The sequence below is a fragment of the Flavobacterium hydatis genome (genome assembly GCF_000737695.1).
GTDB lineage: Bacteria > Bacteroidota > Bacteroidia > Flavobacteriales > Flavobacteriaceae > Flavobacterium > Flavobacterium hydatis.
Genome location: NZ_JPRM01000027.1, coordinates 115,343 through 173,013, shown reverse-complemented (window position 1 = coordinate 173,013; position 57,671 = coordinate 115,343). Strand labels below are relative to the sequence as shown.

Here is a 57,671-nt window from a genome sequence, read left to right as displayed (position 1 = left end):
ATTACTAGGATTATAATAAGCATTATAGGTTTGCGGTTGCATAGCCCATTCGTTTCTATCTACAGGTTTACCATATTTGTTTACCATATAATTATAATCCCAAGAATTGGCTCTCATTATATTACTGCAATAAGAATTCTTATCTATAGCAAGTTTGCTCATATCCTTCCATTTATCAGGATATCCAACTTTCATTACGATTTTATCTAATTTTCGTAATGCTTTCTCTTTTGTAGTATCGCTCATCCAATCTAGTTTCTTGATATGCAAACCAAATACGTCACGTATATTATTCCCTATTTCTAGTAATTTTTCTTTAACGCCTTTTGGCATATATTCAGCTACATATACCTGTCCTATTAATTCGCCTAAATAGCTGTTTGTTTGTCCAACAACTCTCTTCCAACGTGGTTTTTGCGCACTTACTCCGTTCATTACAGTCGAAAAGAATTTGAAGTTTTGCTTCTCAACATCCGCATTTAGGTATTCTGCATAAGAATTAACCAAATTCCATTTAAGGTATGTTTTCCATTCCTCAATAGGATATGTTTTTAGTAATTTATTTAATGAAGTAAAAAACTCAGGTTGTCCTACAATTACCGAATCGGCTTTGGCAATACCTAAAACTGGCAAAACTGTTTTCCAATCAATATTTGGAGTTGTTTTACCGAATTGTTCAATAGTAAGTTTATTGTAGTTTTTTATCGGGTCTCTAAGCGCTTCTAGTTTACGAGAAGATTTAGCCAAATCAGTTTCTAGCTTCATGATAGTTGCAGCGCTTTTTGTAGCCGTTGCTTCGTCTTCACCTGTAAATTTCATCATTGTTTTAAGATGAGTTAGATATTCCTTACGAATAGACTCATTTCGTTTATCAGTGTCAAGATAAAAATCTCTTTGTCCCATACCTAATCCGCCCTGACCAAAAAACAACGCATATTTTGTACTTATTTTATCGTCTTGACCTACATAAAATGAAAATGCCGGACTTGTACCAATAGTTTGCAAATATGCTATAGACTTTACCAAAGAAGGAACATCTTTTATAGCTGCGATTTTTTTCATTTCGCTATTAAGCGGAGATAAACCTGCTTTTTCGATAGCGATTGTATCCATTCCAGAAGCATAAAAATCACCGATTTTTTGTTTGTTACTTCCTTTTGCAGCCGATCCATCTGCAGCCGATTTTTCGCAAATACTTTTTATTTGCTCATTAATAGTATCCATAACAATCCTGCCGATACCGTTACTGCTATCAGTACTCGGAATTGGGTTTTTCTTAAACCAGCCATTATTGGCATAATTAAAAAAGTCATCTGCTGGATTTATCGTTGTGTCACGATTGGTTATTAAAGGATCCGGAAATACTGCTGGTTCTTTTTTGCCACAGCTCGAAACAACTATTCCCGTAAGTGTAAATACGATGAGCGTTCTAAATAAATTCATTAAGTTATAATTTTGAATGTTTTGATTAAATCTAACTAATTCCCGCTTGTTTGTTATAATATTCAAAAAACAAGAATGTAAATATAATTTTTTCTCACATACAAAATGAAACTTCAATTCTAAAAAAACAGATTATTACTGCTCCGTACAACACGTCAGATATAATTAAAATTATAAAGATTGTCTAAAAAGGGAACGCGGATGACACGGATTTACAAAAGTAAAGACGCAGATAAAAACGGATTTTGAAAATAATAAATATAAAATCCGTATTTATCTGTGTTTTCGCGATAGCGAATCCGTATCATCCGCGTTCCCTTTTATTGCCACAGATTTAAAAAAAACTTTGCGCTCTTTGCGTAAACCTTTGTGTCCTTTGCGGTTAAAATATTTGCGGTTAATATTCCTTACTTAATGACTGTTTTTAATTCCTGACGGTATTGCAAAGCACTTTTTCCTGTATAGGTTTTAAATAATTTACTAAAGTGACTGAAATTATTAAATCCGCTTTCGTAACAAACTTCATTTATACTAATCGGCTTTTCAGCCAAGAGTTTCGAAGCGTGTACCAAACGATATTCATTTACAAAAGTGGTAAAAGTCTTATTGGTGATTTTTTTAAAATATCTGCAAAAAGAAGGTGTAGTCATGCTCACCAAATCTGAAACCTCATCGATGGCAATAGCTTCCTGAAAATGATCTTTTACATAATTAAAAATAACATTTATGCGGTCATTATCCTGAGTATATAATTCTAACGAAAAACCATCGGCGTTAAGCACCGTATATTCTTCTGAGGATTCTAATTCATCTAAAATACTCAAGAGCGTTAGCAATCGTTCTAATGGAAGTTGCTTTTCCATCATTTCTATTTTCTTCCCAATTCGTTCTTTGGTTTCTCCCGCAAATGCAATTCCTGCTTTGGCTTGACCAAAAACATTTTGAACTTTTTTCATCTCGGGAACTCCAAAAAAATCATTCCCTAAAAATTCTGGTTTAATATGAATAACGGTTTCGTTTTTATTCCCCGTTTGCTCATTAGTAAATCCACAATGAGGCAAATTAGCACCTATTAAAATCAAATCTCCATTGGTATAATACGAAACATGACTTCCTATTTGTCGCTTTCCTGCTCCTCCGTTTACATAAACCAATTCTATTTCGGGATGATAATGCCATAGATGAGATTTACTATTCGTCTTTTCGGCATGTCTGGTATAGGTAAAAGAGCTTCCGTATGAGTTTGATATCACTTCAAGAGCTGGGGCGGTGGTCTTCATGATAAATTATTTAATAAATAAAACAAATTTAACTAAAACACCTAATATAATTCAAACTTTAACCTATAACGCTTTCGTAAATGAGAATACAGCATAGAAATTGGCAAATAGAGTTGTGTAAAACGATATATTCTTAAAGTAATTTAGCATCAGAGAATTAGAACTAATAATTAAAAAACTAAAGCCATGAAAAAGATTCTAAAATTAAGTCTAGTATTTGCAGTACTTTTTACAGGAATGAGTACTTATGCAATTGATGGAAATACCGATTTTGCCCTTCATGTAAGAAAAGGCGACGGTAAACTAATTACATTTTCTTTAAACAATGTAACAAAGGCATATCTTTCTATTTATGATAAAGATGGTACCTTAATTTACTCTGAGTATGCAACTGGTAAAGACGGAATTATAAAAACATTTGATTTGGCCGAATTGCCAGATGGAACTTATTTCCTGGATATAGAAGACAATGTAAAGAAATTGAGATATGCGATTAATGTTACCAATCAGGTATCAACAATGTCTAACAAATCTATTTCGCAAACATACAAAACAACTAATGCTAAAAATACAGCTGTAGCATTACGTTAGAAAATTGCATGCCCACATTTTATAAAAATGAATTTGTTTAGTTAGTAAAATCAAAACGTTATCGTTTAGAAACAGCCCTTTTAATGGTTAAAAGAGCTGTTTTTTTTGTTTATAATAATATCAAATATTCAAAATGGAGCATTTTTTTCAATAGTTTTTTATATTAAAATTATCTTTTATACGGCAACTACTACAAAAATGCAAAATACTGATTTAAAAAAAGTTATAAAAATAACATCCAAGAATCTTATGAATCCGTATATAATCACGATTTCAGCCGAAACACTTTTAAGTCAGTGACTTAGAGTAAAAATTAACATAAAAAATATTTTGTAGTTAGCGAACAATTTGTAGTTTTGCGCACCGCGATTTGAAAATTAAAACAAAAACAAAGACATGAAGAAGATTTTAGGATTAAGCTTAGTATTGGTTATTTTTTTGACAACAATGAGTACTTATGCAATTGATGGTAAAGGGGATTATATCCTGAATATAAAAACTGGAAATGGCAAAGTAGTTACTTTTACTTTGAATGGAGAACAGAAATCAGATTTCTCAATTCTAGATAAAGAAAGTCGCTTAATATATAAAGGAGCAACTACTAATGAATTAGAAACTTCAAAAACTTTAAGTTTAGAAGAATATCCTGCAGGAACTTATTATCTTGAATTTCAAGACAACGCCAAAAAAGTAAAACACGAAATTATCGTAAAATCTTCAAAAGCAAATAAAACAACTGACGAATCTTTTAATCAAAGTCCAGCTTTTCGTCGTTAAATTTTTCGCTTTTCATTAAGCAAAAACCAGTTACAATTTAGTTATTCTAGAAAGCCCAATTCTTATTAAGAGTTGGGCTTTCGTCTTTAATTTGTTTCTGTAATGATTTTATACAATTCATTACAATACTCAGCCTTATTATTTTGTTGGTTTCTTTTATTTTCCTGTCCCGTTTCATAAACCATAACCTGAAACCAAAATAAAACTCTTTTGGCCATATTCTGGGCTAAAGGATTTTTGTCGTCTAACTTCATTGTATTCAAATCCTTAATTTCAGATTTCCAAAATTTAAAATTACTATTATTCTTAGCCGATTTTAAATCTTGATCAAAACGAAGCGAAAGTTTATCTAAAAGTTCATTTTCCTGAATCTGTATCGCTTCCATTTTTGTCACTTCATCTTTATACTCTCTCGATTTTTTTATTTCGGCAATCTTGGTTCTTATAAAATTATCTTCGTTTGTATTAAAAAAAGTAATGGCTTTTTCATACGCATTTACCGAAAGAACCATTTCTTTATTAGTTTTTAAACTATCTGCTATGCGTAAATTTTTATCGTAGATTCTTTTAATAATTGTATCATTCTTAGGTCTTATATTTTTTTTGTAAGCCTGAATTTCTAACCAATCAAAAGCGCGAAGCATTTCGGATTGTTTTGGCCAAACATGCTCTTCATGAGCAACAAAAAGTGTGTTTACAATCTTTGCTTTATCTAGCCAATCTTTGTTTGCTACCATTTCCTGATAATTCATATCTCTATCTCCAACCATACCAACATACGAGAAATTATTAGACGGCGGAATAAGTTTATCCATACCATTAAACGAAGCTCCACAAGCAATAACTCCCTGAAAAGCACCCGAAGATATTCCGTAAAAACTAGCTAATCTTGCACCGCCCGAAAAGCCTGAAATATAGAGTTGCGAAGTATCAATAGGGTAAGTTTGTAAAACATCATCAAATAATCTATTAGCAACAGCAATATTAACTTGAGTAGATCCATTTCTTAAAGTATTGGAGCATACCAAAATATAATTGTACGTTTCTGCTGCCAATATAAATGGTTCAATCCCTTTTTTGCCACTGCCTCCTGGTTCAAAAATAAAAACCAATGCCAACGGGGTTTTAGCATCATACTTTTTAGGGAAATATATTGCATACGATTCTGATGGAGTCGTTGCAATTTTTACCGAATCGATAATAACTCCCGTTTGCAACAATTGCTTATCTTGACTATAACCAAAAACCGTAACAAAAAGAAACAGAATATAATAAGTAGTGTTTTTCATAACACTAAAATATAAAAAAACCTTTCATCTCTGAAAGGTTTCTAAATTAATAAAATTCTCTATGATGAGATATTATTCTTCTTTTTTAGGATTAATTTGTTGTTGCAACATTTCCTTAGCATTAAGTGATGTAACTACTTTTTTTCCTGTTTTGGATTCTAATTCTTTTAAAGCCACTTTTGCAACGTTACCACCTTGTTTAGCAACGTCTTTACTTTCATCAAAACTTTCTGGTTTAATAGCGCTAGAGATTTCTTTTGTAGATGCTTCAGCCAACATATTCAGAATTAATTCTGTATTTGTCATGTTATCTCTCAAATTCTCTTTCTTCAATCCTTTAAGTATTTTATACTCTTTAGTTGTTTTTCCTGACCATGCATTTGAAATGATATCTGTTAATGTTGCAAATTGAGTTCCTTCTTTAATTCCTCTATTTTTCCATTCGTTAGTTAATTCTTTACGAATCTCAATACTTTTTAAACGCTGATTTATCCAGCTTTCAGAATATCCTAATTGCAAATACTGCTCTAAAGCTCTGTCTATAGAAAGTTCAGGATCCTGCATTTCATCCAAACGCTCTGAGGCTATTTGTGCCAACCATAATTTAAATGGTTCTGCCTTGGGTGATGGAATTGATTGTATCATCCTAAATAATTGCTCTGTATCTGCAACATCTGTTAAACGCATTTTACCATCAAGAGCCTTCATTTTCAAACTGTGACAATTCGTCACGGTTTGGTTTCCTTCTATCTTTAAACGCTGCTTTAACTTACGCCAATAAGCATTAGCATCAACACTCTTTGTTAATACATCAATTACATCAACAATAGAAAAATACCATTTCTCCTCTTCTTGATTCCAGATAGTTCTTACTTTTTTTTCTTCAAATACCTGAATACCTTCCTGCTTATTCATTTCCTATATTCTTCTTTAAAATTACTCAAGCTCAATTAACGTTCCCCTAAATTTAATACAATATATCCAAAATCAAATATATTTAAAAACTTTACAATAAATAAGAAAAAGCTTATTTAAATTTATGCGCAATAAATTAATAGCAAGATATATACCCCTCTTTAAGACATAAAAAAAGCAGCTCGATTATAGCTGCTTTTTTAATTAGTAAATCTTTATAGAGAATATTATTTTCCTGCTAATAATTTTTCTAAATATTCCACTTTATCCTTTTCGGCTTGAACCAAACGTTCGTAAAGCTTTTTGTTTTCTTCTACTGTTTCCATTAATTTATCTAATGGATTGAAAGTACAATTATTAAGTCCAAAATAGTTGTTAGGACTTTCATTGAAAGTATTGAAATAATTAATTGCTGCTTCGTCCGAAAAATTCTTAATAGCTTCTACAGTTACACCAAGAGCTTTTGCAACTTCAATCAGTTTTTCTTCGTCTATGGTTTCGCTATTTTCTAAAGCCGATACAGCTTGTTGGTTTGTTCCTAAAGCCTGTGCCAAAGCTTCCTGTTTCATATCACGAAGTTCACGAATACGGCTAATTTTTCGCCCTATATGATTTGGTTTTGTAAGTGTGCTCATAATTCAAAGATAATGATTAAGTATAATAAAAAACAAGATGTAAAAAACATATTTAGCGCTGTACAATACGGCAAAAAATGATTTGGTACAGTACAATCGATTCCTTCCTTCGCCGAAGCAAAACAAAAGTAAGATTTTTATTTTAATGTTATTCAGTTTTTTGTGTTAATTATTCTTAATTTAATTTGCTTTATAAAAAAAATATTTGTTAAATTTGAACACTTAATTAACACTTTAAAAACCAGTAGCCTATACATTAAAATTACTTTTTAGAAAATTACTCCAATTCAAAACTAAAACTAAAAGGTAGTATTATGGCTAATCTGCAAATTCCTGACGCTCTATTGGTGAAGAACTATGTTGAAGGTAACGAAAGTGCTTTGTCAACATTGATAAAAAGACATGAATCTAAGATTTATGGATTTATATATTCAAAAATAGCAGACCGAGACATATCAAATGATATTTTCCAAGACACATTTATAAAAGTAATAAAAACATTAAAAAGCAATTCTTATAACGAAGAAGGTAAATTCCTTCCTTGGGTAATGCGTATATCACATAACTTAATTGTGGATCATTATCGAAAAAATAAGAAAATGCCAATGTATAGAGAAACCGAAGAGTTTTCGATATTCTCCGTCATGTCCGATGATTCCTTAACGATAGAGAACAAAATGATTATGGATCAAGTCGAGGTCGATTTAAAAAAATTAATCGAAGAACTTCCAGAAGATCAAAAAGAAGTACTTGTAATGCGTATGTATCAAGATATGAGCTTTAAAGAAATATCTGAAATTACAGGCGTAAGTATTAATACAGCATTAGGAAGAATGAGATATGCGCTTATGAATATTAGAAAAATTATAGAGAAGCATCAAATTATTTTAACTAATTAATATACTAAACTGAGCAATAGTCCGTTGTTATATAAAATAAACATTTATTAGCATGGCAAAAATTTACTCAAAAAAAGCAATGATTAGTAAAAATCTAAAACCCAACAAAGAAGTAGTTTCTTTTTTATTAAGTTATTCACAAGCCTTAACAGTAGTGAAAATCGAAGATAAAAGTTTTGAGATTATAGCTAATTAAACAACCCACAACAACTGTCGGATGTTTTGAAAGTAAATGAATTAATCAAATTGGTCGTTTGATTAAAAAATCACTAAGTGCAGGAATGCAATTAGTGATTTTTTTGTTTTTTAGAAGGTTGACCATTATAGTATTCATCAATAACCGATTTTCTTCCAATAGTCTTAGTAATAATATCTTTATCAAGATCCCATCCGCGAGCAGGCGAATATTCTCGACCGTACCAAATAATCTCAAGATGTAAATCATTCCAAACCTCTTCAGGAAAAAGACGTTTAGCATCCTTTTCAGTTTGAGTTACATTTTTTCCGTTAGACAAATTCCATCGATACATCAACCTATGAATATGAGTATCTACCGGAAAAGCAGGAACGCCAAATGCTTGTGACATTACAACACTTGCTGTTTTATGCCCCACCGCAGGTAATTCTTCCAGATATTCATAACTCTGAGGAACCACCCCGCCATGTTTATCAATTAGGATATGCGACAAACCATAAATACCTTTAGCCTTCATAGGCGATAAACCACACGGACGAATAATCTCCTGAATTTCTTCAACCGACATTTTAATCATATCATACGGATTATCAGCCTTTGCAAACAATATAGGTGTAATCTGATTCACGCGAACATCAGTGCACTGAGCCGACAATAAAACAGCGATTAATAAAGTATAAGGATCTTTATGATCTAGCGGGACAGGGATAGTAGGATATAATTCTTTTAACGTATTTATAACAAAAGTTACCCGTTCTTGTTTATTCATTTCCGTAAATTTAATCCCGTAAAAATAGTACAAATTTTATCATGAGCCTAATCCAGCTTTCCGTTACAACACCTCATCATGGTCGTAATATTTTTATGCATTCGCAAGAGCTTCCGCTGGTCGCTTTGCTAATACATAAAATATAAACCACCATAATTCCGGGGTTTCCACTACAATCTGGGCTAACAAATCGGGAATTATAGCAAAGTCAGTAGGTAATTATGAAAACCACAATGGTAATTATTTTAGGAATCATTTCGCAGATTTGTTTCGGACAGAATTGCGGTTGCAATAAGCAACGCCAATTAAATGAAATTATATCTTGTAAAAAGACAATTTTTAAAAATGGAGCAAAAATTTACCGACAATTTAATTGTGATTCATCTTGGGTAGTTTTCGAGAGTAAAGCTGCGAAAAAGAAAATACTTTTTTCGTTAGATAGAGAATTGATTGAGTTAACGGAAAGATTAGGATATTCTAGTTGGACAGAATATAAAAAAGCCTTTATCATAGAAAATCGCTTAGTTTCTGGCTGCTGTGATCCACCTGAATTTATATTGTTTGATAAAAACGATGGAAGAAAAATAGCCGAAATAGGTAGAGAAATATATCATAGCGAAATCGAAGAATATCCATATTTCATAAGTATCGATAAAGAAAAAGGAACTTTTTTAAGTTTTTTAAATTTAGAAACGAATAGAATTTTTAGAATTAATTTGCCAAAAGGAAGAATTGAAGAGACTTTAAAATATGCGAATAGTATTTTTCCAGAATCATTATTTGAAAAAGGAGAAATTAAAAATGGTATTTTTGAAATTAAATATAAATACAAAAAAAGAGAAAAAGACAATTGGTCTATTGGGAAAGTTATTGTTGATTTAAATAAATATAAATAGTAACAAAATTTTGAAAATCTAATAATCAAAAACTCAAATAACCAGAGAAGTCGAAGTCAGTTTAAAAAACAATAATAAAAAAACATAAAAATGACAACATTACAAATAGGAGATAAAGCACCAAATTTTTCAGGAACAGATCAGGACGGAAACACACATAAACTAGCCGATTATGCAGGCAAAAAACTAGTAGTATTCTTTTATCCAAAAGCAAATACGCCAGGATGTACAGCTGAAGCTTGCGATTTAAGAGATAACTACGAACGTTTTCAAGCAAATAATTATGCGTTATTAGGAGTTAGTGCCGATGCTCAAAAAGCACAAGCTAAATTTAAAGAAAAATACGATTTCCCGTTTCCATTATTGGCCGATGAAGACAAATCAGTGATTCAAGCTTTTGGAGTTTGGGGACCTAAAAAATTCATGGGACGAGAATACGACGGAATCCACAGAACAACATTCGTAATTAACGAAAAAGGAATCATCGAAGACATAATTTCAAAAGTAAAAACAAAAGAACACGCAGATCAAATCTTGAAGTAGAGATTACAGTTTCGGTTTTTAAACTCAGTTCTCAGACGATCTTTGTCAAAGTTCAAAACTTTGACAAAGATTCTTTCCCTGTTCAGTCAGACAATATTGTGGTTGTTTTATGCGCAATCTGCGCCTTTGTATCTATGAACCTCAGTGTCTTTGAAGCTTTCTCAACCAATCTTTTTAAGCAAAGTTTAAAGGCATAGCTCACGGTTTCAACCGTGTGATACCGATTGTAATAATACATCGCGCTTCAACGGTTGAAACCGTTGGCAATGTTTTGTTATATAAATCTCACTAACTATCCTCCAAAAACAAAAAAGCATCAGTTTTATAACTGATGCTTTCGTATTTAAAACCTTTGCCTCTTAGGACCTTAGTTCCTCAGAGCCTCAGTAACTTAATTCGATTCTTTTAAAACTTTATTCGGTTCATAACCAAATAAGTGATGTTCTTTTATGATTTCGGCAATACCTTTAGGGAGCATTGGTTCCCATCCAGGTTTTCCTTGGCTAATCATTTTTAATACCTCTCTAGAGAATACCTCTAACGTATGTGGATCGAAATCGGCTACATCAACAACTTTACCATTGAATTTAAAGAACTTGTACAATTCTTTCATTCTAGGATGTACTTTTAAGTTAGTTGAATTCATGATAGTACCATCTTCGTCAATCATTGGGTATAAGAATACTTTCATGTCGCGGTAGAATAATTTTCCGAAAGCTTCAAGAATTCCTCCACTTAAATGGCGGTAGTATTTCTCATCAAATATGTCGACTAAATTGTTAACACCCATTGCTAGTCCCATTCGGGCTTTGGTATAATTAGCAAAATATTCAACAACTTTATAGTATTCCTGGAAGTTCGAAATCATTACAGTTTGTCCTAGCGAACAAAGTAATTCGGCTCTATCCATAAAATCGCGCTCATCGATTTCTCCATCAGAACGAAGATTAGATAAAGTGATTTCAAAAATTACCAGTGTATTGTCTTTTTCGACTTTGTTTTCTTCGAGAAACATTTTTAATGATTTCTCGTACATATCCATATTAACTTTCGTTACAGGACGAAAACTTCCGCGTAAGGCAAGAATATTCTTTTTGTATAATATCGCAGCAGGAAGAATGTTTTTACCTTCAGGATTGAACATAACGGCATCTGTCATTCCATTTTTAACCAATTGCAAGCTAATCAAACGATTATCTACATCGGCAAAACGAGGACCAGAAAAGTTAATGGTATCAATTTCAAGCTGATCTTTATCTAAGTGATCGTATAAATAACGAAGTAATCTTTTAGGATCGTTGTATTTATAAAATGCTCCATAAATTAAGTTTACTCCAAGAATACCTAATGTTTCTTGTTGTAATCGAGCATCAGTTTCTTTAAAACGAATATGAAGAATAATTTCATTATAAGCTTCATCAGGTTCAATCTGGTATCTAATTCCTACCCAACCGTGACCTTTAAATTGCTTAGCAAAATCTATCGTTGCAACAGTATTTGCGTAGCTAAAGAAAAGTTTTGTAGGGTGTTTTTCTCTGCTTAAACGCTCTTCGATTATTTGCCCTTCAAGAGTTAACATTTTCTTTAATCTCTCTTCAGTAACATAGCGGCCATCACTTTCAATTCCGTAAATGGCGTCACTAAAATCCTTGTCGTAAGCAGACATCGCCTTTGCAATTGTTCCAGACGAACCACCAGATCTAAAAAAATGCCTTACTGTTTCTTGCCCCGCACCAATCTCTGCAAAGGTTCCGTAAATATTTTCGTTTAGATTTATGCGTAGTGCTTTGTCTTTTATGGATGGTATCTGAGCGATGACTTTGTCACCTTTAAGTTTTATTTCTATACCCATTTTATTTTAAATATGGCTGATTTGTTACAAAGTTAGTAAATTAGGCTTCTAATGAAAGATAATTAATCCTATTTTTGTAAAAAAATAAAGTACAATTGAAGGTATATTTTTTAGGCACAGGTACATCTCAAGGCATTCCGATAATAGGGGTTGATCATCCAGTATGCAAAAGTACTGACCCTAAGGATAAAAGACTTCGAGTATCAATTTGGATTAGTTGGGATGACCACTCTTATGTGGTAGATTGTGGTCCCGATTTTAGACAACAAATGCTCACGTGTAACTGTCAGAAATTAGATGCAATTTTATTTACACACGAGCATGCTGATCACACTGCAGGGTTGGATGATATACGTCCGTATAATTTCAGACAAGGCGAAATGCCAATTTATGCTCACGAACGTGTTATTGGTAATTTAAAAAAACGTTTTGATTACGTTTTCGAAACCGTAAATAAATATCCAGGTGCACCATCAGTAAAAACCATCGAGGTAATTAACGATGAACCATTTGCTGTGGGAGATAAAATGGCAATCCCGGTAAATGTTATGCACGGAGATTTACAGGTTTTTGGGTATCGAATAGATGATTTTGCTTATTTGACAGATGTAAAAACTATTGAACAAGTCGAAATTAACAAATTAAAAAACTTAAAAGTATTAGTGATAAATGCATTACGTGTAGAGCCACACGATACACATTTTAATTTGCAGGAAGCCCTAGAATTTATAACTTTGGTTCAGCCAGAAAAGGCTTATTTAACACATATTAGTCATGTATTAGGATTTCATGAAGAGGTACAAAAAACGCTACCTAAAAATGTTTTTCTAGCCTATGATAATTTAGAAATCACAATTTAATTATATTTAAAAATGAAAAAATCCCTATTGCTTTACCTTTTTATCATTGCGATACTTATGAATATATTTACCTATATGTTTTATAGTAAAGAAGTAAAGTTTGAACAGGAACGTTATGTTAAAACAACAAAAAAACTTAGAGACAGCCTTAATTTAGTAGAAACGAAATTAAACGAAGCCAATTACTTTTCATTAGAAAATAATCAAAACGCTCAAAATTATTTTGATTCCTCAGATGCTTCAAAAACGATTCAGTACGAGAAGCTAATTCCTATCGTTACAGAGAAATTAATGGACCTTAATGCGAACCCAAAAGGGAACCCATATACAGGACAAGATCAAATAGGAGCAAATAAATTTATCATCAATAAAGTAAAGGTTTTAAATCATAGATGGATTATTGCAGATTTTAGCGATGGAGAAATATGGGGAGAAGTCTTATTAAAATACTTTGTTAATAATGATGAAAGTATTACTTTTGAAGTAAATCAATCATTATTATACCAAAAATAGGATTCCTAGAACAGTATAATAATTGTATAACAACTAATAAATAGAACATATGAAAAAAGTATTTTTATTTTCGATTATTATAGGTCTTACTTTTTCTTGCGCTAAAAAAGTTTCTCAAGAAGAAACTAAACCAGTCAAAGAAGAAGCTAAACCTGAGCATATTGTAGGAGGAGATTCAGATGCACATGGATGTAAAGGATCTGCTGGTTATACTTGGTCGGCTGTTAAAAATGAATGCGTGCGATTATTTGAAGTTGGAACAAAGTTAGAACATGCCAAAGATGGTAAAACGTATTCTACTGTAGCTTATGTTATTTTTGAAAAGGATGGAAATAAAGCCGAGCTTTTTCTTGATACAGAAGAGGGAACAATTATTTTAGAACGAAAAGCCGAAGGAGAACCTTGGGTTAATGGAGATTACGAATTAATACCTTGGAAAGGTTATGTACTTAAAAAAGCCGGTAAAATTATTTATACAGGCCAGTAAATAGAAAATATATAACAAAGGCGAGAATTACTTCTCGCCTTTGTTGTTTTTATATAAATCTATTATTTTTTGCCACAGATTAAAATGATTTTCAAAAACAATAGACGAAATCCGTTTTTATCTGCGTTTTCGCTTTAGCGAATCTGTTTTATCTGCGTCCTTTTTGAGCAATAGAATCTTAGTCTTTGCGAGCTTTGCGGAACTCTTAGCGATTCTTTGCGGTTAAATTAAATATTCTGTTTTATAAAATCGGTTGTTACCACTTGAGCAAACTCATCGTTTAGGCTGGCAAGAGCAGTTTGGTGAATTGTCTCAGCACTAAATTCCTGACCACTTAATCCCTTCTTATTAAAAGTAGCTGTTGCATCAGAAATTAAAAAGGTATTGTAACCAAAATTCCCAGCCATTCTAGTAGTTGTCGAAACACAATGATCAGTTGTTAAACCTACAATAACAAGCGTATCGATTTTATCGTCATCAAGTTGTTCTTTTAGACTTGTACCAATAAAAGCACTATTTACATTCTTCTGAATTACTGTTTCTCCTAAATCAGGTTTTACAATATCTTTAAAAGCATTTCCAGGATTGGTTTCATGAAGTAAAGAATTTGGATTAGAAGAACAATGTTGAATATGGAAAATAGGTAATTTATTAGCTCTCCAAATTTCGAGAAGTTCACTTGCATTTTTTTCGGCATTTGGGTTATTGCGTTCTCCGCCCCAATATTCGATATTATCAAAACCTTTCTGGATATCAATTAGAATTAATGCGGGATTGTCAAGTTTAGATATTTTCATTTTTATAGTTTAGTTGATATAGTTGCTTATAGTTTTAAACCTCTTTTTTCCATCTCTTCAGCGAGTTTTTTAGGAATTGGCCGGCAAGAACAATTTTTTTGATGTAATAAGTGCCATTCCAATCGTTGTTCAAAAGTTGGATTTTTTGGCATTTTGTTTTCTTTATGCCATGTTGCGTTTAACTTGCTTGTCATCACTTTTAGAGTTTAAAATGATAATCCGTTATTTCCCTTTTTGAAGTTCCTCTAGTTTTTGTTTCGTTTCGATATTTTCTTTGTTGATGGATAACGCTTTTTTGTAATTGCTTATTGCATTGGGTTTGTCGCTTACTTGTTTGTAATAATCTCCCATAGAATCATATACATTAGCACTTTCTGGATAATTTTTTATATTTAGTTTAAAGAAATATTCAGCTTGAGGTAAATTCTTTCTTCCTAGTGCCATATACCCACATTGATTAATAGGAGCTTCAGGAGGATGTATTTTATACCCCATTTTTTCAGATACATTTTGATAATGTTTTTCAATTTTTGTAGGTAATGCCATCCCTGTATCCATTAAATCAGTAATAGTCAAGTTAAGATTATAGAAGTTAAAAATAAATCTAAGTGCGTCATATTCGGCAATGAAGGGAACAGAACCATGACTGTCTTTGTCATAATATTTGTATTCAAAATGTAATTGGTTTTGTTTGTTCTTTTTTAAATCATTGGCTAAGTCTAAAATCGAACGAATATGTCTTGTAACTTGAGTTGTATCTTTTTTTACTCTAAGCGTGTCCATACCAGCTTCCATCGTATTGGCAATACCCAAAAATAAACTGGTGTTCTTGAATTTTTTCTCAGCAAATGTTTTTTTACTTTGCTCTAAAAATTTCTGTTTGTCCCACCACATACTTGGATCGATAGAAACATAAGAATTAAATAAATTAGTATGATTTGCAAGTACATTTATAACTGTTAAACCGCCAAAAGAATGCCCAATTAGCATTTTGTACGGAGCAGTAGGATAGTTGGTTTCAACGTATGGAATTAATTCTTTTTGGATAAATGCAATGAAATTTTCATTTCCACCAGTAGTTTTACTTGCTTCGCTAGTCATCATTGGTAAATCAGATTCGATATGAGTAGGAGTTAAATCACGGGCTCTATCGGTATTGAGTATTCCTACTACAATCATTTTTGGACAAATTGTATTACCGTTCATAGCACTTAATTGCTCTGTCATACCTACAACCGAAGTAAAATGTACGTTTCCATCTAATAAATAAAGAACCGGATAATGTTCTGTTTTTGGAGAACCTTTGGTATAACCATCAGGAACATATATCCAGACTTTTCGGTCTTCATTTAATATCTTAGATTTAATAGTTTCAATCGTACCAATTGTAATCTTGTTATCCGATTGAGCTTTTGCAAAAAACGAAATGCTAATAAAAAGTAGCGAGAATAATAGTTGTTTCATAGTTAGTTAGATCAGTTTAGATGGTTAGTCTTATTCCTTATTATTTGTTACAAGAAACGATAGTTTAAAGATATAACGATTTATTCTAAATAAGAAAAGGGAGGTGTAAAATATGAAAAGTAAATGCGTAAAAAGATGTTGTAAACAAGGAAGATGTAAAAAGTGAGATGTAAAAGAAGAAAGTAAGATATGAAAAGAAAGTAATTTAATTCCAACCACGTTCCTTGATTATTTCATTTGCTATTTCATCGACATACTCTAAGCTTTCATCTTTGGTAGGATTCGTAGCAATTAATATAATTTCCTCACGAATGAATGTATCATTTGTAATTCTTCCAAAAATGGAGATAATCCAATATTTCCATATTTGATCATTTGTTTTCAAGATATTAAGAATTTCTTGTGTAATATTTTCGTTGATGCTTACAAGATATTCAGAAACTGGCTTCGCAACTGGCCAATTGCAATCTTGAAGCCATTCTAATAATTCCGGAATTATTGATTTCAGTTCCAGATAAGAATAGTTTTTTAAATTTTCGGCTCTTTTTATATCGTGCTTGTCTTTTGGAATTAAATCCTTTGTGTTTATCTCCATTTTTATTGATTCCTACTGTATTGTTACCATTGTTGACTAAGAAATAGTTTTATATTCTAATAATTCTAGATATGGATTTCCTTTTAAACCAAGTAACAGCCCAAACGCAGGTTCAGTTTTATAGCCTTGTTGTTTTAATTTGATAATTTCTTGTCGAAAGTTCTCGCCTTTGGTTTGTAATATTTCATATTCTATAATCATGTGTCTGTATCCATTTTGTTGGTTTACAGGAATATTTTGACCAAAGATTTCAATTTCAAAATCTTGAGTTTTAAAATTAGCAATTATGGTTTCCTTATTATCAATTAGCGTTTGTTGAATTTCAAAATCGCTCTCATTACCGAAAGCAGTATTTAGTTTCTTAATGAATTTTTGTTTATTTTCCCAATAACAAATAATATCCAAATCACTGTTTTCGATATCTATATTTATAGGAATCGTTCCAACCAGAATAGGATTGAATTCGGTAATTTTAGACAACATTTCTTTGGAAGTAAGTACTTCGTAAGCTTTGGATTGTTTACTATTTCCATTTTTTAAATAATTGATATTGGTAAAATCTATCATTGCAATTGGTTATAGGAATTGTTTAATAAAAAAAGGTTTTAAATAAAATATTTAAAACCTTTTGTATTTATGTGATTTCAAGTTTACTATTTGAAATTTAAAGATATGACAATTTAGTATTACTGATAGAAATTGAAGTTATAAAATGAAATCTTACTTATTTAAAGGAAGAACAGAAGGTATAATTTCATTAATAAATTCAGGATTCCTAAAATGAATAATATTTTCCAATATTTTTTAGAAGTCTGAAAGTTTGGATTTTTAGTGTTTTTTATAAAAAGACCAGCAGCAATTAATATTGCTGGTAAAATAAAATCTAGTAAATTTTCTATTCTCATTATTGTGTTTTTTGTTATTGAGTCAGAATTGAATTAAAAGTATATTTCATTTCTAACCACGTTTAAAATTATAGAGATTTTGATGGTTTTACAAAATTTGATTGCAATTTAAGAATTACAACTGAAATATTTTCAGAAAAGAGATACTGTCATAAAAATGATTATATAAATCCAAAAGTTATACAGTATTGTAAAGCTAAAACCATATAAAATACTTCTTGAATATGAATCTTTACAGACAGATGATTTTTTAAAGACAAGCCTTAAAGCTCTAAAAAAAATCCAATAAAGCATTGCTATAAAAGTTAGAATAGAAATCCATATTATCGCTCCAAAAGCCCAAAATAAATAACTTATTATAATTGCCATAATAAACCATAAAACCAAGCTTACAAGAACTCCTAATATGCCCTCACCAACATCGGGAACAGAAGAACTGCTTCCTTCTAGTACTAAGTCTTTTAAGAATTCTAATTTCTTTGATTCAAAACGATCTGTTATTTTTCCTAAATTATCTTTTATTTTCACTCCTCTATATAATCCGATTGAAATAAATAAGAAGAAAGCTAAGGATAAAATTGTTGTAGATAGTAATGAGTTTTCAAAAATAGAATTATGATTTCCAAGTCCAAAAAGCCAAACAGATAAAATGGTCAAGCTAATAACAATAAGAGTAATTATAAAGATGTTCTTGGAGTTAAGAATTTTATAATTACTCATTTTGAAATTTATATTGAATTGTTTTTTAAACTGAAAAGCGTGATTGGATTCTGAAAACTATTGTGCTAACCAATTTTTAAAATCAAAGAAATTTTGTGGAGCAACTCCATGACCAACAGGATATTCTTTATACGAAACCGGAATGTTTAGGTTTTCTAGAATTGAAGGTGTTTTTCTAGCCCAATCAATAGGGATTACCTGATCTACAGTTCCGTGAGAAGCAAATATTTTTAGGTTTTTGAAGTCGTTTTTCTCGTAACCTTCTTTGATGATTTCATCGTTAAAATAGCCACTCATTGCAACTACTCTCTGAATTTTTTCAGGATAAGAAAGTGCTGTTGCATAACTTAAAATTGATCCTTGACTAAAACCAATTAAGGTTATATTGTTTGGATCTATTGGGTAATTTGCAGTTAACTCATCAATGAAATTTGCAATTAAATCACGTGATGTTTTAGCTTGTTCGTTATCAGAGAATTTGTTTTGATCAGCGTCAAAATTAATGGCGTACCATGCATAACTACCATATTGCAAATCATAAGGCGCTCTAGCCGAAATAACATAATAATTATCAGGAAGCTCGCTAGCAAAAGAAAATAAATCTTCTTCGTTGCTGCCATATCCGTGAAGTAATAATAATAGAGGGTTTTTGTCTAAGATAACTTTTGGTTCTCTTATTTTATATTCTAAAGATAAATTCATTCTTTTAATGATAAATTGTGAGTTGTAAATTGTGAAATGCAGTTGGTGGCTCTTAGTTTATATCAAAAACTAACCGATGCTTTTAAACCATTTTTGAAAAAACGCACCTACCAAAGGCACAGGTTTAGTTTCGCCTTTTATAGCGCTAAAAATTCCGTATGTCCATAAAATAGAGATACAAATCCACATTGGGAAAGTAATCATAAAGCTATCAAAATTACTTATAATAAGTCCGAAAGAGATAAAAGTTAAGGATAATCCTAATGCCTGACGTATATGAAAAGAAGCAAAGCTATTTTTATTTTCGGAGTTCATCGACATCGCGATTAAAACACCAATAATTAATATATAACTGGTAATAGCAGGAGTTTTTCCTTCTTCGATTGAGTTGTTCATTCTTGTGTTTTATAGTTTTTTTACTTTCGATATTAAGATTAAAATGATTTTTGAATCATCTATAAATTAGGCTTAATTTTTCTTAATCTCTTAATGGTAAAATTTTAATTCTTTTTTATTTTTCTACTATCAATTGATTCTGATTCACAATTCCGTAAACAGAACCTTTCAATGGAGTTCCTAAAAAGGCTGAATTCTTAGATTTAGATAAGATATTGCTTTTTGCAAAAACACTTTCTCCATTAGGATTAAACAATGTAATATTTGCTTTAGCGCCTTCGGCAATTGTATCATTTTCGATATCAAAAACAGATTTTCCTAATGTTAGTTTTTCGATAACAGTTTCTAGAGGCAATACGGTTAATAAAGCACCAAAAGCACTTTCTAGACCAATTGTTCCATTTTTAGCCATATCAAATTCCATTTTTTTGAATTCGATATCAATCGGATTATGATCAGATGTAATCATATCGATAGTTCCGTCAAGAATACCATTAAGCAATGCTTGTCTGTCAGTTTCTGTTCGTAATGGTGGTGTAACTTTAAAGCGGGTATCAAAACCTTCTAATTTTTCATCGGTTAAAACCAAATGATGTACAGCAACACTAGTCGTTACGTTTAACCCTTTTGCTTTAGCATCTTTAATTAATTGAACAGATTTGGCAGTCGAAATGGTTGGTATATGAAGTTTTCCTCCTGTATATTCTAATAAAAATAAGTTGCGAACGATTTGTAATTCTTCGGCTAAATCTGGAATTCCTTTTAATCCTAATTTTGTCGAAACAATTCCTTCATTGGCAACACCATTTCCTTTTATATTTTGATCTTGCGAGTAAGCAATTACTAAACCATCAAAATCCTGAACATATTGCAAAGCAATCTTTAAGAGGTTGGCATTGTCAAGACTTTTATTATAATCACCAAAAGCTACCGCTCCGGTTTTTTTCATGTCAAATAATTCAGCCATATCTTTTCCTTCACTTGCTTTAGTTAAAGCTCCGATAGGAAAAAGTTGTGTTGCAAAACCATTCGCTTTGTTTTTTACAAAATTTACCTGCGATTGGTTATCAATAATCGGGAAGGAGTTAGGTTGTAAGGCAATGGCAGTAAATCCGCTTTTTGCAGCTACATTCAATCCGTTTGAGATAGTTTCGCGGTCTTCATAGCCTGGTTCTCCAAGTGAAACACTACTATCAAACCATCCTTGCGAAATATGTAAATTGTCGAGTTTTATCTCTTCGGCATTTTCAGTATTAGGAAGTGAGGTTCCTATTTTTTCGATTAAACCATCTTTAATTAAAATATCTGCAGTCTTATTATGAAACGGACTTTTAGAATCTATAATTTTTGCTTCACGGATGATTATTTTCATATGTAGATAAATTTATTTTAATTGAAACAATTAAGTTTTAAAATAGTAAAGCTTAATTTATTTGAGCATTAAGTTAATAAAGGAAAAACTTAATTTTCTTAATAGTAAAAAATTACTTCACAAACCTGATAATTGCCATTTCTAATGCTAAAAATAACAGTGCAAAGATAACAAACCATTTCCAAATTTGATTGTCAGTTCGTTCAGTTTGTAAGGTGTTAAAAATAGTCGAAATCGTATCGGCAGTTTTGTAGTCAGAAACTAGATTTGCATTGACTTGGCCTAAATCGCTTTCGCTTCGTTTGTAATTAAAACTTACGTTTTCTAACGCTTCTTTTTTATTATAAATGGTATAATTACCAGCTTGTTCAGGATAATCGTTGAAAACGATTTTTACTTTGTTATTTAAAATCTGCTGAATCGGAATAAATTGTTCATCAGTTCCTCGTACTTCCAGGATTGCATCTTTAGATAATAAGGCTTCAACAAAATAAGGCTGATTATTACCAATTGTAATGGCAATTATTCCAGATTTCTGATTGTTTTGTGCCATTTTATAAAAAATAGGTACAATTAATGGCGATTGCTGAAAGTTAGAATTAATACTGTTTATAGGTGCTGAAAAAATTGAAACTGCCGAAACTTGATTTTGTATCGAAGTTAAAAAAGCAGTTTGATCTTCATAAGATAAAGCTGCGGAATAAGAACTTGTAATGGGGAATGAACTCTTAGTTTTTGGATATTGGAAGTTCTTAATTTTATTTTCGAAAACACCTGAGAATATAGGATGATCAAAATTGATTTTTGTAATCAGTTTTTCTTTGTTTTCAAGTGACCCCATTTGTACTTTGCCAAAATTTGACAGAAATGAATTCATATTGGCAACAGCAATTTTCTCAGACGGAATAACAATAACGTTGCCGCCTTTGGATACAAAGGATTTTAAAGTGGTTTGTAATGCTTGCGGAATTTCTTCTAGCTCATTCAAGACAATTGCATCTTGTTTGTCCAGACTATTGTAATCCAGCGAACGGATGTCAAAATTATGGTAATTGAACTCTTCAGATGTATAAATTCGAGATAAGAAATTGCTCTTTGCAGGATCTCCTATACTAATAACGTTGGTTTTTTTAGGGTCGGAAATGCTGAAATACAATTTATTGTCATATTCTAGACCATTGTCTTCAATAGCTACATAACCATGAAAAGCTTGTTTAGGAATGGTAAAGTTGACTTTTTTCTTTTTGGTGTCAAAATTTACAATAGTCTTAGCGATTAGTTTTCCATTGTTGAATAAAGACATAGAGATAGGTTTGAAATCCTCCCCATATCCAGATAAATTAATGCCTATATCATAAAAGTTATCTAATGTCTGATTGATGTAAACACTATCAATCGCCACGTTGTTTTTTTGCTCTGCTTTTGGAATTATAAAATAAGGAGCATCTTCGGAGTTAATATTTTTTAATTGTTTTTCGTTCAGTCCAACTGCATCTGTAATAATAATAATGTCTTTTTTAAAGGCAGATTTGCGAGCTTTAACTTTTGCTATTATATTGTCAAGCTCAAAAGGAGTCGCGCTATAATTTAGACTTTGTAATGAGTTACGAACTGATTTTATGTCGGTATTCCAATAATTTTCAGTGTTAGTTAGTAAAGAAAATTGAGCATTTTCGGGCGTATTTTCTAATAATTCCTGAACGGCACGTTTTAGTAGTTCGCCTTTTTTTCCTTTTGCCTGCATACTAAACGAGTTGTCAAGAATGATATACATTTCGTTATTCGCATTTTTGCTGTCTTTTGCTGTAAAATAGGGTTGAGCAAAGGCAAGAATAAGGCAGGTAAGTAGTAATAATCGTGAAGCTAATAAAAGCCATTTCTTGATTTTAGAACTTTTTCGGGTTTGAATAGAGAGTTTTGCTAAAAGTCTAACATTGGTAAAATAAGACTTTTTGAAGCGGCGTAATTGAAATAAATGAACCAAGATAGGAACAATCAATAAGAACAGAAAGTATAAAATTTCGGGATGTTTAAAATGCATTCTAAAGTTTAGTTTACTTCACTGATTTTATTTCCAATGGAGCTCATTGAATTTTTCGTTTGTCAAAAATACAAATTTACAATCAGTTTTTACTGATGTTGTTATATTTTTTCGAACCAGTAAATAAATCCTAACCAATATAAGGATATTATGTATTTTAGCGTTTCAATTAAATTTTAAAGTAGGAAATTGCCATGATTCAGATATTACAAAAGTAATCATGAAGGAGATTCTATTTTCGATAAAAAACAAATAAAATAGTCAAATGAAAAAATCGTATGCCGTTTTGCTTTTAATTTCATTCTTTACAGGAATTCAGGCGCAAAACAAAGTTAATTTATTGGTAGGAACGTATACTAATAGTTGTGATAGCAAAGGGATTTATGTGTATGAATTCGATACCAATTCGGGTGAATCGAAGTTAAAAAACACGTCTGAAAGTACCGTAAGTCCAAGTTATTTATCGGTTTCCGCAGATAATAAATTTATTTATGCTGTTAACGAAAGTGGAGCAGAAAGTACAGTAAGTGCTTTTGGATATGTACCAGCATCAGGAAAGGTTACTTTTTTGAACAAGCAAAAAGCAATGGGAGCAGATCCATGTTACTTAATTAATGATGGAGAAAATATAATTACGGCTAATTATTCTGGAGGAAACATCTCTGTATTTAAAAAGACTGCCGAAGGAATTTCGGAAGCTAAACAAGTGATTCAGCACACAGGAAAAGGAGTTAACCCACAAAGACAAGAAGGTGCTCACGTGCATATGGTTTATTTTTCGCCAGACAAGAAATATGTTTTATCGAATGATTTAGGTCTTGATAAAGTTTTTATATATAATTACAATCCAAAGTCGAAAGATAAAGTTCTTACTCTAAAAGGAAGTGTTGATGTAAAAGCAGGAAGTGGTCCAAGACACTTAACCTTTAGTAAAGACGGGAAATTTGTGTATTTAATTCAGGAATTAGACGCTACCTTAACTACGTTTAGTTATGATAAAAACGGAAGTTTGAAATTGATTGCTGAGACAAGTATTCTACCTAAAGATTTTAAGGGAGGAACAGGAGCTGCAGCTATTAAAATTTCGCCAGACGGTAAATTTTTATATGTATCAGATCGTGTAGATGCTAATAATATTTCAGTTTATAAAATTCTTAAAAATGGAAAAATTGAATTAGTAGAGCAAGTAAGCACATTAGGAAAAGGACCTAGAGATTTTTCTATTGATCCTACAGGAAAATTTCTTTTGGTAGGACATCAATACACAAATAATATTGTTGTTTTTAAAAGAGACAAAGTAACAGGAAAACTTACAAATACAGGAAAGAGAATTGAGTTGTGTGCGCCTGTATGTTTGGTTTTTAACTAGTTCTTAGTAATAGTATCAGTCGCAGTTTCAGTATTCAGCCTCAAAATGAGATTACTTAATACTGAAACTGCGACTGAATACTTAGATTCTAAGTAAAAAAAGGCTCAAAGATGTAGAATTAAGTTAATAACTTGAAACTTTACATCTTTGAGCCTTTTATATTTTACGCACAAGATAGAGAAACCTTTGAACCTTTGAACCTAAATGATTTACTTATTCTTATCTTTTCTTTTCTTATCTCTTGTTTTTAGCATGTTTCTGTTAACAGATCCGTGCGTTTTCTTTTTAGTTTTAGAAGGACCTCCCAAGTTGACTTTTTTATTCTTTTTTGCTTTTTCATGGAAAGCGCCATCACCATCAAGTTTTTGTTTTTTCATCAAGAACTTAACTGGTTGTCTGTCTTTTTCAGGCTCGATTAATTTTATCGAAACTTCTACTTCTTCAGGGAAATCAGCAATATCAAGTTCTCTGTTCATTAAAACTTCTACTTCTACTTTAAACTCTTCTTCACGTGGAGTGATAAAGCTTATTGCAGTTCCTGTTGCATCGGCACGACCAGTTCTACCGATTCTGTGCATATATAATTCTGGAAATTCAGGAAGTTCAAAGTTTATAACGTGAGTAATGTTAGAGATATCTAAACCTCTCGCCATAATATCGGTAGTTATAAGTCCGCGTAGCGTTCCCTCTTGGAAAGAAGCCATCGTACTCAAACGGTAATTTTGTGATTTATTAGAGTGGATTACTCCAAACTGACCTTCAAAATCTTCTTCGATACGGTCATGAAGCATATCCGAAATCTTCTTATTGTTTACAAACACAAGGACACGACTCATGTCTTCGTTAGTTTGTAATAAGTGTTTCAGTAAGTTTACTTTTGTATTAAAGTTAGGAACATTGTACGTAATTTGCTCAATGTTTTCTAATGGAGTTCCAGATGCTGCAAGGGTAACTTCTTCAGGAAAATCAAAAAAGTCATTTAAAACCGCATCAACTTCATCTGTCATTGTTGCAGAAAACAATATGTTCTGACGTTTGGTTTTCATCATCGCCAAAAGCGCTGTTAATTGTGTACGGAAACCAAGATTAAGCATTTCGTCGAACTCATCAATAACTAGTTTTTGAGTTTCATCAAAACGAACAACTGCATCTAGAGCTAAATCCATAGTTCTTCCTGGAGTTCCCACCAAGATATCGATTCCTTCGTAAACAGCTTTTTTTTGTGTATTTATATTTACACCACCAAAAATACCTAATGTTTTAACCGACATGTATTTGGTTAATTTCTCTACTTCTTCTACAACCTGAACTACTAATTCACGTGTTGGAACAAGGATTACAATTTTTGGTGTATTGGTTGGAGTAAACTTGTATAGTTTTAATAAAGGCAATAAGTAGGCAAATGTTTTACCTGTACCGGTTTGTGCAATTCCCATCATATCACGACCGGACATAATTACAGAAAAGGATTTTTCCTGGATAGGAGTAGGCGTAACGAAGCCTAATTCATCGATTGCTTTTTGTACGGATTTAGGAAGATTGAATGTCTCGAAAGTGCTCATTTGCATTAAATTTTGTGCAAAGGTACATTAAAATCATGGTTAGTTCACTAAATTCTTAGAATCATCTGATGATTTAATAGTATAACAATCTAATTATCAATATTAAAAGCCTTCAAAAACGCCTAGTCCAAATAAAGCAAAGTCGTATTTTACTGGATCAAGCGGATCCATTTTTCGAAGATTTAAATCTAGTTCTGCCAGTGCTTTACCGTCGTTTTGCTTTCGCGAAAGCAATTCTAGTTTGCGAGCTACGTTTCCAGAATGTACGTCAAGTGGACAAGAAAGTTTTGCAGGCGAAATATTTTTCCAAATTCCCAAATCGACTCCTTTTGTGTCTTGGCGAACCATCCATCTTAGGTACATATTAATGCGTTTGGCTGCCGAATTGTTTAATGGGTCAGAAATATGTTTTTGGGTTCTTTGTAAATGATCAATCTCAAAGAATGCTTTTTTAAATTCATGAATGCTTTTTTGTAAACTATCTTTTTCCTGATTTTTAGAGAAGATAGCTTCTAAGCCACCATGATTTTTATAAATGTGTTGCAATCCTTTTATAAAGCTGCCAAAGTCTTTTCCGTTGAAGGTACGGTGTACAAAATTTTCTAATCTTGCTATATCCTCATCGTTGTGACTCATGATAAAATCGTAGGGTGTATTACCCATTAATTCCATCATTTGGTGTGAGTTTTTAATAATCATTTTACGATTTCCCCAAGCAATTGTAGCGCTCAGGAAACCCGCAATCTCGATATCTTCTTTTTGCGAAAATAAATGCGGAATTTGTACAGGATCACTTTCTATAAAATCCTGATTGTTATATTGAATGACTTTTTCGTCAAGGAAATCTTTAAGCTCAGTTTGATTCATTTGATATGTTTTTGGCGTAAAAGCCATCTTTTAAATTAGTTGTTCGCATTTGAGGTGTTATCTTGTAATAAGTCTCAAAATATTTAATCTGTTCTTCGTTAACGCAAGGTATTACCCCGTCTCCAGTTCCCCAGAAGAAAGAATTATCTACAGGAGAGTTGTATTGTAAATTACCATTTGATACAGGTTTATAATCTGCGCTAAATTTGGAATTTTTATATGGGTAAAAGATGTTGTTTATAGAAAAAGTACTATTACTCGTTAAAAAAGTATTGGTTGTGAATGCTTTTAAATTAATTGGAATGATTACAATAAATGTCAGAATTAATAATGAAATATAAAGCGCGAGAATAATCCTGTTTCTGTTATTAAGAATAAGACTTGCTATTAGAAATGAAAATAACAATATAAAATTCATGAAGAATCTATATTGTGGCGAAGATAATATTAGCAATATTAATTGAAAAATAAATACACCATATAGAATCCAGAATGCTTTTTTATTGAAAAATTTAAAGATGAAAAAAGGCATGATTATAAGCAGTAATACAATGATTTTATTAAAGAATCCGTGCAGAGCAGGTCTAGAAATCCATGTTTTAAAGATTTCGAATACACCCATATTGTCAAATTCATTTTGTGTAATCGAAAAAGCTGCTCGTTTAGTTTCATCATAATAAAAATGTGCCATTGAAGCAGGGATTTGAAAATCAAAATGAAATATATTTAGTGTTATAGGGAATAAAGGATATCCGCTAATAATGGTATTTTTTATTAAAAATAAAGAAAAAACAAGTAATCCAATACTTAAAGGTTTTGCTATTTGGGGAATTAAAAGTTTGTAATGCTTTATAAATAATAATAGCACAATTAAGAAAAGTGCAATTGCTGTTGTTTTAATATATATCGCAAAAATGACTAGAATAAAAATAGTGTTAAATGTCCCAATATCAACATTCTTATAACTATTTAAGAAGCTAAAAAAGACAATTAGCGATAAGATATAAATAGGCAAATCGGGAGATGGAGAACTAATAAAAGAAAAGAAGAAAAGATTTGCCAAAGGTAGTAATCCGATAACTAGGTAATTAATTTCTTTATTTTTGAAATAATAATTGAGATGAGAAATGGCATAAATATTCCCTAAGAGAAGACAAAAACCACTTAAATCATTGAACTTATCATACAAGAATGAAAAATTAAATACACTTTGGGTAATATGCCAGCCACTTGTCTGGGCAAGAAAAAGATGTAAATTGGCAAGACCTTTTACAAAACCATATTCATTAATCCATTTAATGGTTTGGATATAATAAGATTCATTATCTATTATGTAAGGAATTGATGCACATTGAGCTAAAATTAAAACGGTAATAATAATTAAAGCTATTTTTAATAATTTGTCTAAGGATTGTAATTCCTTAAAAAAGCTGGTGTAAATAACTTTGAGATCATTTTTTAATCTTAGGTACGTTCCAATGTTTATTACTAATAAGAAAATTTGAAATTCAATATTTATCCTACCAAAAACAGCCCAAATGCTCGCAAGAATTGTTGTTGTAAAAAGACCTAGAATAGAGAGAATTATAAAATTTGAATTCTTTAATCGCAGAATCTTATCAGTTCCTAAACCAAGATTTATGGTTGTGAAAAGAATATAAATCCAGCTTAAAAGAATTAAAATCATTTTAGGATATTATTTGCCCATCGACCATTACTAGTTTTCTATCGGCCATATTAGCAAGTTCTTCGTTGTGGGTTACGATAACAAAAGTTTGCCCAAATTCGTCACGAAGCTGGAAGAACAATTGATGTAAATTCTCGGCAGAATGGGTGTCTAAATTCCCTGATGGTTCATCGGCAAAGATAACGTCGGGCTTGTTGATTAAAGCCCTGGCAACGGCAACACGTTGTTGTTCTCCACCCGAAAGTTCATTTGGTTTATGGTGTATTCTGTGTGATAAACCTAAATATTCCAAAAGTCTTTTAGCTTCTTTCTCTATTTCGGCTTTGGGTTTATTAGAGATAAAAGCGGGTATACAAACGTTTTCTAATGCTGTGAATTCAGGTAATAGCTGGTGAAACTGGAAAATGAAACCTAAATTCAGATTTCTAAACTCAGACAATGTTTTATCTTTTTTACTCTTTCCGTTAAAATATCTAAAGTAATAAATAAATAGTGATAGTATTGGTAAAAGCATTGCTACTAAGGTGACTGTTCCTAGTAAATCATTTTCTATTTTTGATCTAAAAAACAATAAGTATACTGCTAAAACTACAGCGTAAATTCCTCCTATCCAAGTAACAATTCGAAGTCTTTTTTCTTGTTTAGAATTATCCTTTTCTACATCCTGAAGTGCTAAAATATTTTCGCCGTTAATGGTTAAAGATGATTCACTATTTCTTTCGGGTTTGTCTAATGTTCCTAAAATTTGTAAAAGTGTTGTTTTTCCTGCTCCAGAAGCTCCAACTATAGAAACAATTTCTCCTTTTTTTATATGCAAATCAACTCCTTTTAAAACCTCAAGTTGATCATAGAATTTATGTATATTTTTTGCCTTTATCATTACGAAACTGTTTTTACAAAGAAACAAAGATTCTACCGATATAAAAATGTGTTGTAACAGAATTTTAGGAACATTTTTTGGTAAAAGTAAATTGCGAAAATTGGAATGGATACAATATATCTTTTTTGATGTTGAAGATTTTAGGAATGAAATTTGATTAATGGTTACGGAACGATACGTTTATTGATGGAAAAATAAATAGACAATCTGTTCAAAATGAATTATATTTGAAGTAACTCAGGTTTTAATAGATATTAAAATGGAAGAAAAAACACTTGTGAAAGACGAGAGAACAAAAAAACTTTTATTAGGATTGCTTTTTGATGCAATCGGAATGGTGAGTTTTACAATTCCTTTTTTAGGGGAATTTGCCGATGTTATTTGGGCGCCACTAGCGGGTTTTTTAATGACTTATATGTATAAAGGTCGAGTAGGAAAAGTAGCTGGTATCCTGACTTTTGTAGAAGAGATTCTTCCGTTTACAGATATTATCCCATCATTTACGCTGACTTGGGTTTATACTTATTTTATCCAAAAGAAAGATAAGCGTATTGAGAATGATATTATTCTTTAAACAAAAAGCCTAGCCCCATACTTTTAAGCATTTTTTTCTCGAAGTTCCAGAAAAAACGGAATTGCCCAAAAATGGCACCTATTGCTACAAGTAATACTTGATAGATAGGAAAAATGATTATTAAGCGGATAAGGGTAAACCAAAATCCGAAATCTTCTTTTGTAATTCCTAAAAAAACACAAAAAGGCTTAGATAACCATGCCGAAGTAGAGCCGGTTATAGCAAATACAATAAATATGATGGTGAGTTGAAAATTAGAAGTAATCCCCCAACGTTGTTTTAATTTATTCATTTTTATTTATAATGATTACAAATATAGTAACATTATCGGGATGGGACATATCCTGCTAGCTTTTGTTTGTAAGTATTTTGAAAATAAATCATGTAGTTGTAAATTAAGTAATTTACCTCGTATCCATAATTAATTGTTGGCTCATAATCAATTCTCATTTCGTACAGGTTCGGACTAAAACGTTGTGGTTGCGAAACCCTGTTATTCCACTCACGTACATATTGTTGGTTTTTATTTTCAAGATAAGCCTGTGAATAATAATTTCGAGGTAATGCTACTGAAGCTAACCAGGTACTAAATCCATTGTCTATTATTATGACTTCGTATTCTAAATCATCGTTTACAATACGAACTGTATCATTTACCGATGTCGCTGGTTTTTTGGTAACAGCAACACTTGTTTTTTTAGTAGAACAAGCTACAATAACAAATAGAACAAGTAATATGTAGATGCTATTTTTCATGGCTTAAAAAATTGAAATATAAATTTACAAAAAAATCAGCGAAGGCTTTTTTTATTTAACAGTTTTTTGAAAAGAGGTGCTAAGGTGCTAAGGTGCTAAGGTTCAAAGAGGCAAAGGTTTCCTGTTGGGATGTATAATTTTAGGTTCAAAAGGTTTTCTGTAGAGACGCACCGTAGTGCGTCTAAAAGGTTCTTAGGAAGGTGCTGAGTTACTAAGGTTCAAAGGGACAGAGGTTTTTTGTTGGGTTGCATAATATTTAGGTTCAAAGTTTTTCTGTTTAAACGCACCGCAGTGCGTCTAAAAGTTACAAAGTCACAAAGGTTTTCTGTAGAGACGCACCGTAGTGCGTCTAAAATATTTAGAGACACAGCATAGTATTGCATTTTTAATAAGGTTGTAAAATTTCAAGAAACATACTTACAAAAAAAACTGCTTACATTTATGTAAACAGCTTTTGATTATTTTTTAATTTAGAACCTTTAAGCGAACTGCGCTGCACCTCTCCAAGAAACCTTTGTCTCTTTGAACCTTATTGCCTCAGTACCTTCCTAGAAACCTATTTTCCGAATAGTTTACCAAGTAAACCTCCAATGCCACCGCTTTTATTTCCTAATTCCATAGCATCGCTAATATCAACTTTACCGTCGCCATTTTGGTCTAAACCAAATTGAGTTCCGTATTTTGAAATTGCATCCATGATACCCGAAGCTTGTCCGCCGTTACCTGAAATAGCACTAATAATATCAGAAATCTGGAAACTACTATCGCTTGAGTCTTTTGCTTTTCCTACAAGAGAACCTAAGATTTGAGGAATCATTCCGCTAGCTACACCATTAGATGCTTCGCTGCTTAATCCAAATTTTTCTCCAAGATTACCAGACAATTGTTGTGTTATTTGTTGCACAACAGGGTTTGAACTGTCAATAGGTGATTTTCCGCTAAATAAACTAGCGAGTTGTTCAGTACCACCTTCCGAAGCAATTTTTTGCAATCCTGCAAAAATAGAATTACTTGTTTCGCTTATTACAGCTTCATTTTGTTCATTAGGAACTGCGGGATTGTTTACGACAGCACTGCCGCTGTATTGTTGCACTAATTGGGTTAATTGCTCAAACATGATGTTTACATTTAGATTAGACGACAAATTTAATAAAAAGAAAGGGATTTACTACAAACTGTAATAAATCCCTTTAAAGTTAAACTATTTTTTAATTACTTAGCTCAACAGAGTAATAATTTGTGAAGCTAGTTCTGTACCAATTCTGTCTTGTGCCTCTCCAGTCGCGGCTCCAATATGCGGAGTTAATGAAATTTTAGAGTGCATTAAAATTGCCATTTCTGGTTTTGGTTCGCTTTCAAAAACGTCTAAACCTGCAAAAGCAACTTTTCCAGAGTCTAAAGCTTTAACTAAAGCTACCTCATCAATAACGCCACCACGAGCACAGTTTACAATACCTACACCGTCTTTCATGATAGCAAGTTCTTGCTCACCGATGATATAACCATTTTGAGCAGGAACGTGTAAAGTAATAAAGTCAGCTTCTTTAAATAAAGACTCTAATGATTGAGAAACGATAGTTGTAGTTATCGATTGTCCGTCAAAGAATTCAACTTTAACATCAACTTTAGGGATAAAACTATCCGCAGCGATAACTCTCATGCCTAAACCAAGAGCCATTTTTGCAGTAGCTTGACCAATACGGCCAATACCAACAATACCAAGAGTTTTACCTCTTAATTCAGTACCATTTGCGTAAGCTTTTTTCAAACCATCAAAGTTTGTATCACCTTCTAGAGGCATATTTCTGTTAGAATCGTGCAAGAAACGAACTCCATTAAATAAGTGTCCAAAAACTAATTCAGCCACAGATTCAGATGAAGAAGCTGGTGTGTTAATTACATGAATTCCTTTGCTTTTTGCGTATTCAACATCAATGTTATCCATACCAACACCACCACGACCAATAATTTTTAATCCTGGGCAAGCATCAATAATATCTTTACGTACTTTAGTTGCGCTACGCACTAAAACTACGTCTACATTATTTTCGTTTACAAAATTAGCAACTTGTTCCTGAGCCACTTTTGTAGTTATAACTTCAAATCCACCTTTTTCTAAGGCTAGAATTCCACTTTTAGAAATTCCATCATTTGCTAATACTTTCATTTTGTGTTTATGTCTTTGCGAGGAACGAAGTAATCTCATCCTCAATATTAATTTTTCTTTTTTGTTTAGGAGCTAATCCCGCTATTCGTTGCAATCTTTTTTGTTTTTAAAGAAAAAACAAAAAGGATTTCCACTTCTATCGGGGCTAGGGTTTCCAGATTCAATAGGAATTGCGATTAAACAATTAACCGATTAAACTTTAGACTCTAAAGCTTTCATTACATCCACCAATACCTGAACGCTTTCTATTGGCATTGCATTGTAAATAGATGCTCTATAACCACCAACTGAACGGTGACCTGGTAAACCAGAAATGTTAGCTTCTTTCCACATTGCATCAAATGTTGCCGTATGATCAGGATTGTTTAATAAGAAAGTAACGTTCATTTTAGAACGATCTTCAACCGCTGAAGCACCTTTAAATAAAGGGTTTCTATCAATTTCGGCATAAAGCAAAGCTGCTTTTGCATCATTTAATTTTTCAACAGCTGCAACACCACCTTTATTTTTAATCCATTGTAATGTTAGTAAAGAAACATAAACTGCAAAAACAGGAGGAGTATTATACATACTTTCTGCTTTAATATGTTTTGCATAATCTAACATGCTAGGAATAGTGCGTCCGCTTTTCTCTAAAATATCTTCTTTGATAACTACCAAAGTAGTTCCTGCAGGACCCATATTTTTTTGAGCTCCAGCATAAATTAAATCAAATTTAGAGTAATCTAAAACGCGAGAAAATATATCAGAACTCATGTCGCAAACCACTGGAACATTTGTTGCAGGGAATTCGTTCATTTGAGTTCCAAAAATGGTATTGTTACTTGTACAGTGAAAATAATCTGCGTCAGCAGGTATTTCGTAACCTTTTGGGATATGATTATAATTTTGTTCTTTTGACGAAGCTACAGTAATAGTTTCTCCAAAAACTTTTGCTTCTTTTATAGCTGCGGCTGCCCACGTTCCTGAATCTAAATAAGCTGCTTTTCCGTTTTCTTTCATCAAGTTATAAGGAGCCATTAAGAATGCTGTACTTGCGCCACCTTGTAAAAACAGGGCTTGATATCCTTTTCCTTGAAGTCCTAATAACTCTAAAGCAAGGGAACGAGCTTCTTCCATTACAGCAACGAAATCTTTACTTCGGTGCGAAATTTCTAGGATAGATAATCCTGAGTCATTAAAATTTAAAATAGCTTTTGATGCTTTCTCAAAAACTTCTTGAGGTAAGATACTAGGTCCTGCGCTGTAGTTGTGTTTTTTCATGGTGTAGTTAAATTCCAATTTTTTTTAGAAATGCAAATTTCGTGAATAGCGCTCGAAAAGTCGTTAAATTATTCGCAATAATTATGAAATTTTAACTTATGTTATTAACAAAAACGATATAGTATCAATATTGTCTGCATAATCCCACAAATCAGGAGTTTGCGTTTTTCCAAATGAAATACTGTTTTCTATTAAGTTATCGCTTACAATGCATTGAATTTGCTCATTTTCAGCTTGTAATCGTTGTTTTAAATCTTCGATGTTATTGTAAGTTTCGTAAAAAACACTTGAGATAGGAGAGGCGTGACTTACGTCTTCTTTTAAAGTTAAGAAGCCATTATCAAGTAATTTAAAATTACTCATTAAGAAAACGGCCTTGTTGTAGTCGTAATTGTTAGCATATTTTTCATAATGAATAACATCCTGATATTCGAAGATTGCTTCAAAAAAAGCATCAAATTTATATCCTTCAGGAACAAATAATTTAGAAACGTTACGACATCCTAAACCAAAATATCTGAATATATCTTCGCCTAAAGCCACAAGTTGCTCTTTGGTTTCTTTTCCGTTTAAAACAGCAACAGAGTTTCTGCTTTTTCGAATAATCGAAGGTTTATCTTTAAAATAATATTCAAAATAACGTGCTGTATTATTACTTCCTGTAGCAATTACGGCATCAAAATTTTCTAGTTTTCCTTCTACGAAAGTGATTTTATTAGCAAAATCTGGATTGATTGCAATAAGATATTTGGCTAAAAAAGGAAGCAAGTATTGATCATTAGAAGATGTTTTTACCAAGACATTATGTCCTGTAATTAAAACAGATAGAAAATCATGAAAACCTACCAGCGGAATGTTTCCTGCTAGAATTAAGGCTATGTTTTTATCTCCCTGAACAGCATCAAAAGAATAAGCCGAAAGCCATTTGTTTATATTCTCTTCAGTTAAAGCATTGGCCCATGATTGAATAGCAAAAAAAACTTGTTCAGGTGTGTACCAACCGTTATGTGATTGAGACAAGTGAATTAGTTTTATGAAATCATCAAAAAACAAGTCATTACTTAAAACATTATTATCTTTTTTACAATCATTTTCGGAAAATTGGCTCAAAAATTTGCCTAGTTCTATAAAAGATTGTTTTTTTTCGTTTTGTAACATAAGTAATTTGTTTATGAATAGTTTTGATTGTAATTTTGCACAAAAATAAGGATAAATAAGTCGAAAGTCAAAAGTCATTAAGTGATACAAAGCTAATAATGATTTTTTTGTTTTTTTTTGACTTTAAAACTTTACGACTTTTAACTTTAAGACTAAAAAACAATGGCGATAATTATTACCGACGAATGTATCAATTGTGGGGCTTGCGAACCAGAGTGCCCAAATACAGCAATCTATGAAGGTGCTGATGATTGGAGATACAAAGATGGAACAGCTTTAAAAGGAAAAGTAATTTTGCCAGACGGTACCGAGGTTGATGCTGATGATGCTCAAACTCCTATTTCTGACGAGGTTTATTATATCGTTCCTGGAAAATGTACAGAGTGTAAAGGTTTTCATGATGAACCACAATGTGCTGCAGTATGTCCTGTAGATTGTTGTGTACCAGATGATAATCATGTAGAAGATGAAGAAACGTTATTAAACAGACAAGCGTTTTTACATAACGAATAAATATAAAGTCTTTTTAGATTTTAAATATAAAATGAAATCCTGAGTTTACGCTCAGGATTTTTTTTTATACATACCTTTTTTTATGTATTCTATTGGTTTTTAATGTTTTATTTGTAGTTTTATAACGGTTAAATTTTTAACGTAAGCCTATGAAGAGACTGATACCTCTATTTATTGTATTTTTTAATGTTAGTATTTCTGCACAAAATACAGAATATTCTATTATAGTAAAGGATATAGAAACGCAGTTGCCTATAGAAAATGCAATGGTCGTTATAATGAAAACCAAACAAGTTTTAATGAGTAATGAAGAAGGAAAAGTAACTTTTATGTTAACCGGTGCTTCAAATATTCAGACTTCCGAGACAAATTATGAGAGCTTAACAACTCGTTGGATAGCTTTAAAAGAGAATGAATTTGTGATTTATTTAAAAAACAAGAAAAACAAACTGACAGAGATTGTTGTTTCTAAAGAGTCTCCACAAAAAATACTTCAGAAAATTGTTTCTAATTCCATAAAAAGACTCACGATGCCCTATCGACTTAAGGTGTATGTAAGAGAATATTTTATACTCGATGATAAATACTCTTATTATAATGATGGGTTAGTAAACTTTCAATTTACAGGAAAAAATAAAAAAGCAACTACCACATTATTAGTAGAGCAAAACCGTTCTTATGGTTTAATAGAAAAGGATGTAAGTGCAGATTTAAAAGGATATAACCTGAATGATATCATGGAGAACTATTCTAATCTGGATTATCTTGAACCTATTTTAGATTCAAAAGCAAAAAAAGAATATGATTTTATTATAAAAGGATTTCCTGGTAATAAAGATTATTATGTAATGAGCATTACCCCGTTGGATAAGACTAAGAAGGAGATGGATAGTTTTGAGGTGACTTATGATCATAAAAGAAAGGTAATAATGGGATTTACTTGTTCTTTAAATCCATCAACTCCAAGCGGAGAAGAAAAACCAGCAGTGGGTTCTAAAAATATTACACGGTCATTTATAAAAGTGAGTTACAGGATAGATGGAGCTGATTATTATTTATTAAATTCAAATGAAGAAATAGCTTACAATCTTGTTTTGAAGGATAATAAAGTCAAGAATATTCAGGTAAGGAATAGTTTTATAACAACCAATTTCAATAAACAAAACTTTACCTATAATGAGAGTGATGTTTTTAAAGAAAAAACACTCTTTAATAAAAAGAATAAAATTCTAACCAAATATTGGGATATTTCTGGGTTTACAGCTACAGACAAAGAAAAAGAAATAATAAGTTCTTTAGAGTTTAAAATGTAGCTTTCCTTAAAGATCTATAAATAAAAAATCCTGAGCATGCTCAGGATTTTTTATTATAATATATTTTAGATTAAAAAGTAAATCCAAGTCGGGCATAGTAATACGCTCCACTGAAACCCATTTGTACAGCATCCCAATATCCGCCAGCTTCAGTATTTCCTTGTTCATCTTGTTTTGTTGGGTAAACATTAAATAAGTTGTTGCTACCAACGCTTAATTTTAATGATTTAGTTAGTTGGTATCCTACGGTTAAATCTGTTACAATTCTTGGGTAATAGGTATCATCTTCATCACCATAATCTACTAAAACAACTTTGCTGAAATGAGTAAAAGCTAAGCCTGCGTCAAATTTATGACGGGCATAATTTAAGTTCAAGCCAAATTTATTTTTAGGAGCCGAAGCTAATAAAAATGCTCTGTCACGTCTTCCAAAAAAAGTCTCTTCGGGTAAATTACCATTTTTTATATTGTCAATTTTCATGTCATTTATGTTTCCTACCAGAGTTGCACTAAATAGAGACTCCCCAAACTTTTTCTTCCATGCAAAAACTAAGTCCAATCCAGTTGTTTTAGTATCTACACCGTTTACAAAAAATTGAGCTTCAGATACACCAATGTTTAGTGCAGTTGCATCAAAATAACCTGTAAGTACGATACGATTTTTTACTTTTATATAATAACCATCGACTGTTGCGGTAAAATCACCAAAAGTTGCTGTAAACCCCAAAGAGGCGTTTAATGCTTTTTCTTCATCTAGTTTTTGGATACCAAACGCACGGGTAATTGGGCTGTTATTTGGCGCAAGCAAAACTTCTGTTGCTCCACCAGCATTAAAGTTTGTAAAATGTAGATTGTAATAAATTTGTGCCAATGATGGAGCACGGAATCCTGTGCTTATAGAACCTCTAAAGTTGATATTTTTGCTCGCTTTTAAGCGCATAGCTAGTTTACCATTTAGAGTACTACCGAAGTCACTATAGTTTTCAAAACGAACTGCACCACTAATTAAGAAAGCGTCTGTAATATCTAGTTCGGCATCAGTATATAAAGATAGGTTGGTACGGCTTTTATCAACTGTATTTAGTGGGCTGTAGCCAGGGAAACCCTGAGAACCTCCAGGTCTTGGATTACCAGAAATTGGATCTATCGGAGCGCTTTGATTCGCAGGATCTCTTATCGGAATTCCGTTAGTGTCATAAGTAGCGTAAGAACCTTCGTCGCCAGCAAAAATGGTAAAATTTTCAGTACGATATTCAGCCCCAAAAGCTAAGTTTAATCCATTAAGTACAGAATCATAATTTTTTGAAAAATCAAAATTAGTAGTGTTTTGTGTAAGGGTATGACCTCCGGCATCAAACTCAGTTGGAGAAGCAGCTTGTAGGGAAGCATTTAAAGTTCCTTTTATGTAATAGTGAAAAAGGTTTTTTCCATACGTATTGCTAATGTCTATTTTCCAGCCACCAGTAGTTTCAGTTCTAAATCCTGCCGATAAAGAATTATCTATAATATTCGATGTAATTCTTGGTGTGTATCCACCGGGATATATAGATTCTACAACTCTTTCACCATCATTACGAGTAAATGCATAAGCATCAGTATCTCTGTAATTTCTTCCTCCAAAGGCGTAGAACTCTGTTTTATCCGAGATTGGAAGGGCAATATTTGCAAAAAGATTAAAACTCTGAATTGCAGCATCTCCAAAACCTTTTCTAAAATCGTAAGCAGGACGGAGTGTTTTGTTTTTATTGATGTATTCAGTAGTAAAATTAGCAAAACCACCTTTTTCTCCGATGGCAACACCATAATTGGCAGCAACTTTTACCGAACCACCATCAAAATCTTGATTCTTTCCATACGAATTTCCATTTCCGTTTTGATCCAAACGATATCCTTTGGTGTTAGGAGTTCCGGGAAGAAAATCACCTTTGGCTTTAGTGTTAAAAACCCCGTAAGTAACCGAACCGTTAAGTTCGTCAATATTGTCGTTTAAAACAATATTTATAACTCCCGCAATAGCATCCGAACCATATTGGGCAGCTGCGCCATCTCTTAAAATTTCAATTCTTTTTATAGAAGCAGCAGGAATTGCATTTAAGTCCGTTCCTGTATTTCCACGTCCGCGAGTTCCAAATAAATTTACAAGCGAAGATTGATGTCTTCTTTTTCCATTTATCAAAACCAAAGTCTGGTCAGGACCTAGACCTCTTAAAGAAGCCGGATCTACGTGATCTGCACCATCAGAACCAGATTGTTTATTAGCATTAAAAGATGGGGCTATGTATTGCAGTAATTGGTTAATTTCCAGTTTTCCGCTTTGCGTAGTAACATCCTTTATATTAATAATATCAATGGGTACGGCTGAGTTTACAACTGTCCTTTTAGTGTTTCTAGAGCCAACAATTACAACGTCTTTTAAGGTTTGTCCACCGTTTTCATTCATAGTAATGTCAATAATGCCATTTGTAGCGTTTCTTTCGGTATTAGTGTACCCAACATAGCTAAAAACTAATACAGCACCTTCTTTAACTTTAATAATGTAACCGCCTTGTATGTCGGTAGATACTCCATTGTTAGTTCCTTTTTCCATAATGTTTACCCCAGGGAGCGCTACGCCATTGTGGTCTTTTACGACGCCGCTGATTTCTTTTTGAGCAAAAAGAAATGTAATATTTAGTATAAATACTAATACTGTAAATTTTTTCATAATTAATTAAGTTTGGTTTTGTTGTTTGGTTAGATGTTTAGTTAAAAGTAATGTTTTTTAACAAAATATTAATATAATGTTTAAAATTTTTTAAGAGTTTATTCAAAAGTGTATTAATAAGCAGTTTTTGTTCGGCAACGAAGTATTAAATCTTATATTTGCAAACTTTTAAAAGCGAGAACATAAATTTCAGCAGAATTGAAGCGCTGCAAATAAAAATAAATAGAAACTACATATGAAAGCAGGAATTGTAGGATTACCAAATGTTGGAAAATCAACATTATTTAATTGTTTATCAAATGCAAAGGCACAAAGTGCAAACTTTCCGTTTTGTACAATCGAGCCAAATATTGGTGTTGTAAACGTACCAGATCCAAGAATTGAAAAATTAGAAGAATTGGTAAAACCAGAACGCGTACAAATGGCAACTGTAGATATCGTAGATATTGCAGGTTTGGTAAAAGGAGCAAGTAAAGGTGAAGGATTAGGAAATCAATTTTTAGGAAACATCAGAGAGTGTAATGCGATTATTCACGTTTTGCGTTGTTTTGATAATGATAATATTGTTCACGTAGATGGGAATGTAAACCCAATTCGTGATAAGGAAACAATTGATATTGAGTTGCAATTGAAAGATTTAGAAACTGTTGAAAAACGTTTAGAAAAAGTAAATCGTGCAGCTAAAACAGGAAATAAAGAAGCGCAGACAGAAAAAGCACTTTTAGATAGAATCAGAGAGGCATTATTACAAGCTAAATCGGCTCGTACGATTACACCTCAAAGTAATGATGAAGAGGTTTTAATGGAGTCATTTCAGTTAATTACTGCAAAACCAGTATTGTATGTTTGTAACGTTGATGAGAATTCAGCAGTAAGCGGAAACAAATATGTAGATCAGGTTCGTGAGTTGGTAAAAGATGAAGATGCCGAAGTTATTGTACTTTCAGTAGGAGCAGAAGCGGATATTACAGAATTAGAAAGCTACGAAGAGCGTCAGGTTTTTCTAGAAGATATGGGCTTACAAGAGCCAGGAGCATCAGTTTTAATTCGTGCTGCTTATAAATTATTGAAACAACAAACGTATTTTACTGCAGGAGTAAAAGAAGTTCGTGCTTGGACAATCAATATCGGAGCTACTGCACCACAAGCTGCTGGAGTTATCCATACAGATTTCGAAAAAGGATTTATCCGTGCCGAAGTAATCTCATACGAAGATTTCGTTCATTACGGTTCAGAAGCTAAAGCTAAAGAAGCTGGAAAATTTAAAGTAGAAGGAAAAGAATATATCGTAAAAGATGGAGATGTAATGCACTTCCGTTTTAACGTGTAATTTTCTTTAGAGAATAGAATAAAGAAATAAGAGAATAGACTAAAACTGCTGAAGAAATTCAGCAGTTTTTTTTATGCTTAAAATTAAAAGGGATTGCTTTTTACCATTAAGTAATTAACTTCCACTTTATCTGTAAAATCCGCGTGAAAAGAATTTTTGTGTTTGTTTTGATTTTTTTAACATTTGGCTTGAATTTTGGTAAAACTGACTAAAAGGAACTTATGAAAAAAATCAGTCTAATTTTAGGAATATTAATTGTTATATCATCTTGTAGAAAAGCTGATGCTGCACCTGCTGATGCCTTTACTTTGTATTTTGAAGCTCCACAACCGATTAATGATTCTGAGTTGGATAGGTTTCCTAACAAGTTTAAGGGATTGTATATGAATAGTGATTCTACATTTTTAAGAATTAATGAAAATACTGTGCAGTACGAATGGTATTATAATCTTATGATTCACAAACGAGAATTAGATTCTTTAAAAAGGAAGTATGATATTGTAGATGGGAAATTAATAATAAAAGATACAAATCAGAAATATGATATGATTTATAAAGGCGATTCGATACAATTGGAAGAGAAAAAAATCGACACATTATTTAGATTTTCATATTATAATAAAGCAAAACGAATTGATGGTAAATTGGTTTTAAACAAGCGTGATTCTATTTTTTGGACTGTTAGGATTTTATCAATAGAGAATGACGTATTAAGAATTAATAATATTCTTTTAATGGATGATTTGGAAAAATTAGATTCAATTACAGCTATTAAATCACAAAAACTAGATTCCACTTCTTTTGTGGTTAAGCCAACTCGTAGAGAATTTAAAAGCGTCTTGAAATTAAAGAATTTTGGATATCAGCAAGAATTCAAAAAAGTTTCAAAATAGCTTGATTTTAAATATGTAAAAAGGAAAACTGTTGAAGAGATTCAGCAGTTTTTTTGTTTTTATGATTAAGGAACTTAGAGAAGTTAAGTCTTAATGAAACTGAATGTCTTAATGGTTTTAAATTTTAATTTCTCAGAACCTATTTCCAGCTTTTCGTTTCCAGCTTTTTCAGTAAAACCTTTTTTGTAATACTATAAAAAGAGCTTCCGCTGGTCGCTTTTTTACAGTAACAAAAAATTGCTTTTCCTCTCAAAATGCTTTCCACTACAATCTGGGGTAATGATGGGTAAACTATAACATTTGCGCGGAATATGAGAATATATTTGTTTTTTTTAAATGCTTATATTTGAGAGAAATATTAATAAAAGTATTGTGAAAAAGGAAAATATAATATCCAAGTCGTGGTATTTGTTAAAAACGACAGTTTTAGAGTTTAACGATGATAACGCGATAAAATTAAGTGCAGCATTGGCGTATTATACCATTTTTGCCCTACCACCTTTGTTAATTATAATTATTACCATTTGTGGAGTGTTCTTCGGGGAAGATGCTGTTGCGGGAGAACTTTATGGTCAGATAAACGGATTAGTAGGAGATAGTGCCGCAATACAAATTCAGGAAACAATAAAAAATGTGCAGCTTTCAGGAAGTAATGTTTTTGCAACAGTTTTTGGAGTTGGAATGTTGTTAATAGGAGCATCGGGGGTTTTTGCCGAAATTCAGAGTTCTATTAATTTTATTTGGGGATTGCGAGCCAAACCAAACAAAGGATTTAAGAAGTTTGTTCAGAATCGTTTAATGTCATTCTCAATGATAGTATCGGTAGGATTCTTAATGCTTGTGAGTCTTTTTGTAAGTACTATTCTGGATTTAATGAGCGAACGTTTAAAGCTATATTTTCCAGAAAGCACGGTTTATTTGTTTAATGTAGTAAATCTGTTCATTGTCTTGATTAGTATTACCTTGCTATTTGCAATTATATTTAAAGCATTACCAGATGGAATTATAAAATGGAAGGATGCTTTTATTGGGGCAAGCTGTACTGCAGTGCTTTTTATGATTGGAAAATTTGGAATAGGATTTTATTTAGGAAGTTCTACAACAGCATCGGTTTATGGGGCGGCAGGTTCTGTAATAATAATTCTGGTTTGGGTCTATTATTCGGCAATTATTCTGTATTTTGGAGCTGAATTTACAAAGGTATATGCTAGGTCATATGGAGGTAATATTTACCCCAACGAATACTCAGTAGAAATAAAAAAAGAAATCTTAGAAATAGAGTAAATCTTTAAAACTAAAAACATGAAAATAATAGCTTTTGGAGGAAGTAATAGTCAGCATTCCATCAATAAAAAACTGGCAACATATGCTGCAAATCAATTTAGTAATGCCAACGTAGAAGTCCTGGATTTAAATGATTTTGCTATGCCATTATTTAGTGTAGATGTCGAAAAAGAAATAGGACAGCATCCGACAGCAAAAGCTTTTCTAGGAAAATTAGCAGAAGCGGATGTTTTGGTAGTTTCTATGGCAGAAAATAACGGGAATTATTCAGTTGCTTTCAAGAATGTTTTTGATTGGTGTTCGCGTATCGAGAAAGATATTTTTCAGCATAAACCAATGTTACTATTAGCTACATCGCCAGGAGCTAGAGGTGGAGCTTCGGTTTTAGAAATTGCCACAAAATTGTTCCCTCGTTATGGTACTGAGATAAAAGCAAGTTTTTCATTGCCGAGTTTTAATGCTAATTTTGATTTAGAGGAAAATAAAATATCAAATACAGAGTTAGATAAAGAACTAAAAGACATTATTAAGTCTAGTTTTTAACCGATGATAAAAAAGATTGCCTTTATATTTTTTTTTCTGAATTATATCTTTTTGTGTCCAGCTTATTCACAAAAATACAATGCGATTGATAATATTGTACGGAAATACCCAAAACATTTTAGTTCAACGGAAGATTTAGCAGCGAAAATTCAAAAAGATTTTACTTCAGAATATGATAAGGCAAGAGCTATTTATAGTTGGATTGCTTTAAATATAAAATATGATTATAAAGCTTATTTAATTCCGCAGAAGCCAGTACAATTTAGTTATAGAAATGAAGCTGAAAAGCAAAAACAAATAGAGTTAATAAAGGAAAAAATATGGCAAAAGGCATTTGATTCTCAAAAAGCAGTTTGCGAAGGTTTTACGCTTTTGTACCAACGTTTGGCTTCTTTGACAGGTTTAAAATCTCAAGTAATTCGTGGTGATTCTAAGCAATTATTGACAGACATAGGTAGGGGAAAATTATTATCTAATCATGCATGGAATATTGTTCAGGTTGACGGAAAATGGATTTTGGTCGATGTAACTTGGGGACAAGGATATTATGATAGCAATAAAAAAGTGATGGTGAATTATTTTAATTCAGTTCATTTTGATACAGATCCAAAGTACTTTTTTGCGAAGCATTTTCCTGATTCAGGGATGTATCTGGATCGTAAATTAAATCAAGAAGATTTTTTAAACGGACCTTTGATCTATGATAAAACAATTGAAGAGAATCTTGAAATCTTAAAGCCTGATTCAGGAATAATTAAAGCCAATGATGGTGATAAAATAACTTTTAAAATAAATAACATTTCAAAATCTGATACATTTTATTATTTAAAAAAGGGTCAGCCAGCTAAAGTAGAAAATCCAAAAGAAGTAAGAGGAACTTTAGAATTTCAGATTACTTATGATAAAAAAATGGGCTCGTTTATTACCTTTTTTCTCTATCAGAATAGTGTCGCTTCTTTTAAGATAATTTCAAAGTAGAGATAATTAAAGAAGGGTGTTTGGATAGTTTTCTTTTTTTGTCGAATTGCTGTATCTTAGCAATCAAAGTTTTTTAAAATTAATAAAGCAATTTGAGTATGGGAACTATCTTCCTGAAATCAATACTAGATAACGATTTCTATAAATTTACGATGCAGCACGCTGTAATTAAGCTATTTCCTAAAGCAAAAGTACGGTATAAATTTATAAACAGAGGAAAACACACTTTTCCTCCGGGCTTTGCTGTTTTATTGCGTCATTCGGTCGAAGCAATGACAAAATTGCAATTGACTCAAGAAGAGAAATTATATTTAAAGAAACATTGTCCGTATTTAGATCCTACCTATTTGGATTTTTTGCAAGGATATAGTTTTGATGCTTCTGAGGTTGAGATAGAGCAAGTAGGTTCAGATTTAGATATTACAATCGAAGGATTCTGGTATCGTACCATTTTATGGGAAGTGCCATTGATGGCTTTAATTTCGGAACTTTTTTATGCGTCTCAGGGGTTAGAAAGAATAGACGATAAAGCAGTTCAGGATATTACTAAAAAGAAAATAGAAAGTTATAATGCTTTGGGAGCTACTATTTTGGAGTTTGGTACAAGACGACGTCATTCGTATAAAGTACATACCTTGGTTAATGAAACATTAGCGCTTTATGGTCAGGAAAGTTTTCTTGGTACAAGTAATGTCCATTTGGCAATGCTTAACGGTAAACGACCGTTGGGAACTCATGCGCACGAATGGTTTATGTTTCATGCGGCACAATATGGGTTTAAAGTGGCTAATATAGTTGGTTTAGAAAACTGGACACAGGTTTATGGGGGTGATTTAGGAATAGCCTTGACAGATACATATACAACGGATGTGTTTTTTGAACAATTTGATAAAAAGTATTCTAAGCTTTTTGATGGGGTTCGACATGATAGTGGAGATCCAATCGAATTTGCTAAAAAAATAATTGCACATTACACAAAACTCGGAATCGATCCTAAATCGAAAATCATAGTTTTTTCCGATTCATTAAATTTAGAAAAAGTAAAAGTTATATCGGATTTCTGTAAAGACAAGATAAAAATGTCATTCGGAATTGGTACAAATTTCACCAATGACGTAGGTTTGCCAGCTATGAATATGGTTATAAAATTAACCGAAACTAAACCCGATTTTACGCATTGGGAAGGAGTTGTGAAGCTTTCTGACGAAAAAAACAAAAATACGGGAACTCCCGAAATGATTGCTTTGGCAAAACAAGTTTTGGGTATTAAGTCCTAAAATATTGTTTAAAAGGCATTTTTTTTATGAATTTAATGAGTATCTGTTTTTAATTTAAATAAATGCGTTTAAAAGATACTTTTATTGATAACTTTCAAAAGATTGACTTTCATTTTTTAAGGAGATATAGTACATTAGCAAAAAATCCAAAATTCATTTATGCTAGAGCAAAATCAATATAACGAAGATAATATTCGATCACTCGACTGGAAAGAACATATTCGTATGCGCCCCGGAATGTATATCGGGAAATTGGGAGATGGATCTTCGCCAGATGATGGTATTTATATTCTTTTAAAAGAGGTTTTAGACAACTGTATCGATGAGTTCGTTATGGGTGCAGGAAAAACTATTGAGGTGACTATCAGAGATAAAACCGTTTCGGTTCGTGATTATGGCCGTGGAATTCCTCTAGGGAAAGTTGTCGACGTAGTTTCAAAAATGAATACAGGAGGAAAATATGACTCCAAAGCTTTCCAGAAATCAGTAGGTTTAAATGGAGTAGGAACCAAGGCTGTAAATGCACTTTCTAACTATTTTCGTGTAGAATCTGTAAGAGATGACAAACAAAAAGCAGCCGAATTTTCAGCAGGAAATTTGGTTCAAGAAGAAGAAGTAATTGATACTACAAAGCGAAAAGGGACAAAAGTAACTTTTGTTCCGGATGAAGCTATTTTTAAAAATTATAAATTCCGTTTAGAATATGTCATAAAAATGGTTAAAAACTATTGTTACCTAAACAATGGTTTGACTATTATTTTTAATGGCGAAAAATATTATTCTGAAAATGGTCTTAGAGATTTATTAGAAGAAACAATTAACGCTGAGGATTTAGAATATCCGATTATTCATTTAAAAGATACGGATATCGAGATTGCTTTAACCCACAGTAAAACACAATATAGCGAAGAGTACCACTCTTTTGTAAACGGACAAAATACAACACAAGGAGGAACGCACTTAGCGGCTTATAGAGAAGCTATTGTAAAAACCATTCGTGAGTTTTACAATAAAAGTTTTGAAGCCTCAGATGTACGTAAATCTATTGTAAGTGCGATTAGCATCAAGGTAATGGAGCCTGTATTTGAATCTCAGACCAAAACCAAATTAGGTTCGATGGATATGGGATCTGATGACGGAACGCCACCAGTATCAGTTCGTACTTTTGTAAATGATTTTGTAAAGAATAAATTAGATAATTATTTACATAAAAACCCTCCAACTGCAGAAGCGTTACTTCGTAAAATTTTGCAGGCAGAAAGAGAGCGTAAAGAGTTATCTGGAATTAGAAAATTAGCAACAGATCGTGCTAAAAAAGCCAATCTACATAATAAAAAGCTAAGAGATTGCCGTGCGCATCTTCCAGATACAAAGAATCCTAGAAACTTAGAAAGTACCCTTTTTATTACCGAGGGAGATTCGGCTTCGGGATCTATTACTAAATCACGTGATGTAAATACACAAGCAGTTTTTAGTTTGCGTGGTAAGCCTTTGAACTCATACGGAATGACAAAGAAAATTGTGTATGAAAATGAAGAATTCAATTTACTACAAGCCGCTTTAGATATTGAAGACGGATTAGAAAAATTACGATATAATAATATTGTAATCGCAACCGATGCCGATGTCGATGGTATGCACATTCGCTTGTTATTGATTACTTTTTTCTTGCAATTTTTCCCAGAATTAATAAAAGAAGGACATTTGTATATCTTGCAAACACCACTTTTTAGGGTTCGAAACAAGAAAGAAACCATTTATTGTTATTCTGAAGACGAACGAAAAGCGGCTATCGAAAAATTAAAACCAAAGCCAGAAATCACACGATTTAAAGGTTTGGGAGAGATTTCGCCTGATGAGTTCAAGAATTTCATTGGAGAAACGATTCGTCTTGATCCTATTATGATGGATAAAAATACATCGATAGAACAGTTGCTATCTTTCTATATGGGTAAAAATACACCAGACAGACAAGAATTTATTATCAAGAATTTGAAAGTTGAACTAGACGCGATAGAGGAGGAAGTTTAGTTTTAAAAATACACAACAGTGTTGCGGGAATTGAAAAATTTTGAATTTCGTCAACACTGATGACGAAATAGGTTCTTTATAATTGATTAAGATAAATTAATTGAATGAAGAAAATAATATTTTTTATTACCACCATTTTAGTTTTGATTTCTTGTAAAAAAGAGAAGACAGAAACTCCAATTGATATGACAGGAGAGAAAGTTGTTAAATCAGTAAATAACGTAATTAAAAAGAGAGATCTTCCATTAAAAAATTTTTCTAAAATTGAGATAGTATCTTATTACAATAGGATGGTTTGGGATACCACAACAGTTAATGGTAAACATTCATTTAATAAAATATTAGTCGATAATTATAAATTAACTTTTGATAGTACAATGATACAAGAGAGAGTTATTTTGAATAAAATTCAGGAGAAAGAACTTCTGAATTTAATTATCTCTGATACTTGTAATACGGGAGAAACTCCGGCAGATTGTTATAAACCACGGCATATGATTTTATTTAGAGATAGTAAAAATCGAATTGTTGGTTATAACGAGTTTTGTATAAGTTGTGCTTATGGCAGAAATTCTAGTAATTTGGATGGATTTCAAAAATATTGCTATTCAGATATGGATCGATTATTTAAGAAATTCGGAATTAAGCTTTTTGTAGAAGAAGGTGATGAAGATGTAGAGGCAGAAAATAAAGAATATGACTTTCTAAAGCATAAAGGTTATATAAAAAATTAAAATTTATTAATACTGAAAATAAATTCAGCATAAAAATGAAAGACGAAGAAGACGATAACATAATTCCAGATAACGAAGAAAATAATTCGGAGGATACGAACTCTTTTGATGACAATCAAGACGAGAATGAATCTGAGGAAATTATCGATGTAGATGCTAAATCTTTTGAAGGAGAACATTTTTACGATAATAACGAAGACAGCGGTGATACTATTACCAAAGTTACCGGAATGTACAAAGACTGGTTCTTGGATTATGCTTCATACGTAATTCTTGAACGTGCTGTTCCTGCTATCGAAGACGGATTTAAGCCTGTACAGCGTCGTATTATGCACTCACTTAAGGAGCTGGATGATGGTCGTTATAATAAAGTTGCCAATGTTGTAGGTCACACCATGCAGTATCACCCTCACGGAGATGCGAGTATTGGTGATGCGATGGTACAAATTGGTCAAAAAGATTTATTGATAGATTGTCAGGGAAACTGGGGTAACATCTTAACAGGAGATGGTGCTGCAGCTTCGCGTTATATCGAGGCACGTTTATCTAAATTTGCTTTGGAGGTTTTATACTCACCAAAAATTACCGATTGGGGCGTTTCATACGATGGTCGTCGTGCAGAACCGAATAACCTTCCGGTAAAATTCCCGTTGCTTTTGGCACAAGGAGCCGAAGGTATTGCGGTAGGACTTTCTACAAAAGTATTACCACATAACTTTAATGAATTAATCGATGCTTCGATAAAAATTCTTAAAGGAAAACCGTTTACATTATACCCTGATTTTATGACTCAGGGTATTGCAGATATTTCTAATTACAATGATGGAATGCGTGGCGGACGAGTTCGCGTACGTGCCAAAATTGCACAATTAGACAAGAATACACTTGTAATTACACAAATTCCGTTTTCGACCAATACAACTACTTTAATTGATAGTATTTTGAAAGCCAATGAGAAAGGCAAAATCAAAATCAAGAAAATTGAAGATAATACTGCGGCCGATGTTGAGATTTTGATTCACCTTTTTCCAGGAGTTTCACCAGATAAAACAATTGATGCATTGTTTGCATTTACAGCTTGCGAAACTTCTGTTGCGCCTTTAGGTTGCGTTATTGAGGATAACAAACCATTGTTTATTGGAGTTTCTGCGATGTTGAAAATTTCAACAAACAGAACGGTCGATTTGCTTCGACAAGAATTAGAAATTCAATTAGAGGAATTAAAAAACAAATGGCATTTTTCTACTTTAGAAAAAATCTTCATTCGTGAGGAAATGTACATTGATTTCAAATTGTATTCTGATAGAGAAACATTATATAAATATTTATATGACCGATTTGAGCCTTTCAAAAAATCATTTGTCAGAGACATCAATGATGATGATTTACAACGTTTGACTCAAATCCCGATGATTCGTATTACCCGTTTTGATTCTGATAAAGCCGATGATTTTATAGCTAAGTTAGAAGATGAAATGAAGGAAGTTGAATACAATCTGGAAAACTTAACAGATTTTGCGATTGCTTATTTTGCCAAATTAAAAGAGAAATATGGTAAAGGTCGCGAACGTCAGACAGAACTTCGTGTTTTTGATAATGTTGAGGCTACAAAAGTAGTTTTACGTAACACAAAACTATATGTAAACCGCGAAGAAGGTTTTGTAGGAACCAGCTTGAAAAAAGATGAGTATTTAACTGATTGTTCGGATATTGATGATGTAATTGTGTTTTTACGAGATGGTAAAATGATAATTACAAAAGTTGATGCTAAGACATTTGTAGGTAAAGATATTATACACGTTGCTATTTTTGATAAGAGCGATAAACGTACAATTTATAATATGATGTATCGTGACGGAAAATCAGGGCCTTCGTATATAAAACGTTTTAATGTTTCGGGTGTTACACGTGATAAAGCGTATGATTTAACCAATGAAACTGCAGGTTCGCAAGTAGTTTACTTTTCGCATAATCCAAACGGAGAAGCTGAGGTAATTACTATTTTATTGCGTCAGGTAGGAACGATTAAAAAATTGAAATTCGATATTGATTTTGCCAAATTAGCTATTAAAGGAAGAGGTTCAAAAGGGAATTTGGTTACCAAATATCCAATTAAGAAAATCGAACTTAAAGAGAAAGGAATTTCTACTTTATTACCAAGAAAAGTTTGGTTTGATGATACTGTAAAACGTCTGAATGTAGATGCACGAGGGGAATTGTTAGGAGAATTTAAACCAAGTGATAAGATATTAATCATCAGTCAGACAGGAAAACTGAAGGTTATTATTCCAGAATTATCTACTCATTTTGATGAAGATATGATTGTTTTGGAAAAATGGAATCCTAAAAAACCAATTTCGGCAATTTATTTTGATGGCGAAAAAGAACGTTATTATATTAAGCGTTTCTTGGTTGAGACAGAAAATAAAGAAGAAATTTTTATTACGGAGCACCCTAATTCTCAGTTAGAAATTGTTGCGACTGATTATCGCCCTGTAGCCGAATTAGTTTTCACGAAAGTAAAAGGAGTTCAAAAAGATAATTTGTATGTAGATATCGAAGATTTTATAGCTGTAAAAGGCTTTAAAGCTTTAGGTAACCAATTAACAAGTGATAAATTAAAGCAAGTTAACTTATTGGATCCGTTGCCTTATGATGAACCTGTAGAAGAAGTTCCTGAAAAACGAGAGATATCCGATGATGATTCAGTCGAAACAGAACTAGATGACGATGGACAAATTGGTTTAGTTTTAGAATAATATAAATACAAAAAACGCTAAGATATCTTAGCGTTTTTTTTTTTGGATAAATTTATTTGAAATTAACAACTCTAATTATGGAATTAAAAAAATTACAAAGAATTGATTTTTTTATAAATGGACTTTAATTCTTTATCATATTTTTTCGCTGCTGGAGTTCTAAGACTCAGTAAATAACTACATAATTCTTCTGGTTTATTTTTTAAATAATAATATTCTATAAAATATGGAATTAAAAAGTTTTTATAAAAGGGAAGTACCTTGATATTGTCATCAGCTTCATCAGGTTCATATCCTTTTGGGTATTCTTGTACCTCTTTTTTATTTAAATATTTTTCTAACTTAATGAGAATGAATGATATAATTTTTGCACTATCTGTAGCAATTAAATCAAACAAATCTTCAATTTTTATTTGAGATAAGTCTAGTCTTTTCAGATCAAGATTTATAACTTCCAAAGGCGGATTTGTTCTATCTATTTCAAGTGAAGCCTTTAATTGTACTTCGTCTAATATAAATTCATATTCTTTTAAACTTATAAAGTATATTATTTTTTGCTAACCTTTTGCTTTTAGAGCAAGTGGTTTTTAATTATTTAATTTTTATAGATTTCAAAAACATGTCTACCACTACCCAAAAAAAGAAAAAAAGTAAAAAGTCACTTTTCAAGCGCACTGCGGCATGGCTGCATTTGTGGCTAGGATTAGGCTCTGGAATTATTGTGGTAATTGTCAGTCTTACGGGCTGCATGTATGTTTTTGAGCACGAAATAAAAGATTTTATCGAGGATTGGCGTTTTGTTACTCCACAAGAAAAAGCTTATTTGTTACCATCGCAACTTATAAGTATTGCCGACAAGGAAATGAAAGGCAAAAAAGCCACTAGTGTTACTTTTGGAGATAAAGACGAAGCAGCAATTGTTGGATATTTTGTTGCTAAAAAAGAAAAGAAAGAAGATAATGAAGGAAAGGTAGAAGAAGCTCAAAAAGAGAAAAAACAAGCAAAAGCTGGTAATCTAGCTTCAAATGATAAGCCTAAAGATAAAGAACCAAAACGTAAAAAAAGACGAAGCGGTACTACTTTTAATGTGTATATGAATCCTTATACAGGACAAGTTCTTAATGTAAAAGCGATTTCTAGAGAAGACCCCGATTTTTTTAGATTCATGCTTAACGGACACCGTGCTTTATGGTTGCCTTATGATATTGGTCGTCCGATTGTAGGAGTTGCTATTTTAATATTCGTAGTAATATTAATTACCGGAATAGTTTTATGGTGGCCAACAAAATGGATTAAATCTATCCGTGATAAGAGTTTTAAAATAAAATGGTCGGCTAGTTTTAAACGTGTAAATTATGATATGCACAATGTATTAGGATTTTACAGCATGTTTTTTCTATTGATTATTTCGCTTACAGGATTAGTTTGGAGTTTTGGCTGGTTTAGTAAATCATTGTATTGGGTAACTTCTGGCGGGAAACCATTGGTAGAAAACAGAGATTCACCTAAATCAGATACTACAAACGTTAAGGTATTTCATGTTTCTACAGTTGATAAAGTAATGCTGAAATTAGTTAAAGAAAGCCCGCAGGCAGTCGGAATTTTAATATCAATGCCCGAAAAACCATCAGATCCTATTGGAGCTTTTGTTTATAAAAAAAGCCATACGTTTTATAATATGGATCGTTATAGTTTCGATCAGCAATCACTCAAAGACATTACAATCAAAACCCCTTTTTCTGGAAGGTATGAAGATGCCAGCGTTCCAGATAAAATACGCCGAATGAATTATGATATTCACGTAGGTGCAGTCTTGGGACTTACAGGAAAGTTTTTAGCTTTTTTCGCTAGTTTAATTTGCGCCAGTTTACCAATCACAGGATTTTTAATTTGGTGGGGAAAACAAAAATTCAGCAAAAAAGGAAAAGCAGCCCCAACGCCTAAAGTAGCTTCTAAAGCTGTTCCAGCACCAAAAGTACTAGAAGAAGAAATGTCATATTAGTCTTCGGTCTAAATAAAATTTTATCCATTAAGCCATTAAGAAAATTAGGAGTCGTAACTTAATTTTTTAGTGGCTTTCTTAATTATGGAAAAGGAACTTAACCGCAAGGTGCGCAAGGATTAACGCAAAGGACGCAAAGTTTTAAAATAAATTTTCACCATTAAGGTATTAAGATTCATTAAGAACAAGTCCCAGCGGGACGCCATGTTTATAGAAAATTTTAATTTTTTTAAAGAACCCCATCGGGGTGGCATATTATAATCAAAAGATAAATATAGATATCGCTCCGCTGGAGCTTTACCAAGGATAATGTATGTATTTGCTATAAATATTACGCTCCGCCGGAGCTCTTAATAATAAAATTAAGCTTCATTTTTCTTAATTTCTTAATGGTGAAAAAACTTTAATCTGTGGCAAAAAAAAAATTAACCGCAAAGTGCGCAAAGGTTTACGTAAAGGACGCAAAGATTTTAATCTTTAATATCTATTGAAGATGCACTGCGGTGCGCCTCTACAGAAAACCTATGATCCTTTTTTATTCGCAATACAAGAAACCTTTGTCCCTTTGCCTCTCAGAACCTTAGTACCTCAGAAAAAACTATATCCTATTGTAACAAAAAAGCTTTCATTGTAAATCTTCCATTGTTGTTTGGTATTGGCATTTTCTATTATTGGTACAAAGCCACGAATAAATCTTCCGCCAATATTAATTCCATTTGAGAGTTCGTAGTTTAAACCAGCAACAAATCCGGCATCCATTTTCTGACTATAATTACTTGGAGCTTCACCAGAACCATAAATTGATTTATCGGTATATAGATTTCCATCAGCATCTTTACGCTGAATCGATGCATTTAATAAAACGCCTAAATAAGGTCCTGCATAAACTTGTATTCCTTTGTAGTAAAAACTTGGACTCACAGGAAATATATCAATATACTGACGTTTAAATTTACTGGAGAATTCAGGGTTTATTCCGTCATCAATTTTGATAGACAATACTCTCTGGCTATAAAATAGTTCATGTTTTAGTCCGAAATATTTTGATGTTTTATTGTCGAGTGTAATTCCGATTGATTGTCCGATTAAACTTTTTTGAGAACTATCATTAGATAAACTGTCAATGTTTTTTCCCATTAATGATGTCCAGTTTATACCACCGCTTATCCCAAAAGTAAGACCATCTTGTTGTGCGCTAATTTTAAGTATAAAAAAAAGCATGATGCAAATTGTATATGTATTTCTCATTGTTATCTGTATTATTTTAAAAATTAATATCCCAAATTCCTGCTGCTTTCTCTAGTTCAACAAGTGATGCAGCATAATTATATAGGGTTTCATAATAATTAAGTTGAGTTTCATTATACGTTCGTTGTGCGTTTAATACCTCGAGTAAACTTGTTTCTCCACGTTTGTAGCTATAAACTTTTCCATCGAGTAAACGTTGCGCATCGGCTAATAAACCAGTATTAAATTGACGTACTTGTTTTTGTGTGGTGAGATAATTAAACCATGCTTTTCGTACTTCTATCTGGATTTGTAGCTCTGTTTGTTTGTACAATACATCGGCTTGTTGCACACTAAATTCAGCTGCTTTTAATTCGCCTTTATTTCGATTAGAAAATTTAAGAGGAATACTAATACCTCCCGAAATGCCTGCCGTAGATGGAGTAGGTGCAACACTATTGGTTACTACCGAGGCGCTTTCTACTCCCATATTTACTCCTAGGTCGAGAACTCTATTTGCTTTGGCTAATTTTAAAATATCCTGTGAAACATTTTTGTTTTTAAGCGCAGCCAACAAATCAGCTCGGTTATTTTCGGCAGAAATTATAAGTTCATTTAAATCAAATAAACGGTCAAACTTGGCTAAATCGCCGGAAGACGAATACAATGTATCTGCTTTTTGATTCCCAACCATTGTACCCAGTTCTAATAAAGCTGTTTTCCAATCAGCTTCACTTTGGTACACTTCATTTAGCATAGCGTTGGCTTCGAGTTTACTCTGGCGAGCATCAATTTCGGTTATGCTACCCAATTTAAACCGAATACTATCTGCAACAGCTATATTTTTAAGAATAGTATAAGAGTTTAATTGCACCTTAAAAATTTCCTTTTGCTTTAAGCTGGTTAAATAATTTAAAGTAGCATCGGCACGTAGATTCCGAAAATAATCTTCTAGTAAAGCTTTTGTGAGTTCGTTTGTACTTTTAGCTACATTTATGCGTGCATTACGTTTTCCGCCAAGTTCTAATGTCCAACTTAATTGAGACGAAAAACCATAACCCATTTGCATCCTGCGTTGCCCGTTATCACTTGCACCAATAGCGAGTTCAGGATCAGGAAAAACTTTAGATGCTTCTAGATTAGCTTCGGCTATATTTACATTAAACTTTTCGGCTGCATAGTCTAAATTGTTTTTATTAACTAATGACAGAAAATCAGAATAGCTTATTTTTATACTAGTAAATGTGGTATCGATCTGAGCATTTGTTACTACCGAAATATTCAGCAGTAACAAAAGAATTACCCATTTATGTTTTATATTTTTAATCATAATGTATCGTTTTATTTATTATCGATTTCATGTTGTATTACTTCATTTTCCTGATCAAATTTTTTCTCGATGAGATAATAAAGTGAGGGTAAAACAAATAATGTTAAGATTGTAGAGAACAGTAGTCCGTAAACAATTACAGTTGCCAGAGGTCGTTGTACATCGCTACCAATGCCTGTTGCTAATGATGCTGGCAATAATCCTAATACGGCAACAGTGGCAGTCATTAATACAGGACGAAAGCGTTGTTTTGCACCATTTGTTACTGCACTTAGTAAATCCATTCCGTTTTTACGAAGCTGATTAATGTGCGAAATCATTATGACTCCGTTTTGTATCGCAACTCCAAACAAGGCAATAAAACCTACTGCGGATGATACATTGAGTGTCATACCACGAACATTTAGCGCAAGCATTCCTCCAAATAATGCTAGCGGAACGATACTCATTAATAATCCTGCCTGACGGAATTTCCCAAAGGCACCATATAACAATACAAACATTAGTGCCAAGGCTAGAGGAACTATTATTGCCAAATGGCTATAGGCTCGTTCTTGATTCTCGAATTGTCCTCCCCATTTTATTTTAAATTGTTCGTGGTCATATTTTACTTTCTCTTCGATCTTAGATTGAGCTTCGGTTAGGAAAGAACCCAAATCGGTTCCTCTTAAATTTAACCGAACAGTAAGATGGCGTTTGTTCATTTCTCTGGCAATTGTACTTTCTCCCGTATTGAGTTTGATATCGCATACTTGAGATAATGGAATTTTAATACCTTCGGAATTAGTCAACATTAGATTACCTATTTTCTCAGGATTGTTACGACTTTCTTCATTGTACCTCGTTATGATATCATAGACTTTATTGCCTATAAAAATTTGCGAAACTGCTTTTCCACCCATTGCAACTTCTATTAATTCTGATACATCATCTACATTAAGTCCATACTGTGCAATTTTCTGGCGGTCGGCAATAACTTGTATTTGCGGTAATGGCGGTTCTTGATCTATAGCAAGATCTACAGCACCTTTTACACCTTGTAATGTTTTAATAATATCTTCGGCAATTCGGCGGGTTTCCTTATAATCCTCTCCATATATTTTTACAACTAATTCGCTGTGCGCTCCAGAGATTTTATCCATTACACCATCAATCATAGGTTGCGAAAAACCAACATTATATCCTGGCATTGTAGCATATTCAGCAGCAAGTTCTTTTATTAAATCGGCTTTGGTTTTACCCGATTTCCATTGACTATATGGTTTTAAACCAATGCTGCATTCGTAATGCGAAGGAGTCCAAGCATCTGTTCCATCATCATTGCGTCCTGCCTGAACCATCATATAGGTTACTTCATCATGTTTTAAAGTTCGATGTCGAAGCGTATCACTCATTTCTTTCGATTTCTCTAAAGTAATCCCCGGCGGTAATGAAACCTGCAACCAAATAGAACCTTCATCTAATGGAGGTAAAAAATCTTTTCCGACCATTACAGTAAGAATAAAAGCAAGAGATAACACACCAATTAAAGGA

55 protein-coding genes and 2 pseudogenes (2 of these 57 running past the window's edge) are annotated in these 57,671 nt (G+C 32.2%); 23 read left to right on the top strand and 34 right to left on the bottom strand.

Annotated features, from left to right (window positions below):
• Both IW20_RS16955 and IW20_RS16950 read right to left on the bottom strand, forming a co-directional pair.
• A protein-coding gene (locus IW20_RS16955) for a M13 family metallopeptidase (protein ID WP_035624949.1) crosses the window boundary here: on the bottom strand, positions 1–1,443 show its 5' portion. 597 nt of this gene lie to the left of the window's left edge; the window shows 1,443 of its 2,040 coding nt (coding positions 1–1,443); the start codon lies at positions 1,441–1,443; the stop codon falls past the left edge of the window.
• 407 nt (positions 1,444–1,850) lie between these two features.
• A complete protein-coding gene (locus IW20_RS16950) occupies positions 1,851–2,723 on the bottom strand; it encodes an AraC family transcriptional regulator (RefSeq protein ID WP_035624947.1) in 873 nt (290 codons plus the stop codon).
• Between the two features lie 186 nt (positions 2,724–2,909).
• Between IW20_RS16950 and IW20_RS16945 the strand changes: the two genes are divergently transcribed.
• Both IW20_RS16945 and IW20_RS16935 read left to right on the top strand, forming a co-directional pair.
• Entirely contained in the window at positions 2,910–3,314 is a 405-nt protein-coding gene (locus IW20_RS16945) for a secretion protein (RefSeq protein ID WP_035624944.1), read from the top strand.
• A 396-nt stretch (positions 3,315–3,710) separates the two neighbouring features.
• Positions 3,711–4,091: a hypothetical protein gene (locus IW20_RS16935; protein WP_035624939.1), complete on the top strand. Its 381-nt coding sequence runs from the start codon at positions 3,711–3,713 to the stop codon at positions 4,089–4,091.
• 86 nt (positions 4,092–4,177) lie between these two features.
• Here the strand turns inward: IW20_RS16935 and IW20_RS16930 are convergent, their stop codons facing one another.
• The 3 genes from IW20_RS16930 to IW20_RS16920 all read right to left on the bottom strand — a co-directional run bounded on the left by IW20_RS16930 (position 4,178) and on the right by IW20_RS16920 (position 6,930).
• Positions 4,178–5,380, bottom strand: coding sequence for a hypothetical protein (locus IW20_RS16930; RefSeq protein WP_035624937.1), 1,203 nt, complete (start codon positions 5,378–5,380; stop codon positions 4,178–4,180).
• Positions 5,381–5,452: 72 nt separating this feature from the next.
• Positions 5,453–6,295, bottom strand: coding sequence for a BRO-N domain-containing protein (locus IW20_RS16925; RefSeq protein WP_035624934.1), 843 nt, complete (start codon positions 6,293–6,295; stop codon positions 5,453–5,455).
• Positions 6,296–6,522: 227 nt separating this feature from the next.
• On the bottom strand, positions 6,523–6,930 hold the full coding sequence (locus tag IW20_RS16920) for a helix-turn-helix domain-containing protein (protein WP_035624930.1): 408 nt from the start codon (positions 6,928–6,930) through the stop codon (positions 6,523–6,525).
• 314 nt (positions 6,931–7,244) lie between these two features.
• Here IW20_RS16920 and IW20_RS16915 point away from each other — a divergent pair, with 314 nt between their 5' ends.
• Together IW20_RS16915 and IW20_RS26395 are read left to right on the top strand one after the other, a co-directional pair.
• Positions 7,245–7,829 (top strand): RNA polymerase sigma factor, encoded by a 585-nt coding sequence (locus tag IW20_RS16915; RefSeq protein ID WP_035624928.1) that lies wholly within the window; start codon positions 7,245–7,247, stop codon positions 7,827–7,829.
• Between the two features lie 52 nt (positions 7,830–7,881).
• The gene (locus IW20_RS26395) at positions 7,882–8,025 is read left to right on the top strand and encodes a hypothetical protein (protein WP_165571457.1); all 144 of its coding nucleotides are present in this window, start codon (positions 7,882–7,884) and stop codon (positions 8,023–8,025) included.
• 91 nt (positions 8,026–8,116) lie between these two features.
• On the opposite strand, the gene IW20_RS16910 is transcribed toward IW20_RS26395, so the two are convergent.
• Positions 8,117–8,794, bottom strand: coding sequence for an endonuclease III domain-containing protein (locus IW20_RS16910; RefSeq protein ID WP_035624924.1), 678 nt, complete (start codon positions 8,792–8,794; stop codon positions 8,117–8,119).
• A gap of 221 nt (positions 8,795–9,015) precedes the next feature.
• Between IW20_RS16910 and IW20_RS16905 the strand changes: the two genes are divergently transcribed.
• Positions 9,016–9,690 carry a hypothetical protein gene (locus IW20_RS16905; protein WP_035624922.1) on the top strand — a complete coding sequence of 225 codons (675 nt, stop codon included), beginning with the start codon at positions 9,016–9,018 and terminating at the stop codon, positions 9,688–9,690.
• 90 nt (positions 9,691–9,780) lie between these two features.
• On the top strand, positions 9,781–10,233 hold the full coding sequence (gene bcp, locus IW20_RS16900) for a thioredoxin-dependent thiol peroxidase (protein WP_035624919.1): 453 nt from the start codon (positions 9,781–9,783) through the stop codon (positions 10,231–10,233).
• Between the two features lie 391 nt (positions 10,234–10,624).
• On the opposite strand, the gene IW20_RS16895 is transcribed toward bcp, so the two are convergent.
• Positions 10,625–12,085: a TonB-dependent receptor gene (locus IW20_RS16895; RefSeq protein WP_035624917.1), complete on the bottom strand. Its 1,461-nt coding sequence runs from the start codon at positions 12,083–12,085 to the stop codon at positions 10,625–10,627.
• Between the two features lie 95 nt (positions 12,086–12,180).
• Here IW20_RS16895 and IW20_RS16890 point away from each other — a divergent pair, with 95 nt between their 5' ends.
• The 3 genes from IW20_RS16890 to IW20_RS16880 are packed head-to-tail and all read left to right on the top strand — an operon-like array spanning position 12,181 to position 13,945.
• Positions 12,181–12,945 carry an MBL fold metallo-hydrolase gene (locus tag IW20_RS16890; protein WP_035624914.1) on the top strand — a complete coding sequence of 255 codons (765 nt, stop codon included), beginning with the start codon at positions 12,181–12,183 and terminating at the stop codon, positions 12,943–12,945.
• 12 nt (positions 12,946–12,957) lie between these two features.
• Complete coding sequence (locus IW20_RS16885) at positions 12,958–13,458, top strand: hypothetical protein (RefSeq protein ID WP_035624911.1); 501 nt, start codon at positions 12,958–12,960, stop codon at positions 13,456–13,458.
• Positions 13,459–13,507: 49 nt separating this feature from the next.
• Positions 13,508–13,945, top strand: coding sequence for a hypothetical protein (locus tag IW20_RS16880; protein ID WP_035624909.1), 438 nt, complete (start codon positions 13,508–13,510; stop codon positions 13,943–13,945).
• A 227-nt stretch (positions 13,946–14,172) separates the two neighbouring features.
• Here IW20_RS16880 and IW20_RS16875 read toward each other — a convergent pair whose 3' ends face one another.
• The 11 genes from IW20_RS16875 to IW20_RS16835 all read right to left on the bottom strand — a co-directional run bounded on the left by IW20_RS16875 (position 14,173) and on the right by IW20_RS16835 (position 22,937).
• On the bottom strand, positions 14,173–14,742 hold the full coding sequence (locus IW20_RS16875) for a cysteine hydrolase family protein (protein WP_035624906.1): 570 nt from the start codon (positions 14,740–14,742) through the stop codon (positions 14,173–14,175).
• Positions 14,743–14,768: 26 nt separating this feature from the next.
• Positions 14,769–14,936: a hypothetical protein gene (locus tag IW20_RS26390; RefSeq protein WP_165571456.1), complete on the bottom strand. Its 168-nt coding sequence runs from the start codon at positions 14,934–14,936 to the stop codon at positions 14,769–14,771.
• A gap of 28 nt (positions 14,937–14,964) precedes the next feature.
• Positions 14,965–16,206 carry an alpha/beta hydrolase-fold protein gene (locus IW20_RS16870; RefSeq protein WP_035624904.1) on the bottom strand — a complete coding sequence of 414 codons (1,242 nt, stop codon included), beginning with the start codon at positions 16,204–16,206 and terminating at the stop codon, positions 14,965–14,967.
• Between the two features lie 205 nt (positions 16,207–16,411).
• The gene (locus IW20_RS16865; RefSeq protein ID WP_035624901.1) at positions 16,412–16,801 is read right to left on the bottom strand and encodes a DUF5071 domain-containing protein; all 390 of its coding nucleotides are present in this window, start codon (positions 16,799–16,801) and stop codon (positions 16,412–16,414) included.
• Between the two features lie 36 nt (positions 16,802–16,837).
• Entirely contained in the window at positions 16,838–17,368 is a 531-nt protein-coding gene (locus IW20_RS16860) for a DUF4269 domain-containing protein (protein WP_051885843.1), read from the bottom strand.
• Between the two features lie 161 nt (positions 17,369–17,529).
• Positions 17,530–17,706: a hypothetical protein gene (locus IW20_RS26385; protein WP_165571455.1), complete on the bottom strand. Its 177-nt coding sequence runs from the start codon at positions 17,704–17,706 to the stop codon at positions 17,530–17,532.
• A 132-nt stretch (positions 17,707–17,838) separates the two neighbouring features.
• Entirely contained in the window at positions 17,839–18,426 is a 588-nt protein-coding gene (locus IW20_RS16855) for a hypothetical protein (protein ID WP_035624896.1), read from the bottom strand.
• Positions 18,427–18,483: 57 nt separating this feature from the next.
• Positions 18,484–19,128 carry an alpha/beta hydrolase gene (locus IW20_RS16850; RefSeq protein WP_035624893.1) on the bottom strand — a complete coding sequence of 215 codons (645 nt, stop codon included), beginning with the start codon at positions 19,126–19,128 and terminating at the stop codon, positions 18,484–18,486.
• 69 nt (positions 19,129–19,197) lie between these two features.
• Complete coding sequence (locus tag IW20_RS16845) at positions 19,198–19,524, bottom strand: membrane protein (RefSeq protein WP_035624891.1); 327 nt, start codon at positions 19,522–19,524, stop codon at positions 19,198–19,200.
• Between the two features lie 115 nt (positions 19,525–19,639).
• Complete coding sequence (locus tag IW20_RS16840; protein ID WP_035624888.1) at positions 19,640–20,896, bottom strand: dihydroorotase; 1,257 nt, start codon at positions 20,894–20,896, stop codon at positions 19,640–19,642.
• 112 nt (positions 20,897–21,008) lie between these two features.
• The gene (locus IW20_RS16835; protein ID WP_035624885.1) at positions 21,009–22,937 is read right to left on the bottom strand and encodes a vWA domain-containing protein; all 1,929 of its coding nucleotides are present in this window, start codon (positions 22,935–22,937) and stop codon (positions 21,009–21,011) included.
• 265 nt (positions 22,938–23,202) lie between these two features.
• On the opposite strand from IW20_RS16835, the gene IW20_RS16830 reads away from it, so the two are divergent.
• Positions 23,203–24,306: a lactonase family protein gene (locus tag IW20_RS16830; protein ID WP_035624883.1), complete on the top strand. Its 1,104-nt coding sequence runs from the start codon at positions 23,203–23,205 to the stop codon at positions 24,304–24,306.
• 209 nt (positions 24,307–24,515) lie between these two features.
• Here the strand turns inward: IW20_RS16830 and IW20_RS16825 are convergent, their stop codons facing one another.
• The 5 genes and pseudogenes from IW20_RS16825 to IW20_RS26735 form a co-directional block, all read right to left on the bottom strand.
• A complete protein-coding gene (locus IW20_RS16825; RefSeq protein WP_035625024.1) occupies positions 24,516–25,868 on the bottom strand; it encodes a DEAD/DEAH box helicase in 1,353 nt (450 codons plus the stop codon).
• A gap of 102 nt (positions 25,869–25,970) precedes the next feature.
• Positions 25,971–26,735 carry a TIGR02757 family protein gene (locus IW20_RS16820; protein WP_035625023.1) on the bottom strand — a complete coding sequence of 255 codons (765 nt, stop codon included), beginning with the start codon at positions 26,733–26,735 and terminating at the stop codon, positions 25,971–25,973.
• Positions 26,722–28,422 carry an LIC_10190 family membrane protein gene (locus IW20_RS16815; protein ID WP_035624879.1) on the bottom strand — a complete coding sequence of 567 codons (1,701 nt, stop codon included), beginning with the start codon at positions 28,420–28,422 and terminating at the stop codon, positions 26,722–26,724. Before IW20_RS16815 ends, IW20_RS16820 begins: the two co-directional genes overlap by 14 nt.
• 1 nt (position 28,423) lies before the next feature.
• Positions 28,424–28,873, bottom strand: a pseudogene (locus tag IW20_RS26740) (ABC transporter ATP-binding protein); the annotation flags it as partial.
• A 183-nt stretch (positions 28,874–29,056) separates the two neighbouring features.
• Positions 29,057–29,302 (bottom strand): annotated as a pseudogene (locus IW20_RS26735) (ATP-binding cassette domain-containing protein); the annotation flags it as partial.
• Positions 29,303–29,561: 259 nt separating this feature from the next.
• Here IW20_RS26735 and IW20_RS16805 point away from each other — a divergent pair.
• Positions 29,562–29,876 (top strand): hypothetical protein, encoded by a 315-nt coding sequence (locus IW20_RS16805; RefSeq protein ID WP_035624874.1) that lies wholly within the window; start codon positions 29,562–29,564, stop codon positions 29,874–29,876.
• On the opposite strand, the gene IW20_RS16800 is transcribed toward IW20_RS16805, so the two are convergent.
• From IW20_RS16800 to IW20_RS16775, 6 genes are all read right to left on the bottom strand, one after another.
• Positions 29,866–30,168: a DUF6787 family protein gene (locus IW20_RS16800; RefSeq protein ID WP_035624872.1), complete on the bottom strand. Its 303-nt coding sequence runs from the start codon at positions 30,166–30,168 to the stop codon at positions 29,866–29,868. The genes IW20_RS16805 and IW20_RS16800 overlap by 11 nt on opposite strands.
• 32 nt (positions 30,169–30,200) lie before the next feature.
• Positions 30,201–30,632: a DUF6146 family protein gene (locus tag IW20_RS16795; RefSeq protein ID WP_035624869.1), complete on the bottom strand. Its 432-nt coding sequence runs from the start codon at positions 30,630–30,632 to the stop codon at positions 30,201–30,203.
• Between the two features lie 556 nt (positions 30,633–31,188).
• Complete coding sequence (locus tag IW20_RS16790; protein ID WP_035624866.1) at positions 31,189–31,749, bottom strand: hypothetical protein; 561 nt, start codon at positions 31,747–31,749, stop codon at positions 31,189–31,191.
• 99 nt (positions 31,750–31,848) lie between these two features.
• Positions 31,849–32,799, bottom strand: a complete 951-nt coding sequence (locus tag IW20_RS16785) for a D-2-hydroxyacid dehydrogenase (RefSeq protein ID WP_035624864.1) — start codon at positions 32,797–32,799, stop codon at positions 31,849–31,851.
• Between the two features lie 192 nt (positions 32,800–32,991).
• A complete protein-coding gene (gene serC, locus IW20_RS16780; protein ID WP_035624860.1) occupies positions 32,992–34,062 on the bottom strand; it encodes a 3-phosphoserine/phosphohydroxythreonine transaminase in 1,071 nt (356 codons plus the stop codon).
• A 96-nt stretch (positions 34,063–34,158) separates the two neighbouring features.
• Positions 34,159–35,220 carry an acyl-CoA reductase gene (locus IW20_RS16775; RefSeq protein WP_035625021.1) on the bottom strand — a complete coding sequence of 354 codons (1,062 nt, stop codon included), beginning with the start codon at positions 35,218–35,220 and terminating at the stop codon, positions 34,159–34,161.
• Positions 35,221–35,382: 162 nt separating this feature from the next.
• Between IW20_RS16775 and IW20_RS16770 the strand changes: the two genes are divergently transcribed.
• Together IW20_RS16770 and IW20_RS16765 are read left to right on the top strand one after the other, a co-directional pair.
• Positions 35,383–35,733 carry a 4Fe-4S dicluster domain-containing protein gene (locus IW20_RS16770; RefSeq protein WP_035624858.1) on the top strand — a complete coding sequence of 117 codons (351 nt, stop codon included), beginning with the start codon at positions 35,383–35,385 and terminating at the stop codon, positions 35,731–35,733.
• A gap of 149 nt (positions 35,734–35,882) precedes the next feature.
• The gene (locus IW20_RS16765; protein WP_035624855.1) at positions 35,883–37,046 is read left to right on the top strand and encodes a hypothetical protein; all 1,164 of its coding nucleotides are present in this window, start codon (positions 35,883–35,885) and stop codon (positions 37,044–37,046) included.
• 70 nt (positions 37,047–37,116) lie between these two features.
• On the opposite strand, the gene IW20_RS16760 is transcribed toward IW20_RS16765, so the two are convergent.
• Complete coding sequence (locus tag IW20_RS16760; protein ID WP_035624850.1) at positions 37,117–39,750, bottom strand: TonB-dependent receptor; 2,634 nt, start codon at positions 39,748–39,750, stop codon at positions 37,117–37,119.
• 235 nt (positions 39,751–39,985) lie between these two features.
• Between IW20_RS16760 and ychF the strand changes: the two genes are divergently transcribed.
• The 9 genes from ychF to IW20_RS16715 all read left to right on the top strand — a co-directional run bounded on the left by ychF (position 39,986) and on the right by IW20_RS16715 (position 51,579).
• A complete protein-coding gene (ychF, locus tag IW20_RS16755) occupies positions 39,986–41,080 on the top strand; it encodes a redox-regulated ATPase YchF (protein ID WP_035624847.1) in 1,095 nt (364 codons plus the stop codon).
• 221 nt (positions 41,081–41,301) lie between these two features.
• The gene (locus IW20_RS16750) at positions 41,302–41,973 is read left to right on the top strand and encodes a hypothetical protein (RefSeq protein WP_035624844.1); all 672 of its coding nucleotides are present in this window, start codon (positions 41,302–41,304) and stop codon (positions 41,971–41,973) included.
• A gap of 372 nt (positions 41,974–42,345) precedes the next feature.
• Positions 42,346–43,257 (top strand): YihY/virulence factor BrkB family protein, encoded by a 912-nt coding sequence (locus IW20_RS16745; RefSeq protein WP_035625019.1) that lies wholly within the window; start codon positions 42,346–42,348, stop codon positions 43,255–43,257.
• A gap of 18 nt (positions 43,258–43,275) precedes the next feature.
• A complete protein-coding gene (locus IW20_RS16740; RefSeq protein ID WP_035624842.1) occupies positions 43,276–43,800 on the top strand; it encodes an NADPH-dependent FMN reductase in 525 nt (174 codons plus the stop codon).
• 3 nt (positions 43,801–43,803) lie between these two features.
• A complete protein-coding gene (locus tag IW20_RS16735) occupies positions 43,804–44,778 on the top strand; it encodes a transglutaminase domain-containing protein (RefSeq protein ID WP_035624841.1) in 975 nt (324 codons plus the stop codon).
• Positions 44,779–44,876: 98 nt separating this feature from the next.
• Positions 44,877–46,055: a nicotinate phosphoribosyltransferase gene (pncB, locus tag IW20_RS16730; protein WP_035624838.1), complete on the top strand. Its 1,179-nt coding sequence runs from the start codon at positions 44,877–44,879 to the stop codon at positions 46,053–46,055.
• A 159-nt stretch (positions 46,056–46,214) separates the two neighbouring features.
• A complete protein-coding gene (locus tag IW20_RS16725; RefSeq protein ID WP_035624835.1) occupies positions 46,215–48,086 on the top strand; it encodes a DNA topoisomerase IV subunit B in 1,872 nt (623 codons plus the stop codon).
• 104 nt (positions 48,087–48,190) lie between these two features.
• Positions 48,191–48,820, top strand: a complete 630-nt coding sequence (locus IW20_RS16720) for a hypothetical protein (RefSeq protein WP_035624832.1) — start codon at positions 48,191–48,193, stop codon at positions 48,818–48,820.
• 35 nt (positions 48,821–48,855) lie between these two features.
• A complete protein-coding gene (locus tag IW20_RS16715) occupies positions 48,856–51,579 on the top strand; it encodes a DNA gyrase/topoisomerase IV subunit A (protein ID WP_035624830.1) in 2,724 nt (907 codons plus the stop codon).
• A 92-nt stretch (positions 51,580–51,671) separates the two neighbouring features.
• On the opposite strand, the gene IW20_RS16710 is transcribed toward IW20_RS16715, so the two are convergent.
• Entirely contained in the window at positions 51,672–52,037 is a 366-nt protein-coding gene (locus IW20_RS16710; protein WP_051885841.1) for a hypothetical protein, read from the bottom strand.
• 161 nt (positions 52,038–52,198) lie between these two features.
• Here IW20_RS16710 and IW20_RS16705 point away from each other — a divergent pair, with 161 nt between their 5' ends.
• The gene (locus tag IW20_RS16705; RefSeq protein WP_035625015.1) at positions 52,199–53,581 is read left to right on the top strand and encodes a PepSY-associated TM helix domain-containing protein; all 1,383 of its coding nucleotides are present in this window, start codon (positions 52,199–52,201) and stop codon (positions 53,579–53,581) included.
• A 588-nt stretch (positions 53,582–54,169) separates the two neighbouring features.
• Here the strand turns inward: IW20_RS16705 and IW20_RS16700 are convergent.
• The 3 genes in view from IW20_RS16700 to IW20_RS16690 are tightly spaced (at most 16 nt apart) and all read right to left on the bottom strand, a layout consistent with a single transcriptional unit that may run on beyond the window.
• Positions 54,170–54,829: an outer membrane beta-barrel protein gene (locus IW20_RS16700; RefSeq protein ID WP_081912500.1), complete on the bottom strand. Its 660-nt coding sequence runs from the start codon at positions 54,827–54,829 to the stop codon at positions 54,170–54,172.
• A 16-nt stretch (positions 54,830–54,845) separates the two neighbouring features.
• On the bottom strand, positions 54,846–56,138 hold the full coding sequence (locus tag IW20_RS16695) for a TolC family protein (protein ID WP_035624826.1): 1,293 nt from the start codon (positions 56,136–56,138) through the stop codon (positions 54,846–54,848).
• A gap of 11 nt (positions 56,139–56,149) precedes the next feature.
• Positions 56,150–57,671: the end of an efflux RND transporter permease subunit gene (locus IW20_RS16690; RefSeq protein ID WP_035625014.1), read on the bottom strand. It continues 1,592 nt past the right edge of the window; only the last 1,522 of its 3,114 coding nucleotides appear in the window; its start codon lies off the right edge, out of view — the gene reads right to left on this strand; it ends in the stop codon at positions 56,150–56,152.

What these genes read in the sequence shown, in the direction of transcription:
- IW20_RS16950 (WP_035624947.1), bottom strand. Translation starts at nt 2,723, where the DNA reads ATGAAGACCACCGCCCCAGCTCTTGAAGTGATATCAAACTCATACGGA.
- IW20_RS16945 (WP_035624944.1), top strand. Translation starts at nt 2,910, where the DNA reads ATGAAAAAGATTCTAAAATTAAGTCTAGTATTTGCAGTACTTTTTACA.
- IW20_RS16935 (WP_035624939.1), top strand. Translation starts at nt 3,711, where the DNA reads ATGAAGAAGATTTTAGGATTAAGCTTAGTATTGGTTATTTTTTTGACA.
- IW20_RS16930 (WP_035624937.1), bottom strand. Translation starts at nt 5,380, where the DNA reads ATGAAAAACACTACTTATTATATTCTGTTTCTTTTTGTTACGGTTTTT.
- IW20_RS16925 (WP_035624934.1), bottom strand. Translation starts at nt 6,295, where the DNA reads ATGAATAAGCAGGAAGGTATTCAGGTATTTGAAGAAAAAAAAGTAAGA.
- IW20_RS16920 (WP_035624930.1), bottom strand. Translation starts at nt 6,930, where the DNA reads ATGAGCACACTTACAAAACCAAATCATATAGGGCGAAAAATTAGCCGT.
- IW20_RS16915 (WP_035624928.1), top strand. Translation starts at nt 7,245, where the DNA reads ATGGCTAATCTGCAAATTCCTGACGCTCTATTGGTGAAGAACTATGTT.
- IW20_RS26395 (WP_165571457.1), top strand. Translation starts at nt 7,882, where the DNA reads ATGGCAAAAATTTACTCAAAAAAAGCAATGATTAGTAAAAATCTAAAA.
- IW20_RS16910 (WP_035624924.1), bottom strand. Translation starts at nt 8,794, where the DNA reads ATGAATAAACAAGAACGGGTAACTTTTGTTATAAATACGTTAAAAGAA.
- IW20_RS16905 (WP_035624922.1), top strand. Translation starts at nt 9,016, where the DNA reads ATGAAAACCACAATGGTAATTATTTTAGGAATCATTTCGCAGATTTGT.
- bcp (WP_035624919.1), top strand. Translation starts at nt 9,781, where the DNA reads ATGACAACATTACAAATAGGAGATAAAGCACCAAATTTTTCAGGAACA.
- IW20_RS16895 (WP_035624917.1), bottom strand. Translation starts at nt 12,085, where the DNA reads ATGGGTATAGAAATAAAACTTAAAGGTGACAAAGTCATCGCTCAGATA.
- IW20_RS16885 (WP_035624911.1), top strand. Translation starts at nt 12,958, where the DNA reads ATGAAAAAATCCCTATTGCTTTACCTTTTTATCATTGCGATACTTATG.
- IW20_RS16880 (WP_035624909.1), top strand. Translation starts at nt 13,508, where the DNA reads ATGAAAAAAGTATTTTTATTTTCGATTATTATAGGTCTTACTTTTTCT.
- IW20_RS16875 (WP_035624906.1), bottom strand. Translation starts at nt 14,742, where the DNA reads ATGAAAATATCTAAACTTGACAATCCCGCATTAATTCTAATTGATATC.
- IW20_RS26390 (WP_165571456.1), bottom strand. Translation starts at nt 14,936, where the DNA reads ATGACAAGCAAGTTAAACGCAACATGGCATAAAGAAAACAAAATGCCA.
- IW20_RS16870 (WP_035624904.1), bottom strand. Translation starts at nt 16,206, where the DNA reads ATGAAACAACTATTATTCTCGCTACTTTTTATTAGCATTTCGTTTTTT.
- IW20_RS16865 (WP_035624901.1), bottom strand. Translation starts at nt 16,801, where the DNA reads ATGGAGATAAACACAAAGGATTTAATTCCAAAAGACAAGCACGATATA.
- IW20_RS16860 (WP_051885843.1), bottom strand. Translation starts at nt 17,368, where the DNA reads ATGATAGATTTTACCAATATCAATTATTTAAAAAATGGAAATAGTAAA.
- IW20_RS26385 (WP_165571455.1), bottom strand. Translation starts at nt 17,706, where the DNA reads ATGAGAATAGAAAATTTACTAGATTTTATTTTACCAGCAATATTAATT.
- IW20_RS16855 (WP_035624896.1), bottom strand. Translation starts at nt 18,426, where the DNA reads ATGAGTAATTATAAAATTCTTAACTCCAAGAACATCTTTATAATTACT.
- IW20_RS16850 (WP_035624893.1), bottom strand. Translation starts at nt 19,128, where the DNA reads ATGAATTTATCTTTAGAATATAAAATAAGAGAACCAAAAGTTATCTTA.
- IW20_RS16845 (WP_035624891.1), bottom strand. Translation starts at nt 19,524, where the DNA reads ATGAACAACTCAATCGAAGAAGGAAAAACTCCTGCTATTACCAGTTAT.
- IW20_RS16840 (WP_035624888.1), bottom strand. Translation starts at nt 20,896, where the DNA reads ATGAAAATAATCATCCGTGAAGCAAAAATTATAGATTCTAAAAGTCCG.
- IW20_RS16835 (WP_035624885.1), bottom strand. Translation starts at nt 22,937, where the DNA reads ATGCATTTTAAACATCCCGAAATTTTATACTTTCTGTTCTTATTGATT.
- IW20_RS16830 (WP_035624883.1), top strand. Translation starts at nt 23,203, where the DNA reads ATGAAAAAATCGTATGCCGTTTTGCTTTTAATTTCATTCTTTACAGGA.
- IW20_RS16825 (WP_035625024.1), bottom strand. Translation starts at nt 25,868, where the DNA reads ATGAGCACTTTCGAGACATTCAATCTTCCTAAATCCGTACAAAAAGCA.
- IW20_RS16820 (WP_035625023.1), bottom strand. Translation starts at nt 26,735, where the DNA reads ATGAATCAAACTGAGCTTAAAGATTTCCTTGACGAAAAAGTCATTCAA.
- IW20_RS16815 (WP_035624879.1), bottom strand. Translation starts at nt 28,422, where the DNA reads ATGATTTTAATTCTTTTAAGCTGGATTTATATTCTTTTCACAACCATA.
- IW20_RS16805 (WP_035624874.1), top strand. Translation starts at nt 29,562, where the DNA reads ATGGAAGAAAAAACACTTGTGAAAGACGAGAGAACAAAAAAACTTTTA.
- IW20_RS16800 (WP_035624872.1), bottom strand. Translation starts at nt 30,168, where the DNA reads ATGAATAAATTAAAACAACGTTGGGGGATTACTTCTAATTTTCAACTC.
- IW20_RS16795 (WP_035624869.1), bottom strand. Translation starts at nt 30,632, where the DNA reads ATGAAAAATAGCATCTACATATTACTTGTTCTATTTGTTATTGTAGCT.
- IW20_RS16790 (WP_035624866.1), bottom strand. Translation starts at nt 31,749, where the DNA reads ATGTTTGAGCAATTAACCCAATTAGTGCAACAATACAGCGGCAGTGCT.
- IW20_RS16785 (WP_035624864.1), bottom strand. Translation starts at nt 32,799, where the DNA reads ATGAAAGTATTAGCAAATGATGGAATTTCTAAAAGTGGAATTCTAGCC.
- serC (WP_035624860.1), bottom strand. Translation starts at nt 34,062, where the DNA reads ATGAAAAAACACAACTACAGCGCAGGACCTAGTATCTTACCTCAAGAA.
- IW20_RS16775 (WP_035625021.1), bottom strand. Translation starts at nt 35,220, where the DNA reads ATGTTACAAAACGAAAAAAAACAATCTTTTATAGAACTAGGCAAATTT.
- IW20_RS16770 (WP_035624858.1), top strand. Translation starts at nt 35,383, where the DNA reads ATGGCGATAATTATTACCGACGAATGTATCAATTGTGGGGCTTGCGAA.
- IW20_RS16765 (WP_035624855.1), top strand. Translation starts at nt 35,883, where the DNA reads ATGAAGAGACTGATACCTCTATTTATTGTATTTTTTAATGTTAGTATT.
- IW20_RS16760 (WP_035624850.1), bottom strand. Translation starts at nt 39,750, where the DNA reads ATGAAAAAATTTACAGTATTAGTATTTATACTAAATATTACATTTCTT.
- ychF (WP_035624847.1), top strand. Translation starts at nt 39,986, where the DNA reads ATGAAAGCAGGAATTGTAGGATTACCAAATGTTGGAAAATCAACATTA.
- IW20_RS16750 (WP_035624844.1), top strand. Translation starts at nt 41,302, where the DNA reads ATGAAAAAAATCAGTCTAATTTTAGGAATATTAATTGTTATATCATCT.
- IW20_RS16740 (WP_035624842.1), top strand. Translation starts at nt 43,276, where the DNA reads ATGAAAATAATAGCTTTTGGAGGAAGTAATAGTCAGCATTCCATCAAT.
- IW20_RS16735 (WP_035624841.1), top strand. Translation starts at nt 43,804, where the DNA reads ATGATAAAAAAGATTGCCTTTATATTTTTTTTTCTGAATTATATCTTT.
- pncB (WP_035624838.1), top strand. Translation starts at nt 44,877, where the DNA reads ATGGGAACTATCTTCCTGAAATCAATACTAGATAACGATTTCTATAAA.
- IW20_RS16725 (WP_035624835.1), top strand. Translation starts at nt 46,215, where the DNA reads ATGCTAGAGCAAAATCAATATAACGAAGATAATATTCGATCACTCGAC.
- IW20_RS16720 (WP_035624832.1), top strand. Translation starts at nt 48,191, where the DNA reads ATGAAGAAAATAATATTTTTTATTACCACCATTTTAGTTTTGATTTCT.
- IW20_RS16715 (WP_035624830.1), top strand. Translation starts at nt 48,856, where the DNA reads ATGAAAGACGAAGAAGACGATAACATAATTCCAGATAACGAAGAAAAT.
- IW20_RS16705 (WP_035625015.1), top strand. Translation starts at nt 52,199, where the DNA reads ATGTCTACCACTACCCAAAAAAAGAAAAAAAGTAAAAAGTCACTTTTC.
- IW20_RS16700 (WP_081912500.1), bottom strand. Translation starts at nt 54,829, where the DNA reads ATGAGAAATACATATACAATTTGCATCATGCTTTTTTTTATACTTAAA.
- IW20_RS16695 (WP_035624826.1), bottom strand. Translation starts at nt 56,138, where the DNA reads ATGATTAAAAATATAAAACATAAATGGGTAATTCTTTTGTTACTGCTG.